This is a genomic window from Vibrio sp. B181a, from assembly GCF_030248375.1.
GTDB lineage: Bacteria > Pseudomonadota > Gammaproteobacteria > Enterobacterales > Vibrionaceae > Vibrio > Vibrio campbellii.
Genome location: NZ_JAHGAD010000035.1, coordinates 1 through 57,671, shown reverse-complemented (window position 1 = coordinate 57,671; position 57,671 = coordinate 1). Strand labels below are relative to the sequence as shown.

At 47.0% G+C, this 57,671-nt stretch carries 46 protein-coding genes and 1 pseudogene (1 of these 47 running past the window's edge); 33 read left to right on the top strand and 14 right to left on the bottom strand.

Annotation, left to right across the window (positions count from 1 at the left end; genetic code table 11):
• Positions 1 to 246, bottom strand: the 5' end (the start) of a protein-coding gene (locus KIO97_RS15685) for a 2,3-dihydro-2,3-dihydroxybenzoate dehydrogenase (RefSeq protein WP_285383394.1). The gene continues 546 nt to the left of window position 1, outside the view; only the first 246 of its 792 coding nucleotides appear in the window; it begins with the start codon at positions 244 to 246; its stop codon lies beyond the left edge, outside the window.
• Between the two features lie 101 nt (positions 247 to 347).
• On the opposite strand from KIO97_RS15685, the gene KIO97_RS15680 reads away from it, so the two are divergent.
• From KIO97_RS15680 to KIO97_RS15655, 6 genes are all read left to right on the top strand, one after another.
• Positions 348 to 1,445 carry a hypothetical protein gene (locus tag KIO97_RS15680; protein WP_285383393.1) on the top strand — a complete coding sequence of 366 codons (1,098 nt, stop codon included), beginning with the start codon at positions 348 to 350 and terminating at the stop codon, positions 1,443 to 1,445.
• Positions 1,446 to 1,736: 291 nt separating this feature from the next.
• Positions 1,737 to 2,957, top strand: a complete 1,221-nt coding sequence (locus KIO97_RS15675; RefSeq protein WP_285383392.1) for an isochorismate synthase — start codon at positions 1,737 to 1,739, stop codon at positions 2,955 to 2,957.
• Positions 2,954 to 4,573 (top strand): (2,3-dihydroxybenzoyl)adenylate synthase, encoded by a 1,620-nt coding sequence (locus KIO97_RS15670; protein WP_285383391.1) that lies wholly within the window; start codon positions 2,954 to 2,956, stop codon positions 4,571 to 4,573. Before KIO97_RS15675 ends, KIO97_RS15670 begins: the two co-directional genes overlap by 4 nt.
• A 64-nt stretch (positions 4,574 to 4,637) precedes the next feature.
• Positions 4,638 to 5,528 (top strand): isochorismatase family protein, encoded by an 891-nt coding sequence (locus KIO97_RS15665; protein ID WP_079401096.1) that lies wholly within the window; start codon positions 4,638 to 4,640, stop codon positions 5,526 to 5,528.
• A 33-nt stretch (positions 5,529 to 5,561) separates the two neighbouring features.
• Positions 5,562 to 9,509, top strand: a complete 3,948-nt coding sequence (locus KIO97_RS15660; RefSeq protein ID WP_285383390.1) for an enterobactin synthase subunit F — start codon at positions 5,562 to 5,564, stop codon at positions 9,507 to 9,509.
• Positions 9,502 to 10,443 (top strand): hypothetical protein, encoded by a 942-nt coding sequence (locus tag KIO97_RS15655; protein WP_285383389.1) that lies wholly within the window; start codon positions 9,502 to 9,504, stop codon positions 10,441 to 10,443. Before KIO97_RS15660 ends, KIO97_RS15655 begins: the two co-directional genes overlap by 8 nt.
• Positions 10,444 to 10,460: 17 nt before the next feature.
• Here KIO97_RS15655 and KIO97_RS15650 read toward each other — a convergent pair whose 3' ends face one another.
• Positions 10,461 to 11,201 carry a 4'-phosphopantetheinyl transferase gene (locus KIO97_RS15650; protein ID WP_285383388.1) on the bottom strand — a complete coding sequence of 247 codons (741 nt, stop codon included), beginning with the start codon at positions 11,199 to 11,201 and terminating at the stop codon, positions 10,461 to 10,463.
• A 119-nt stretch (positions 11,202 to 11,320) separates the two neighbouring features.
• Here KIO97_RS15650 and KIO97_RS15645 point away from each other — a divergent pair, with 119 nt between their 5' ends.
• Entirely contained in the window at positions 11,321 to 13,282 is a 1,962-nt protein-coding gene (locus tag KIO97_RS15645; protein ID WP_285383387.1) for a TonB-dependent receptor domain-containing protein, read from the top strand.
• 94 nt (positions 13,283 to 13,376) lie between these two features.
• On the opposite strand, the gene KIO97_RS15640 is transcribed toward KIO97_RS15645, so the two are convergent.
• The gene (locus KIO97_RS15640) at positions 13,377 to 14,702 is read right to left on the bottom strand and encodes a hemolysin family protein (protein WP_285383386.1); all 1,326 of its coding nucleotides are present in this window, start codon (positions 14,700 to 14,702) and stop codon (positions 13,377 to 13,379) included.
• Between the two features lie 182 nt (positions 14,703 to 14,884).
• Between KIO97_RS15640 and KIO97_RS15635 the strand changes: the two genes are divergently transcribed.
• The 9 genes and pseudogenes from KIO97_RS15635 to KIO97_RS15595 all read left to right on the top strand — a co-directional run bounded on the left by KIO97_RS15635 (position 14,885) and on the right by KIO97_RS15595 (position 24,901).
• Positions 14,885 to 16,120, top strand: coding sequence for a DEAD/DEAH box helicase (locus tag KIO97_RS15635; protein ID WP_285383385.1), 1,236 nt, complete (start codon positions 14,885 to 14,887; stop codon positions 16,118 to 16,120).
• A gap of 390 nt (positions 16,121 to 16,510) precedes the next feature.
• Positions 16,511 to 17,173 (top strand): TrkA family potassium uptake protein, encoded by a 663-nt coding sequence (locus KIO97_RS15630; RefSeq protein ID WP_005430853.1) that lies wholly within the window; start codon positions 16,511 to 16,513, stop codon positions 17,171 to 17,173.
• Positions 17,170 to 18,537: a TrkH family potassium uptake protein gene (locus KIO97_RS15625; RefSeq protein ID WP_005430871.1), complete on the top strand. Its 1,368-nt coding sequence runs from the start codon at positions 17,170 to 17,172 to the stop codon at positions 18,535 to 18,537. The genes KIO97_RS15630 and KIO97_RS15625 overlap by 4 nt, the downstream gene beginning before the upstream one ends.
• A 289-nt stretch (positions 18,538 to 18,826) precedes the next feature.
• Positions 18,827 to 18,910: pseudogene (locus tag KIO97_RS15620) on the top strand (GlyGly-CTERM sorting domain-containing protein); the annotation flags it as partial.
• 168 nt (positions 18,911 to 19,078) lie between these two features.
• Entirely contained in the window at positions 19,079 to 19,894 is an 816-nt protein-coding gene (locus KIO97_RS15615) for a hypothetical protein (RefSeq protein ID WP_050906807.1), read from the top strand.
• A gap of 171 nt (positions 19,895 to 20,065) precedes the next feature.
• Positions 20,066 to 21,535 carry a protein adenylyltransferase SelO gene (locus tag KIO97_RS15610; protein ID WP_285383384.1) on the top strand — a complete coding sequence of 490 codons (1,470 nt, stop codon included), beginning with the start codon at positions 20,066 to 20,068 and terminating at the stop codon, positions 21,533 to 21,535.
• A gap of 215 nt (positions 21,536 to 21,750) precedes the next feature.
• The gene (locus tag KIO97_RS15605; protein ID WP_005430879.1) at positions 21,751 to 22,746 is read left to right on the top strand and encodes a TRAP transporter substrate-binding protein; all 996 of its coding nucleotides are present in this window, start codon (positions 21,751 to 21,753) and stop codon (positions 22,744 to 22,746) included.
• Between the two features lie 118 nt (positions 22,747 to 22,864).
• Positions 22,865 to 23,536, top strand: coding sequence for a TRAP transporter small permease (locus tag KIO97_RS15600; RefSeq protein ID WP_010649185.1), 672 nt, complete (start codon positions 22,865 to 22,867; stop codon positions 23,534 to 23,536).
• A 3-nt stretch (positions 23,537 to 23,539) separates the two neighbouring features.
• Positions 23,540 to 24,901, top strand: a complete 1,362-nt coding sequence (locus KIO97_RS15595; protein ID WP_285383383.1) for a TRAP transporter large permease — start codon at positions 23,540 to 23,542, stop codon at positions 24,899 to 24,901.
• 36 nt (positions 24,902 to 24,937) lie between these two features.
• Here the strand turns inward: KIO97_RS15595 and KIO97_RS15590 are convergent, their stop codons facing one another.
• The 3 genes from KIO97_RS15590 to KIO97_RS15580 form a co-directional block, all read right to left on the bottom strand.
• Entirely contained in the window at positions 24,938 to 25,120 is a 183-nt protein-coding gene (locus tag KIO97_RS15590; RefSeq protein WP_285383382.1) for a hypothetical protein, read from the bottom strand.
• Positions 25,121 to 25,199: 79 nt separating this feature from the next.
• Entirely contained in the window at positions 25,200 to 26,537 is a 1,338-nt protein-coding gene (locus KIO97_RS15585) for a sigma-54 dependent transcriptional regulator (RefSeq protein ID WP_285383381.1), read from the bottom strand.
• Positions 26,538 to 26,541: 4 nt separating this feature from the next.
• A complete protein-coding gene (locus tag KIO97_RS15580; protein ID WP_285383380.1) occupies positions 26,542 to 28,347 on the bottom strand; it encodes an ATP-binding protein in 1,806 nt (601 codons plus the stop codon).
• A gap of 524 nt (positions 28,348 to 28,871) precedes the next feature.
• Here KIO97_RS15580 and tig point away from each other — a divergent pair.
• The 7 genes from tig to KIO97_RS15545 all read left to right on the top strand — a co-directional run bounded on the left by tig (position 28,872) and on the right by KIO97_RS15545 (position 37,717).
• Complete coding sequence (tig, locus tag KIO97_RS15575; protein ID WP_005529913.1) at positions 28,872 to 30,179, top strand: trigger factor; 1,308 nt, start codon at positions 28,872 to 28,874, stop codon at positions 30,177 to 30,179.
• Between the two features lie 106 nt (positions 30,180 to 30,285).
• Complete coding sequence (gene clpP, locus KIO97_RS15570) at positions 30,286 to 30,912, top strand: ATP-dependent Clp endopeptidase proteolytic subunit ClpP (RefSeq protein ID WP_005430931.1); 627 nt, start codon at positions 30,286 to 30,288, stop codon at positions 30,910 to 30,912.
• A 71-nt stretch (positions 30,913 to 30,983) separates the two neighbouring features.
• Positions 30,984 to 32,264, top strand: a complete 1,281-nt coding sequence (clpX, locus tag KIO97_RS15565) for an ATP-dependent protease ATP-binding subunit ClpX (protein WP_005430932.1) — start codon at positions 30,984 to 30,986, stop codon at positions 32,262 to 32,264.
• Positions 32,265 to 32,394: 130 nt separating this feature from the next.
• Positions 32,395 to 34,746 (top strand): endopeptidase La, encoded by a 2,352-nt coding sequence (lon, locus tag KIO97_RS15560; protein WP_005529911.1) that lies wholly within the window; start codon positions 32,395 to 32,397, stop codon positions 34,744 to 34,746.
• Between the two features lie 191 nt (positions 34,747 to 34,937).
• Complete coding sequence (locus KIO97_RS15555) at positions 34,938 to 35,210, top strand: HU family DNA-binding protein (RefSeq protein WP_005430934.1); 273 nt, start codon at positions 34,938 to 34,940, stop codon at positions 35,208 to 35,210.
• Positions 35,211 to 35,424: 214 nt separating this feature from the next.
• Positions 35,425 to 37,284: a peptidylprolyl isomerase gene (gene ppiD, locus KIO97_RS15550; protein ID WP_045377764.1), complete on the top strand. Its 1,860-nt coding sequence runs from the start codon at positions 35,425 to 35,427 to the stop codon at positions 37,282 to 37,284.
• A 145-nt stretch (positions 37,285 to 37,429) separates the two neighbouring features.
• Positions 37,430 to 37,717 carry a helix-hairpin-helix domain-containing protein gene (locus KIO97_RS15545; RefSeq protein ID WP_005425566.1) on the top strand — a complete coding sequence of 96 codons (288 nt, stop codon included), beginning with the start codon at positions 37,430 to 37,432 and terminating at the stop codon, positions 37,715 to 37,717.
• Between the two features lie 145 nt (positions 37,718 to 37,862).
• On the opposite strand, the gene rrtA is transcribed toward KIO97_RS15545, so the two are convergent.
• Positions 37,863 to 38,414 (bottom strand): rhombosortase, encoded by a 552-nt coding sequence (gene rrtA, locus KIO97_RS15540; RefSeq protein ID WP_045377767.1) that lies wholly within the window; start codon positions 38,412 to 38,414, stop codon positions 37,863 to 37,865.
• A 3-nt stretch (positions 38,415 to 38,417) separates the two neighbouring features.
• On the opposite strand from rrtA, the gene KIO97_RS15535 reads away from it, so the two are divergent.
• Positions 38,418 to 39,035 (top strand): tRNA-uridine aminocarboxypropyltransferase, encoded by a 618-nt coding sequence (locus KIO97_RS15535; protein WP_122019054.1) that lies wholly within the window; start codon positions 38,418 to 38,420, stop codon positions 39,033 to 39,035.
• Positions 39,036 to 39,055: 20 nt separating this feature from the next.
• Here KIO97_RS15535 and KIO97_RS15530 read toward each other — a convergent pair whose 3' ends face one another.
• The 3 genes from KIO97_RS15530 to KIO97_RS15520 all read right to left on the bottom strand — a co-directional run bounded on the left by KIO97_RS15530 (position 39,056) and on the right by KIO97_RS15520 (position 42,276).
• Positions 39,056 to 40,390 (bottom strand): anti-phage deoxyguanosine triphosphatase, encoded by a 1,335-nt coding sequence (locus KIO97_RS15530; protein WP_285383409.1) that lies wholly within the window; start codon positions 40,388 to 40,390, stop codon positions 39,056 to 39,058.
• Between the two features lie 3 nt (positions 40,391 to 40,393).
• Positions 40,394 to 40,978, bottom strand: a complete 585-nt coding sequence (yfbR, locus tag KIO97_RS15525) for a 5'-deoxynucleotidase (RefSeq protein WP_285383379.1) — start codon at positions 40,976 to 40,978, stop codon at positions 40,394 to 40,396.
• An 83-nt stretch (positions 40,979 to 41,061) separates the two neighbouring features.
• Complete coding sequence (locus KIO97_RS15520) at positions 41,062 to 42,276, bottom strand: pyridoxal phosphate-dependent aminotransferase (RefSeq protein WP_029788618.1); 1,215 nt, start codon at positions 42,274 to 42,276, stop codon at positions 41,062 to 41,064.
• 217 nt (positions 42,277 to 42,493) lie between these two features.
• Here KIO97_RS15520 and KIO97_RS15515 point away from each other — a divergent pair, with 217 nt between their 5' ends.
• The 6 genes from KIO97_RS15515 to menE all read left to right on the top strand — a co-directional run bounded on the left by KIO97_RS15515 (position 42,494) and on the right by menE (position 49,746).
• The gene (locus KIO97_RS15515) at positions 42,494 to 43,801 is read left to right on the top strand and encodes an isochorismate synthase MenF (RefSeq protein WP_285383378.1); all 1,308 of its coding nucleotides are present in this window, start codon (positions 42,494 to 42,496) and stop codon (positions 43,799 to 43,801) included.
• Positions 43,798 to 45,516, top strand: coding sequence for a 2-succinyl-5-enolpyruvyl-6-hydroxy-3-cyclohexene-1-carboxylic-acid synthase (menD, locus tag KIO97_RS15510; RefSeq protein ID WP_285383377.1), 1,719 nt, complete (start codon positions 43,798 to 43,800; stop codon positions 45,514 to 45,516). Before KIO97_RS15515 ends, menD begins: the two co-directional genes overlap by 4 nt.
• Positions 45,503 to 46,297, top strand: coding sequence for a 2-succinyl-6-hydroxy-2,4-cyclohexadiene-1-carboxylate synthase (gene menH, locus KIO97_RS15505; protein ID WP_285383376.1), 795 nt, complete (start codon positions 45,503 to 45,505; stop codon positions 46,295 to 46,297). Before menD ends, menH begins: the two co-directional genes overlap by 14 nt.
• Positions 46,298 to 46,323: 26 nt before the next feature.
• Positions 46,324 to 47,190, top strand: coding sequence for a 1,4-dihydroxy-2-naphthoyl-CoA synthase (gene menB / locus KIO97_RS15500; protein ID WP_038887944.1), 867 nt, complete (start codon positions 46,324 to 46,326; stop codon positions 47,188 to 47,190).
• A 130-nt stretch (positions 47,191 to 47,320) separates the two neighbouring features.
• Positions 47,321 to 48,310 (top strand): o-succinylbenzoate synthase, encoded by a 990-nt coding sequence (gene menC / locus KIO97_RS15495; protein WP_039985758.1) that lies wholly within the window; start codon positions 47,321 to 47,323, stop codon positions 48,308 to 48,310.
• The gene (gene menE, locus KIO97_RS15490) at positions 48,295 to 49,746 is read left to right on the top strand and encodes an o-succinylbenzoate--CoA ligase (protein WP_285383375.1); all 1,452 of its coding nucleotides are present in this window, start codon (positions 48,295 to 48,297) and stop codon (positions 49,744 to 49,746) included. The genes menC and menE overlap by 16 nt, the downstream gene beginning before the upstream one ends.
• Positions 49,747 to 49,796: 50 nt before the next feature.
• On the opposite strand, the gene nagE is transcribed toward menE, so the two are convergent.
• Positions 49,797 to 51,251, bottom strand: coding sequence for an N-acetylglucosamine-specific PTS transporter subunit IIBC (gene nagE / locus KIO97_RS15485; protein ID WP_050906214.1), 1,455 nt, complete (start codon positions 51,249 to 51,251; stop codon positions 49,797 to 49,799).
• Positions 51,252 to 51,407: 156 nt separating this feature from the next.
• Here nagE and KIO97_RS15480 point away from each other — a divergent pair, with 156 nt between their 5' ends.
• Together KIO97_RS15480 and KIO97_RS15475 are read left to right on the top strand one after the other, a co-directional pair.
• Positions 51,408 to 52,289: a LysR substrate-binding domain-containing protein gene (locus KIO97_RS15480; protein WP_285383374.1), complete on the top strand. Its 882-nt coding sequence runs from the start codon at positions 51,408 to 51,410 to the stop codon at positions 52,287 to 52,289.
• Positions 52,290 to 52,385: 96 nt separating this feature from the next.
• On the top strand, positions 52,386 to 52,586 hold the full coding sequence (locus KIO97_RS15475; RefSeq protein ID WP_285383373.1) for a hypothetical protein: 201 nt from the start codon (positions 52,386 to 52,388) through the stop codon (positions 52,584 to 52,586).
• On the opposite strand, the gene KIO97_RS15470 is transcribed toward KIO97_RS15475, so the two are convergent.
• The 3 genes from KIO97_RS15470 to KIO97_RS15460 all read right to left on the bottom strand — a co-directional run bounded on the left by KIO97_RS15470 (position 52,572) and on the right by KIO97_RS15460 (position 56,118).
• Positions 52,572 to 53,477: a YeiH family protein gene (locus KIO97_RS15470; RefSeq protein WP_050912672.1), complete on the bottom strand. Its 906-nt coding sequence runs from the start codon at positions 53,475 to 53,477 to the stop codon at positions 52,572 to 52,574. The genes KIO97_RS15475 and KIO97_RS15470 overlap by 15 nt on opposite strands.
• A 162-nt stretch (positions 53,478 to 53,639) precedes the next feature.
• A complete protein-coding gene (locus KIO97_RS15465; RefSeq protein ID WP_285383371.1) occupies positions 53,640 to 55,514 on the bottom strand; it encodes an MFS transporter in 1,875 nt (624 codons plus the stop codon).
• Between the two features lie 13 nt (positions 55,515 to 55,527).
• The gene (locus KIO97_RS15460; RefSeq protein WP_005425581.1) at positions 55,528 to 56,118 is read right to left on the bottom strand and encodes a TetR/AcrR family transcriptional regulator; all 591 of its coding nucleotides are present in this window, start codon (positions 56,116 to 56,118) and stop codon (positions 55,528 to 55,530) included.
• A 256-nt stretch (positions 56,119 to 56,374) separates the two neighbouring features.
• On the opposite strand from KIO97_RS15460, the gene KIO97_RS15455 reads away from it, so the two are divergent.
• Entirely contained in the window at positions 56,375 to 57,250 is an 876-nt protein-coding gene (locus tag KIO97_RS15455) for a Tim44 domain-containing protein (RefSeq protein ID WP_009707155.1), read from the top strand.
• Positions 57,251 to 57,671 lie beyond the last annotated feature (421 nt).

Sequence of the window (57,671 nt, the reverse complement as noted above, 5' to 3'; positions counted from 1 at the left end):
TAGGTTATGGCAAGCGGTTTGAATTGCATTTGAATCTGCCAAATCAAAAGGGACAAGCAGCGTATTCGATTGTTGGTATTCTGGTAGCGACTGCTGGAAGGCATCGAGTGCCAATTGAGTGACATCACAGGCAATCACTCGTGCTCCTTGTGCCAATAAGCTTTTGGCACATGCTAGGCCAATCCCTTGTCCTGCGCCGGTCACTAAACACAGTTTGCCGTTGAATTCTGAGCTGTTTTCACTCATTCCTTTCTCCTTTTGTGCAACAAGTATCAAATCAAAATTGGATGGATGATAATGATTTTTGTTATCGTTGTCGCGATATTAACAAGGAGGTCGTGAAATTGATGAATAAATTTGGCTGGAAAATCAAACCTTGGCTTTTGGCTGTGGGGCTCGTTGGAATGGTTGGGTGCGAGTATTTACCGCACTCTGCCGAGGTGGACTTACCCAAGCAGAAAATTGAGCAAGTAGTGAAACAAGCCCAGCCTGCAAATGCGGCCATTTTAAAAGCGTTCGAGCAACACAATTTTGTTGGGATCGGTGATTACCATTGGAACGATGCATTTCTGAATTACGCTACCGAACTGGTGAAGACCGAGGCGTTCTCTGACCAGGTTACTCATATTGTGGTTGAATTTGGCAATGCGAAATACCAGCCGGTGCTGGATGAATATTTGGCTGGTGGCGAGGTGACGCAAGCGCAGTTGGAGGAGGTGCTGAGGGGATCAATTTATTTTATGGCCTGGATGCCTGATGCGTACCGAAACTTTTTTGAGGCGATTAGAACGCGCAATGCGGCCTTGCCTGAAGGGAAAAAGATTCAGGTGCATTTAGCGGAAGCACCTTTTGATTGGCAAGGCCTTCAAGATGAAAAAGTGTGGAAACTGGCGGCGAAAAATAAAACCGATCACTTCTATCAAATTGCGGCTGAGCGAATGACCAAGCAAGAAAAAGCTCTGTTGATTTTTGGCGCTTTTCATTTGGTTAATGCGCCAAAGGATTACGTAGCAAAAACGCAAGACAGCGCTTGGCCACTGGCGACGCGTTTAGAACAAGCGTTTCCTGACAGCACGTACTTAATTTGGCCAATGACAGAGCCAGAAGTGGTGGAAACTTTCCACGATGTATCAGCACCAGCGCTGCTGGACGTGAAGCAAAGCCCAATTGCGGAGCTGAGATTCATCGACCTCTTGCCGAAGGCCCGTTACAAGTTAGCGGCTATGGACAAGATGGATGCGCAAGTGGGCGAATTGTTTGATGCGTTTCTTTATCTTGGAGCAAATCAACGCACGACAGTATTTCCTCGTGACGTGATGGCAGATCGAAATTGGGTGAATGAGATGCAAAGACGCGTGGATTTAATTGGCGGAAAGATGCAAGACCGCTTCAATGAAATACGAACGTTGAGCGATGAAAAATACGGCTTTAACGATCAGGGTTAATTGACGTCCTATTACGTAAATGCATTGAACTGATCAATGATTGATGGCTGATTCCAAAAGGGTTCAGCCATTTTTTATGTCCAGTGATTTTTCCTCTTAAGTTCTCTAACTATAAGTAATTATTTGCTTTTTTCCATATTCATACTATGGGATTAATTTATAGAATTATTTATAATGCGAGTGATAATTATTATCAAAAAGTGTTTGAACAATTGATTTTGTATGTGTAGTCTCACTCGTCAAATGAGAAGGGATCTCATTTGGAACGCTATGTTTAATAAAGCTTGAGAGATGATTATGCTTCGTAACTCAATGGGAAGTAGCACTATGCTCACCGAGTTTCTTAATGCTCATACGGATGATGCTTCGTTCTTTTTTAGCTCACCGACGGTGACCTTACTTACCCAAGGCATTGCCGCAGAATTTTCCCAACAGGTGAAATTCTCCGAGTTAGATACTCACATCAGTCAATTACTTGAATCGGCAAAGGATGCGGGAAACCAAAACCCCATTGCGGTGGGAGTGATTCCGTTCTCTGAACACAACCCGGTGCACCTTATCGTCCCAGACCGTCTCATCACGACGTCACCAATCAGACCGGATAAAGTTTCTGATGTGGATGGGGTTGCTGATTGTCCACCTTCATCGATCCAACCGATTCCTACTCCTGAAGAGTACATGCGCAGTGTTGAGTTGGCGGCGACAAGCTGCTGTCGAGAGGACATTGATCTGGATAAAGTGGTGTTATCACGCACCATGCAGGTCGATACGGAAGAGGAAATTGACCGCGCACGCCTCTTGAAAACCTTACTCAAACAAAACCCAGGTGGCTACACGTTTTCTACCCGTATTGGTGGCAGTCAATCTGACGCGTACTTAATGGGCTCGAGCCCTGAACTGCTTGTGTCACGTAAAGGCCCACACGTTTGTTCCAACCCTCTGGCGGGTTCTCGCCGACGCAGTGACAACGAATGCATTAACCAGCAGCAAGGTGAGCTGATGATGGAGAGCGCAAAAGATCTCCATGAGCATGCTGTGGTGGTGGATGCGGTTGAGAAAGCGCTGCAGCCTTGGTGCCATAACCTGTATGTGCCAATGGTGCCATCGGTGATAGAAACCAAAGCCATGCTTCACCTCTCGACTCGCATCGAGGGCACGGTATCGGATGCAAATACGAGTGTGTTGAAGTTAGCAAGTGCACTGCACCCAACGCCAGCCGTATGCGGTTATCCGACGGCGCAAGCTTACGATTTTATTAGTCATGTTGAACCTTTTGACCGCGGTTACTTTACCGGTCTTGTTGGTTGGGTTGATGCTCGTGGCAATGGTGAATGGGTGGTCGTGATCCGTTGTGCGGAGGTGGAGAAAAAACGCCTCAAAGTATACGCGGGCGCTGGTATTGTGGCAGGCTCTGAGCCACAAAGTGAGCTGGAAGAAACCGGTAACAAGATGCGCACTGTCCTCAATGCGTTGGGCATCGAGATCCGTGAAAACATGGAGGTGGTGCAATGAGTCACGAATCCATGCAAGCATCCGGCTTTACCCCATGGCCAGAAGCGCGAGCAGAACAATATCGCCAAGCTGGTTACTGGACAGATCAAACGATCCCACAAATGTTACAAGCCAGCGCTATTCGACTGCCACAGCAATTGGCATTGGTAGATGGCGAGCGCGAGTGGACATATCAATCTTTGGCGCAACAGGTCGACCAACTGGCGGCAGGTTTCCAAACCAAGCTGAGTCTCAAACCAGGAGACAAAGTGGTGTTGCATCTGCCGAACATTGGGGAGTTTTATCTTAGCTTCTTCGCTCTACTCAAAATTGGTGTGCAGCCCGTACTGGCTTTGCCAGCGCATCGTTATTCTGAGATTCGATACTTTTGTCATTTTACTGAGGCAAAAGTATTGATTACTGCACCGCAGCGAGGTGTGAACACGGCTGATATCGCGCAGCAAGTTGCGGCTGAATTGCCGAGTCTTACCAGCATTGTTTGGGCGGGTGAAGCGAGCGAAATGCCTACTGGTAGCCTAACTCTCGATAGTCTTTATTCAAACGAAGCAGAACTGCATGAAGAACAGGGAGAAGACTTCGCGTTCTTCCAACTTTCTGGTGGAACTACAGGCACGCCAAAACTGATCCCGCGCACTCATAGCGACTATCTCTATAGCGTTCGTGCCAGCAATGAAGTTTGCCAGTTCTCAGATCGAACTCGTTACCTTTGTGTGTTGCCTGCGGCGCATAACTTTCCGCTTAGCTCGCCAGGTGCATTGGGCTGTTTAATGGCTGGTGGCACCGTGGTGTTAACACCAGACGCTAGCCCTCAGACGGCGTTTTCTTTGATTAAGAAATACCAAATTACCGTGGCGGCTTTGGTTCCGCCATTAGCACTCTTATGGCTCGATGAAGCAGCGCGGACGGAACATGACATTACTTCCCTTGAAGTGTTGCAAGTGGGTGGTGCTCGTTTTAGTGAAGAAGCCGCAAAGCGAGTACGACCAGAATTGGGCTGTACCTTGCAGCAGGTGTTCGGCATGGCAGAGGGGCTCGTAAACTACACCCGTTTGGATGACCCCGAGTCTGAAATCATTTCTACCCAAGGTCGGCCGATGTCGCCAGCGGATGAGCTGTTGGTTCTTGATGAAATGGGCAACCCCGTTGAGCAAGGAACAGAGGGGATTTTGTTCGTGCGTGGCCCTTACACTATTCAAGGCTACTACCGCGCGCCAGAGCATAATCAGCGTTCTTTTACTCAGCAAGGGTATTACCGCACGGGCGATATTGTCGTTTTGACCGAAGCGGGCAACCTACAGGTGGTGGGGCGCGATAAAGATCAGATCAACCGTGGTGGAGAGAAGATAGCTGCGGAGGAGGTCGAGAACCATCTGCTTGCCCATGACTCGGTGCACGATGCCGCCGTGATTGCCATTCCGGATGACTACTTAGGTGAGCGCAGTTGCGCAGCCTTGGTTTGCCCAGAACAGAACCCTAGAGTGATTGAAATAAAACGCTTTTTAAGAGATCGCGGCTTAGCGGACTTCAAGATCCCCGATCGCGTTATTTTTGTTGATGTACTGCCGAAAACTCCCGTCGGAAAAATAAATAAAAACAAGCTATTAGAACTCGTTTAACCAACCCAGCGTCGCAAAGGCTTTTGGGACGCTGAGCTTTTTTAATATTTTGGAGACAAGCCCAATGGCCATTCCCTCTCTCTCTGGTTACCCATTGCCCAAGGCGATACCAGAAAACCGTGTTAACTGGTCTGTAGACCCCCAGCGTGCCGTGTTACTTATTCACGACATGCAGCAGTACTTCCTCAATTTCTATGATGTCGACAGCGAGTTGATTCAAACCCTGACGCGTAATATTCAGGCGATCAAGCAAACCTGTATTGATGCAGGGATCCCCGTGGTTTATACCGCGCAACCTGGTGACCAAAAGCAAGAAGATCGCGCATTGCTGACAGATTTTTGGGGACCGGGTTTAAAAGCCGACGACAGCATGACTCGCATTTTTCCTGCGTTAGCGCCTACCGAGCAAGATATTGTTTACACCAAATGGCGTTACAGCGCATTCCAGCGCACGCCGCTTAAATCCATGATGGATGAGACGGGACGCGATCAGTTGATCATCGTTGGTGTTTACGCTCACATCGGTTGTTTGCAAACTGCAGCAGAAGCCTTCATGACCGATATTCAAGCCTTTATGGTGTCTGATGCGGTGGCGGATTTTTCTTCTGATGATCATGACATGGCGCTCAACTACGTTGCTGGCCGCTGCGGTTATGTCCTGGATAAACAGCAGCTCCTGTCTCAGGTAAACCGTGCCGATGAGTTGATCGGTGATGATTTCTCTATTCCTCAATCTCAGCCCCACTTAACTCAGCAATTGGCTGCTTTGCTAGAAGTGCCAGTCGATGAAATGACACCAGAAGATAGCCTGTTGGATTTCGGTTTGGACTCCGTTCGCATGATGTCGCTGGTGAGTGATTGGCAACAAGCGGGACTTGATGTGAGTTTTATGGAACTGGCTGCCAAACCCAGTTTGCAAGATTGGTGGCAACTGATCGAGAAGAAACGGACTTAGCAGCCAAAGAATAAGAAAAACAAAGGAATGAACATGTACGATTTACCATATACAGCGGAGCAACTGTTGCCGCTGACGGATGCCCAAGCCGGGATTTGGTTTGCCCAGTTGCGCGATCCAGAAAATCCAATTTACAAGACGGGTGAATACCTAGTGATTGATGGCAAGGTCGATGAGCCCTGTTTTGTTGAAGCGGTTAAAACGGCGATTGATGAAGTAGATTCCTTACACGCTAAGTTTGTCACCACCACCGAAGGCCCGCGCATGGTGATTGACCGCCAAAACTGGCAGGTAGAGCGAATCGATTTCTCACAACAAGATGCACCGCTTGATGCAGCCGTTGATTGGATGAAGTCAGAGCTGAAACAACCTGTTGATTTAGAGCAAGGCCCATTATTCGTTATGGCATTGCTCAAGCTTTCAGAAGACCAGTTCGTGTGGTTCCTTTCGCTGCATCACATCGCGATTGATGGCTACAGCATGTCCTTGGTAGCGGGACGCGTGGCACATATTTATGGCCAACTTGCTCAGGGGAAACCGTTCGACAAGATCGAGTTTGTCGACCAGCAAGCCTTGCTAAAAGAAGACGACGACTACAAAGCGTCGGAGAAATACCAAAAAGATCGCGCTTTCTATCTTCAACGTTACGCAGACCATTCAGATACCGTCAACCTCGCAGGCAAACCGACCGTTACATCAGACCGTTTTTTACGTTTAAAAGGCGCGATGGAAGTCGACGATTTCCAACGCATGGAATCACTGGCGAAACAGTGTCGCACCCACTGGTACAGCGTGCTCATTGCATCCATTGCCGCTTATGTGCACCGTATGACGCGTTCTAATGAAGTTGTTCTTGGTGTGCCTTTGATGGGGCGTTTAGGTTCTGTTGCGATTCAAACCCCAGCGATGCGCGTGAACATTTTGCCCGTGCGCGTTAGCTTTGAACAAGGCTTAGATATTAAGACGCTGGTCAAACAGGTCAACCAAGAGTTTTCCTCGGTTCGTCGTCACCAAAGCTACCGTTATGAAGAGCTTCACCGTGAGCTTAACTTGGTAAAAGACAACCGTAACCTATTTGGTCCCTTGGTTAACATCATGCCGTTTGAATACGAGCATAAATTTGGCGAGCTTAATTCCAAAGCGCATAACTTGTCGGCTGGTCCAGTGGATGATATCTCGTTTTATTGTTACGAGCTTGGTGGTCAGCTTCATATCGATATGGATGCTAATCCAGAGCTGTATTCCGAGAAAGACATTCACGAGCATCAGCAGCGCTTGTTCCACTTTATGAGCGACTTTTTTGCAAGCGCGCAAGCTCAAGATCCAGCTCTTTGCCAAGTCAGCGATATCAATATTCTTCTTGCTGGTGAGCGAGAGACAGTCATCGAAACTTGGAACGACACTGACCACGAGGTACCCGAGACGACGTTAGCCGCTCTGTTGGCAAGGCAGCGTATTCTTACCCCCCATTCACCAGCAATAATCTTTGAAGGCCAAAAGCTCAGCTACGAAGAGTTAGCGAAAAAAGTCTACTCGTTGACCAACTGGCTGACGGCAGAAGGCGTTACTCTGGGTGATCGCATCGCGGTGTGTGTGCCAAGAAGTGAAGAGTTGATCGTTGTACAGCAGGCGATTCTGGCCGCAGGTGCGGTTTATGTACCGGTGGACCCAGATTATCCAGAGGGCCGTATTCACTACATGCTAGAGTCCTCTGCGCCTAAGTTTGTGTTCTCTACGTCGGCACTGCAAGACAAGTTGCCGCAAGGTGTGGAAGTGAAACTGGTCGATGATGACACTCTGCCAACCATTTACAAAAGAGTCGAGCCACTGCCTCCGCAAGTGAAGCCAGAGCCGCACTCTCCGGCCTACATGATTTACACCTCTGGTTCGACGGGCAAACCAAAAGGTGTGGTGGTCACCCATGATGCGATCGTTAACCGATTGCTATGGATGCATGACCAATATCCGATTACTGCGAAAGATCGCGTGTTGCAAAAAACGCCTGCGGGCTTTGATGTGTCGGTGTGGGAGTTCTTTTGGCCAATGATGGTTGGCTCATGTTTAGTGATCGCGAAACCGGACGGACACAAAGATCCGATTTATCTGCAAGATCTTATTCATCGCGAGAAGATCACCACACTGCACTTTGTGCCATCTATGCTGCAAATCTTTGTTCAGCAGGCGGACCCCGATTTATGTCAAAGCTTACGCCAAGTGTTCTGTAGCGGTGAAGCGTTGCCTATCGAGTTAGTTAATCACTATTACCAAGCATTCAACGCGCCTCTGCATAACCTTTATGGCCCAACAGAAGCGGCTGTGGATGTGACTTATTGGCCAAGTGAAGCCAATACCGAAGGCACGTCGATTCCAATCGGGCGTCCAGTGTGGAACACGCAAATCTACATTCTTGATGATGCATTAAACCCAGTACCGCCGGGTGTGGTAGGGCACTTGTACATTGCTGGGCGTCAATTGGCACAAGGCTACCATGGTCAGCCAGAACTGACGGCAGAACGCTTTATCGAAAATCCATTTGGTCCACAAGGTAGCCGAATGTATCTATCGGGCGATTTGGCTCGTTGGCGTGAAGATGGTGCGATTGAGTACTGTGGCCGTAGTGACTTTCAGGTCAAGATCCGCGGTTTCCGTATTGAGCTGGAAGAAATTGAGAATGCCTTGGCCAACCATCCAAGTGTTGCTCAAGTGGCAGTGTTGGCTCAGGAATACAATGACGGCGACAAACGCTTGGTTGCTTACGTCACTGCAGAGAATACTGAGCAGGGTATCGATAGCAATGCATTGCAAACGTACCTCGCGGAACCACTGCCAGAGTATATGGTGCCGAGCTACTTTGTTGAGCTTGAAGCCTTTCCATTAACGCCTAACGGCAAATTGGATCGCAGCGCACTACCGAAGCCGGATCTGTCTGGTCAAGTCGGTACCAAGGGGCCAAGTAACTTAGTTGAAGAGCGTTTGTGTAAGTTGTTCTGTCAGTTATTGGATCTGCCTGCGGTCGGTGTGGATGACAACTTCTTCGAGCTTGGCGGGCACTCCCTATTGGCTGCGCAGTTGATTGCCCACGTGAAAGAAATCATGGGGATTGAGTTGTCATTGGCGGCGGTATTTGAATCGCCAACGGTTTCCGGTATCGCGGCCAAGCTCAACGGCAGCGAAAGTGATGATGCACTGAGCATTTTGTTACCGCTGCGTAAGCGTGAAGGCAAAGCCGCTATCTTCTGTGTACACCCCGCTGGTGGTCTAAGTTGGTGTTACGCGGCACTGACGCCAATCATTCCGTCTAATGTTCCGCTTTATGGTGTCCAAGCTCGTAACCTTGGTGACCCTTCTGCACCATTACCAAAGAGCATGAAGGAGATGGCAGAAGACTACGTGGCTGCGATTCGTGAAGAGCAACCCTTTGGACCTTACCATCTTCTGGGTTGGTCGATTGGCGGCATGATTGTTCACCTAATGGCGGGCATCTTACAAGAGCAAGGCCAAGAGGTGGGCTTAGTCACGTTGCTGGATTCTTACCCTGCAGAGCAGTGGCAAACCATTCATCCACCGGGAGAAGAGCAAGCGCTTGGTGCTCTGATTCGTATGGCGGGGGTTGAGTTTGATGAAGCCGCGCATTCCAGCATCACTAAGCCAGAGGTGATCGACATCCTGCAAGATGCAGGTTCTTCCATGGCGCACCTGAGCACCGAGACCATCACAGCCATGATTGAGGTGGTGATCAACAACAACCAGCGTGTACGCGATGCGGTGGATTACCACTACCAAGGTGATGTGCTGTTCTTCAACGCTGAGAAGCCACCAGAAGAGTCGTTCCTCGATCGTAATGGCTGGTTCAAGTACATGGAGGGCGACCTCAAAGTGGTTGATGTGGCCTGTTTGCACCGTGACATGATGCGTCCAGAGATGCTGCGTTTGATTGGTACCCACATGGTGAAAGAGCTAAGAGAGAGGTTCGATGTTTGATTCGTCAACACAATCTAGGTCGAACGCTCAGTTGGAGGGGATGATTTCCCCTCTGACTTTCTTCAAAGCCAAATTGGAAGGTGGCGCCATTTTGGCGATTGGCGAAGCGCATTGGTATGGCGAGTTGTTCGAAAAGATGACCGACGTATTGTTGGAGGCGGAACTCGATGGGATGTTTTCCCATTTATTTATCGAGTTTGGTAACGCCAAGCATCAAGCTTTACTCAACAATTACCTAATGGGCGAGATGGTTACCGATGCAGAACTGGCTGCAGTGTGGCTGGATTCGGTTGCGTTTCCAGCTTGGTTACACCCGTGTTATGGCCAGTTCTTCCAACGTTTAAGAGCAGCGAATGCACAGCGCAAGGTGCCTATCAACGTTGTGCTGACAGAGCCTTCTTTCCAATGGCAAGACATCGCGCATGCGGGAGAGTTGGCAAAGATTAATGCCCAACGTGATCAAGCGTTAGTCGATGGTGTCGAGAAGCAAGCGGTGAAGAGTGACCGAGGTGTTGTGGTGCTTGTTGGTGCGCGACACATTCTCAAGCGTTCTCCGACGTTAGGTTTTATGGCCAAGCACAAGACGTTTGGTGATTTGGCTCAGCAGAAGTTTGCTCAGCGTTACGTGTCTGTGTGGCCGCACATTCTGACGAGTGAGTTCAGTCATACAGAACATGGCATCTATGCGACAACGCAGCCTAAGTTAAGCCAAAAGTCGTTCCTCGATTTGATCCCGAAGAAACCACCAGCCAACCCTTACGCGTTTATTTCGCTGGATAAATTGGTGGATGCTTATTGGTATCTAGGGCCGCAAAGTCGTCAATTGGACGCACATGGTGCGAACGTACCGCTGATGTGGAAGTCGCGGTTAGAACAACGGTTGCCGCTAGTCAATGAGCGGCAGCAGATGGTGATCAAAAAGGTCATCGAATAACAAACATGACAAATTCATTAGGAAAAGTAGCACAGCGAGAGCACGTATTGCTGGTCAAAACAGTAGTGTCCATGAAATGAGAGATTTGGCAATTTTGCCTTCAATGCGTCTTGGTTGTGGCCAATCAACTCAAAGCTAAATTGCCCTGAATGTTTGTTCTTGGGCTCTAACGTAATCTGTGCATCGAGAAAATCGAAGTACACCTGAACGAAGGGAAAGCAGCACTTAAAAATGCTTTCCTTGATACTGAATATCAGCGTATCAGGCAGATCGTTAGTACGGTTGAGTAGTGCTTGTTCATCGCGAGTGTAGATGGAAGAGAAAAGGTGCTCGGCAAGCGCGGTATTGCTTTCAATATCGATTCCTAGGCTGGCGACTTCGTTTTTTTGGGCACACGCGGCAAGGCAAATGCCATCAGTATGGCTGATGCTGCCACTGATATCACTTGGAAAAAGGGGCTCTCTAAAGTGACCTGTCAGGATCGGCATCTCCGTCATATTCGGTTTGGATAAATCCAAATTTTGCATGGCAGACCGCGCCGCGTGGCGCCCAGCTCTGAACTCGCGTTGGCGCTTCACTACTGCCTTTTGAATGTGTTTTTCTTCTTCGGGAAGGCCCACTTGAGAGTACATCTCCGGTGTGGCTTGCACGATATAAACCTTTGGACTGGCACCTTCTAGGTGAAGATGAAAAGGGGCGAGGGGACTGTCTGGCGCTTCGTTTTTCAATTGTGTCACTTTCAATAAGTTGCCGTTCAAAAATAAAACCTAGCTCAAACCTTTGGTTTGAATGCGAATGTTAATGATTGCCATTTATACATTCATTCTTTAGAGTTTTCGAGCCTAAATGATTGATAAAATAGATATAAGGAAATGCAGTGAAAACTTCAGTGAAAAAGCCCATGTTTATGCCTTCTGTTTTAACGGGAGCGCTTTTGACAGCCTTCAGTGGCTCTGCGCTTGCGAACGATCAAGACGAAGTGGTGGAAATGGAGCGCATGGTGGTAACCGCGTCGCTTACTCAGCACTCTGAGTTAACCGCGCCAGCTTCCGTTTCGGTGATCACCGCCGATGACATTTCGAAGATGCCAGTAAAGGATATCTCGGAAGCGATTCGCAGTGCGACAGGTGTTAGCGTACTGAGCAGCACCGCTTACGGTCGTAATAACATTCGTATTCGTGGTCTAGATTCTAAACACACTTTGGTGCTAATCAATGGGCGTCGCATCAATTCTCAGGATGCGTTGATCCGTGGTAACGACTTTGACCTATCGAGCATTCCTCTGAGCGCTATCCAACGCATTGAAGTGGTTCGCGGCCCAGTATCCTCTTTGTATGGTTCTGAAGCCATGGGTGGTGTGGTTAACGTCATTTTGAAGGCGCCAACAGAAGAACTATCGGGCTCGGTGGGTTTGCAGTATGAGAGCATCCTTGAAGGCGATGGTGGTGACGGCTTGAAAGGGCACGCGTACGCAAGCGGCAGTCTCTCAGAGAATGTTGAAGGTAGTATTATTGTGGAAAGTTCGGCTCGTGACCCATGGCGTACCGACACGAATCCAGACTTCGATGCGTTAGAAGAAAAAGACACAACGAACGTCTTTGGTGAGCTTGCTTGGCAACTGACAGAAGAGCAACGTTTGATCGCGGATGTGATTTACACCAACGATGAGCGCGAAGCAGATTGGGTTCACCCTCGCTCAGGTTCACAGACGAACACTCAAGATTCCACGCGTTGGAATTACGGCCTGACCCACGAAGGCGCTTGGGATACGGTAGATTCGCAAGTGCGTCTGTACGGCGAAAACATGCAACTGGATGATGCGAGTACGGCGTATACCAATGGTGCAGCGGACGTTGAACTACAAAACAACACACTTGATTTTAAACTTTCTGGTTTGTGGCACGATTCGCACGAATGGGTGTTCGGCGGTGAGTACCGCACATCGGAGCTGAAAAATAGCCGTGATGTTCCGTCGGGTGATATCGACAACTATCAAGGAGCGGTCTTTGTTCAAGGCGAGTTTGACCTCAATAAATTGGCTGTGACTTTGGGTGGTCGTCAAGATTTTCATGAAGTGTATGGCAGCCACTTTAGCCCTCGTGCTTACGCGGTTTACAGCTTTACGGATGAGTTTGTTCTGAAAGGTGGCTTTGGTGGTGGCTTCCGTGCTCCGGGTATGATGGAAAGCAGCGACCAAGTTCGCGTGATCAGCTGTGGTAACCGTTGTTGGTTAACCGGTAATGAAGATCTAAAACCGGAAGAATCAGAAAGCTACGAAGCTGGCCTAGCGTATGAGACAACAGCGATGGGTGTTGGTCTGATGTACTACCATACCGACTTGAAGAACAAGATTGAGCGAGACCTAACTAAGCCAGTAGGTTCGGTGGGTCAAACGCCTATTTTCACGTATCAGAACATCGGCAAAGCGGAGACCAAAGGTTTTGAACTAGAGGGTTGGTATGACATTACCGATAGCATCAACCTAAAAGGTAACTACACCTACACGGACGCGAAAGACAAGAGCAGTGGTGATAAGCTAACTAAAACACCTGAGCATTTGGCAAACCTAGATGTCAATTGGGAAGTCTTCGATTCATTCACCACCTTTGCTCGCGCGAACTACATTGGTAAACAAGTCATCACTAACCAAAGACGTGAAAACAAAACTGTCGATGGCTATACGCTTGTTGGCTTGGGTGTGGGTTACGATTTCCAACAATTTAATCTAAAAGCGGGTTTGAACAACATCTTTGACGTCGAGTTGGATGATGAAGATGATTACTACGGTTACTCTGAGAAAGGCCGCAGTGCGTACGTAAGCGCAACGTACCTGTTCTAATTAGGCTGTTGGCCTCGTTGACACTACTGGTTTTATTGAAACCCCAAATAGCCTCTACGCAGAGGCTATTTTTTCATGTCTATATCATGAATGTTTAACATTCAGCCTCAAGTTCTTTGATGGTTTCTGTGACTTTAACCTGAGCGATACGATTGCTCTTCACATGCAGTATCTCGAATCGCCAACGCTGATAGTCAACCGTTTCACCTTGAGTCGGTACTCGCCCGATTAACCAAGTCAAAAAGCCATTTAAGGTTTGAAAACCCTCACTCTCTTCACCCTCAATGGCATTGAGTTCAAGTTTGTATTTCAGCTCGTTAAGCGGAATTAGAGCATCCATCAGCCAACTGCCGTCTTTCTGTTTTTTCGCCCAAATATGCTGTGGCGCCATGCCCAGCTCTCCCGCTATGGATTTGAGTAAATCATGGTGAGTCACCAAGCCTTGCACATCGCCATATTCATCGACGATAAAGACCATTTCGGTACTGGTTTGTTGCATATAGTTGAGCAGTGGCAAGCCTTTCATCGATTCTGGCACAAAGCGTGAACGTTTGAGCAACTTAGCCAAGCGAGAAATCGACAGCTCGTTGTATTCATCCAGCAAGACTTTGGAAGAAATCGTACCGATAATGTTGTCCAGCCCGCCTTTACACACTGGCCAAACGGAATGCTGCGTTTGACGCAAGTTTCTGAGCGCTTCTTCAAGGGGTAAATCGAGGTCGAGATAATGCATATCGCAGCGAGGCGTCATTAGCGAAAGTGCAAGGCGATCGTTGAGGTGCAGCAAATTACGGATCATCAGTTGTTCTTGCGGTTCAATCGCACCGCTTTCCGAGCCTTCACTCACCACGGCAAAAATGTCTTCTTCTGTGACCACCTCACCATTATTATTTTGGCGCAGCAACTTGAGTAGTGCGTCAGTAGAGGTCGTCAGCAGCAAGACAAATGGTGTGGTCAGTTTCGCTAACCAATGAATAGGATAAGCGACGATAACCGCAATACGCTCGGCATTGTTTTGCGCAAAACGTTTTGGGACCAATTCGCCTATCACAATGGCGAAGTAGGTGATGACGACAACGACAATGGCGGTAGCGAGTACGGTGGCGACTTCGCGCTCGATACCTTGTGTGACGAGCCAGTGTTCAAACGGAACCGAGAGTGTAGCTTCACCAAAGATACCGCTGAGGATACCGATCACTGTGATACCGATTTGGATGGTAGAGAGGAACTGTGTGGGATTGTTTTTTAGTTGTAAGGCGAGGCGGGCTGCAGCGCTGTGTTCGGCAAACTTTTTCAGTCGTCCGCTTTTAGCTGTGACCAAGGCAATCTCAGACATGGCAAACACACCATTGAGCGCAATTAATCCAACCAGTAATAAAATGTCCATGAAGTTTTCCAGTAATGCACACCTTTGGAGCATAGCTAGCTTTATCTAGCAGAAACGTGAAGTGGTGAATAAATCATCACGCTGTAACAATCAAATGTGCAATGAAAAGGATAGAATTTGTTTGTCGAGCCAGCCAACTTGCTGGTGTGAATGACTCTGTTACTTAAGACGGATTCTGATACACTACGCGCCCATTTCTTCGTTGAGACGTTTCTATGCCATTTTCTAAGCTTGGTTTAAGCGCTCCTATCACAGATGCTGTGAAGGCGCTGGGTTATGAAAAACCGACTTCTATCCAACAAAAAGCCATTCCTATTGTTCTGCGTGGTCGCAACCTGATTGCCGCAGCACAGACAGGTACGGGTAAAACCGCCAGCTTTGTATTGCCAATCTTAGAAAAATTGAGCCAAGGTGAAACGCAACGTAAAAAGCGTGCACGTGCGATCATCCTAACGCCGACGCGCGAGCTTGCACTTCAAGTACACCAAAGCATCGAAGCTTACGGTAAGAACTTACCGTTGCGTTCAATGGCGATGTTTGGTGGTGTGGATTACGCACCGCAAAAACAAGCGCTGATTGACGGCGTTGATATTGTCGTAAGTACGCCAGGACGTTTGATTGACCTTTACGGCCAACGCGCCATTCACTTTGATGAAGTGGAAATGCTGGTGCTGGACGAAGCCGATAAAATGTTGGATATGGGCTTCATCGATTCGATCGATAAGATCGTCGATTGCATGCCAGAAGACATTCAAAGCTTGCTGTTCTCTGCAACGCTATCAAACCCAGTGCGTGATTTGGCGAAGAACGCGATTGTCGATCCTGAAGAAATCTCGATTGCGAAGCACAGCGCATCAAAATCAAACATCAAGCAGTGGATCACCACGGTTGATAAAGACATGAAGTCGTCATTATTGAGCCACATGCTAAACGAGAACGACTGGTCACAAGTATTGGTATTCATCGAAACTAAACACGGCGCAGCGAAGTTGGTGACTCAGTTAGAGAAGCGCGGCATCGTGGCCGAAGCGTTCCACAGTGGTCGCAACCAACGCGTTCGCCAAGAGCTGATTGAACAGTTCAAAGCGGGTGAAATTCAATATCTGGTTGCAACGGGTGTTGCGGCACGTGGTATCGATATCGACAACTTGCCAGTGGTGATCAACTACGATTTGCCATACCCGGCAGACGAATACGTGCACCGCATTGGTCGTACTGGTCGTGCTGGCGCGCAGGGTGAAGCGATTTCATTGGTATCGAAAGACGATTTCAAAAACCTATGCATGATTGAAAGCCGTCTTGGCCACTTATTAGAGCGTGTAGAAATTGAAGGTTTTGAACCAAGAAAGCCTGTGCCAATTTCAATTCTAAACTACGTGCCAAAGAACAAGCGAAAACCGCAAGATCAGCGTCCTCGTCGTGATAATGGCGACAAGCGCGATTCTAAATAATCTGCACGTTTGTTTTTGTATCAAACCTGTCTTCATAGAGATAAAGCCACATTTCGATGTGGCTTTTTTGTTTTTGATTTCAGTCTATTACTTTTGATTTTTCGTTGGTGCATGCTTTCCATAGCAGACGAATTGGTGTTTGCTGGCTAAAAGCAGCGGCTTTGAATGGACGATGAATATGACCCCGCCCTAAGTGTGAACTTGGTGGCTATTCTTTTGATTTACTTGCGAATAATTAGGAAAACTCAATCATTGTGTCTTACGCTTTACAGACATTGAGTGCGAAAGTCTGAGTTAGGGTTTTGTCAATTTTTTGTCGTCTTGTTTGCAGATGGTGAGGAATAGGCGCAGACTTTCGCGCCTGCTATTCAACGCATAAATGAGGCACGAATGAAAACGGGTGATAAGCAATTTGCGGTAATTGGTCTGGGTCGTTTTGGCTTGGCTGTTTGTAAAGAACTGCAGGATTCCGGCTCACAGGTTTTGGCGGTAGACATCAATGAAGACCGAGTGAAAGAGGCGGCGGGGTTCGTGAGTCAAGCCATCGTGGCAAACTGTACTCAAGAAGATACGGTAGCTGAACTCAAACTCGACGACTATGACATGGTTATGATTGCCATTGGTGCCGATGTGAATGCCAGCATTCTTGCGACGCTGATTGCGAAAGAGGCGGGCGTGAAATCGGTTTGGGTCAAAGCGAACGATCGCTTCCAAGCACGCGTGCTGCAAAAAATTGGTGCAGACCACATCATCATGCCTGAGCGTGATATGGGGATTCGTGTTGCGCGTAAGATGCTTGATAAACGCGTACTTGAGTTCCATCCACTTGGCAGCGGCCTAGCGATGACTGAGTTTGTCATTGGCTCGCGCTGGATGGGTAAAACTCTGGGTGACCTTGCGCTGTGTAAAGTGGAAGGCGTACAAGTGCTTGGCTTTAAACGCGGCCCTGAGATCACCAAGGCGCCTGACCTGAATTCCACATTAGAAATCGGCGACCTCATTATTGTCGTTGGTCCTCAAGATAAACTTGCGAGCAAGTTGAAATCACTATGAAGCAATTTCATCAGAGAGGCGTTTTTTACGTCCCAGATGGCAAACGAGATAAAGCGAAAGGTGGCGAACCGCGCATTATATTGCTGAGCTTTCTCGGTGTGTTATTGCCTTCTGCTGTACTGCTCACGCTACCAGTGTTCTCTGTTACCGGTTTGTCACTGACCGATGCATTATTTACCGCAACCTCGGCCATCAGTGTGACCGGCCTAGGTGTGGTGGATACGGGTGAGCACTTCACTTTGGCAGGTAAAATTCTGCTGATGTTTTTAATGCAAGTTGGTGGGTTAGGGCAAATGACCCTCTCTGCTGTCCTGCTTTACATGTTTGGGGTTCGTTTGAGCCTTCGACAACAAGCGTTAGCCAAAGATGCCTTGGGTCAAGATCGCCAAGTAAATCTGCGTAAGCTGGTGAAGAAAATCGTTATCTTCGCACTGATTGCTGAGACGATTGGTTTTATTTTCCTTTCGTTTCGCTGGGTGCCAGAAATGGGCTGGCAAACGGGCATGTTCTATGCGCTGTTCCATTCTATCTCGGCCTTCAATAATGCCGGTTTCGCACTTTTCTCCGATAGCATGATGAGCTTTGTGAATGATCCTGTGGTTATTTTTACACTAGCGGGTTTGTTTATCTTCGGCGGTTTGGGCTTTACGGTCATTGGTGATTTATGGCTGCATTGGCGCAGAGGTTTCCACTTCTTGCATCTGCATACCAAAATCATGCTCATTGCCACGCCAGTGCTGCTGGCTGTTGGTACTGTGATGTTCTGGTTATTGGAGAGGCATAACCCAAACACAATGGAATCTTTACCTGTGGCAGGGCAGTGGCTAGCGGCGTTCTTCCAATCAGCCAGTGCGCGAACAGCGGGTTTTAACAGTGTCGATTTGGCTCAGTTTACCCAGCCTGCTTTGTTGGTAATGATTGTGTTGATGCTGATTGGTGCGGGTTCTACCTCAACGGGTGGTGGTATTAAGGTATCGACCTTTGCTGTGGCATTTATGGCGACATGGGCATTCTTACGCCAGAAGAAACATGTGGTGATCTTCAAGCGCACAGTAAACTGGCAAACGGTGACGAAATCGCTGGCCATCATTGTGGTCAGTGGCGCTATCCTAACGACCGCAATGTTCTTATTGATGATCACGGAGAAAGCGGCCTTCGATAAGGTGATGTTCGAGACCATTTCTGCATTTGCAACGGTTGGCCTTACCGCTGGTTTAACGGCTGAATTGTCGGAGCCGGGTAAGTACATCATGATTGTGGTGATGATAATCGGACGTATCGGACCTTTGACGTTGGCGTATATGCTCGCACGTCCTGAGCCAACTCTGATCAAGTACCCAGAAGACAATGTCTTGACTGGTTAATAACAGGTTAATCATCAAAAAACGATTACGCGAGAGTGTGGTTTAACCGCCTCTCGCGTTTTTATAAATTCATCAAATAAATGAGAATAATTTCTATTTATTTGTGGCGATAGTATTTCAATATTGATTGAAATCTGTAGTATTCGATAGTTCTATTATGTGCAACTTGTTGTTTTATTTGCGTATGAAATGCGTTATCTGCGCATTGAACTCATGGAGCCGTAGTTTGGAGTAAGGTAAGAGCATCATGATTGATGTGTTATCGAATGACTCTGACTTCCACAATGACTTCGGTAGCTCAGGCGGCGGAGGCAGTGTTTCTTACTGGGTGTTAATGCTGTTAGCACTGTTGGGCTGGCGTCGTCGCGCTTAATCGATATCTCAAAGCCACTCCTTCGAGTGGCTTTGTTCTTATTTCTTGTTCCAACGATAAACTCGTCAATCTTTTTAGTATGAGATGAGTTTCACTTTTATTTTTACGCGCTGTCTATTTTTGAGGCGTAGTCTATGGCTAGATACTTATAAAAGTAAGGATATTTTTATGTCTGATAATTCGTTTTCTGTTGCGGCTATTTGCCGAGAGGCAATCGTCATGGTCAGGGCAAATTTGCTCGCGATTGTCATTGCTTGTATTCCTTTGATTGTGGTGCACACTATCTTTATCACCCAATACCAAGAAGCTTTGGTCCAAGGCTCGCAAGAGCCCGATTTTTCTAACTTTGGTCCCGGCTTTTTTATTACAACATTCCTTTTGTACCCGCTAGTTGCAGCGATGGCGGCGGTTCGTATTCACCGTATTTACCTTGCTCGTGAATACATGCGTTCCGCTCTTGATGTGATGCGTCTATCCATGCGCGAGCTGCGCTTTATTGGCTGGTGGATTTTGTTTGGCTTAGCAATGGGGTTGATCATCGCACTACCCATCTTCTTAGTGACGTTTTTTGTCGTCTTCGAAGGCGGAGATATTAGTCATCTGGCATTAGAGGCGATCACTTTGGTTCTGAGTATTCCAGGATACTGGGTTCTTTCTCGTTGGTCATTGGTCTTACCTGCAACTGCCTTGGACCGAGAGCCACGCAGTTTGGGCAATGCTTGGCGACAAAGTCGTCCGTTCAATAAGCAAGTGTTTATCTTGATGGGCTTGATTCCGTTATTGGTGGGAACGGCTAGCCAATTGGTCTTCGCTGAGTTTTCTCACTTGTTGGCACTGATCGTATCTGGCGTGATCTTCGGTATTTTTGGTGCTTTCCAAATCGCACTTTTATCTTTGAGCTACCGCAAGATTGTGGATATCGAGCGTGCTCAGTTTAAGGGCGCACAGGAGCTTCAACAGAGTAACGACGAGTTCCCGGCTTAACCTCGCTTATTCGCCCCGTCGTACTTTCCTTGTGGCGGGGCATCTCAGTTCTTGATTATCTTCCACTCTCATTTTCCAGTCCTAGCAAATACCCATGCACAATTCGTGGCTGAAGGCGAACGCATACACGGCGTATACTCTTTTACAGGAAGCCATATTTAAGGAATCACAATGTCCAACTGGGAAGGGGTGAATTTCACCCATCGATTCAGTGAATTGCCGTCAGCATTTTTCACCTACGTTACCCCGCAGCTCTTAGACAATACCCGCTGGGTGGTATGGAATGGTGAGTTTGCTCAGCAGTTTGGTTTACCAGCCACCGAAAACGATGAGCTATTGAATGTGTTTTCTGGGCAAGTGGATTTTGCGCCATTTGCTCCTCTAGCAATGAAGTATGCGGGCCATCAGTTTGGTGTTTACAATCCAGACTTGGGTGACGGTCGTGGTTTGCTGCTGGCAGAAATGCAACATCAAGATGGCACTTGGTTCGACATTCACCTGAAAGGGGCCGGTCTTACCCCTTATTCTCGAATGGGCGATGGCCGAGCAGTATTGCGTTCTACGATCCGGGAATATCTGTGCAGTGAAGCAATGGCGGGGCTAGGTATTCCCACCACCAGAGCGTTGGGTATGATGGACAGCGATACACCCGTTTATCGCGAGAAGATGGAATACGGCGCACTACTGATTCGTGTTGCAGAAACCCACATCCGTTTTGGTCACTTCGAGCACTTCTTCTACACCAATCAACTTGCTGAGCAAAAGCTGTTAGCAGACAAAGTGATTGAATGGCATTTCCCTGAGAGCTTAGAAGCCGAGAAGCCATACGCAGCCATGTTCGAGTCTATTGTAGAGAAAACCGCAGAGATGATTGCTTACTGGCAGGCTTACGGCTTTGCCCATGGTGTGATGAATACCGACAACATGTCGATTCTAGGGCAAACCTTTGATTACGGGCCGTTTGGTTTCCTTGATGACTACGATCCTAATTACATCTGCAACCACTCGGACTACCAAGGCCGTTACGCTTTTGAACAGCAACCGCGTATTGCTCTGTGGAATCTCTCTGCTTTGGCGCATTCCTTGTCGCCTCTTGTACAGAGAGAAGATCTTGAGGCTGCACTAGGGAAGTTTGAAGTGCGTCTGAGTCAAAAATTCAGTGAGTTGATGCGTGCCAAACTTGGTCTTCATACCAAAGTGGACGAAGACGGCCGCTTGTTTGAAGCCATGTTTGAGTTGTTGAATCAAAATAAAGCTGACTACACTCGCTTCTTTCGTGAGTTGTCTAACCTCGACGTTAAATCGCCTCAAGCTGTGATTGATTTGTTTATTGATCGAGAAGCTGCAAGTGCATGGGTAGACTTATATCTCGCTCGTTGTGAGTTAGAAGTAGACGAGTGCGGTGAGCGCGTCACTGTTCAGCAACGTTGTGAGCGCATGCGCCAAGTGAATCCAAAGTTCATCTTACGCAACTACCTCGCTCAACTTGCCATCGATAAGGCAGAGGAGGGGAACTTCAGTGAAGTAAACCGACTGGCTGAGCTATTAAAGCGTCCTTATGATGAACAGCCCGAGTTTGATGATTATGCCAAGTTGCCGCCCGAGTGGGGTAAGAAAATGGAAATCAGCTGTTCATCGTAAATGTGTCATTTTCCACCCATTGAGCTTGTGCGCGTGGGTGGATTTAACCCCTTATCCTCACCAATAATTTTTCATTTTTATTTAAGTTACTGAATAGTAATAAGTAATCGACTTGGTCTGTAACTTGCTCTTTGTTGAACATCCGTACCCATCACCTTCTACCCACTTAGGTGTTCATGGAAAGGATGGGATGTGATTCAACAAGGAGAATAATAATGTTTAAGCCTCTAACTCTATTGTCTGTTTCTGCTCTGGCTATCACTAGCTTTAACGCTGCCGCAAACTGTGACCCTGGTGAAACCGTGATCAAGTTCAGTCACGTAACCAACACAGATAAGCATCCAAAAGGCATTGCTGCTTCGTTACTGGAAAAGCGCGTGAACGAAGAGATGAATGGCAAAGTCTGTATGCAGGTTTTCCCTAACTCGACACTGTACGATGATAACAAGGTGCTTGAAGCGCTACTTAATGGTGATGTTCAACTCGCTGCCCCCTCTCTTTCAAAGTTTGAGAAATTCACCAAGAAGTACCGCATCTTTGACCTTCCTTTCCTATTCGAGGATGTGGCGGCTGTTGACCGTTTCCAAAACTCGGAATCAGGTGAAAAGCTGAAAAATGCAATGAAACGACGTGGCCTACAGGGCTTAGCTTTCTGGCATAACGGTATGAAGCAAATGTCTGCCAACAAGCCATTGATGGTGCCGAGCGATGCAGAAGGCTTGAAGTTCCGTGTACAAGCTTCAGACGTATTGGTTGCTCAGTTCGAACAGCTTGGTGCAAACCCACAAAAGATGTCTTTCAAAGAAGTGTACGGTGGCCTTCAAACTAAGGTTATCGATGGTCAAGAAAATACATGGTCGAACATATACGGTAAGAAGTTCTTCGAAGTCCAAGATGGCATTACCGAAACCAACCACGGCATTCTGGACTACCTAGTGGTGACATCGAACGACTTCTGGAAAAACTTACCAGCCGATCAGCGTGAACAGCTCAATACCATCATTCAAGAAGTGACGGCTCAGCGTAATGCGGAGTCGACAGAAGTGAACCTCGCTAACAAGAACAACATCATTGAAGCGGGTGGTGTGGTGCGCACTCTAACGCCGGAGCAGCGTCAAGAGTGGGTAACTGCATTGCAACCTGTGTGGAAGAAGTTTGAGAAAGACATTGGTTCAGATCTTATTAGTGCGGCACTTGCATCCAACCAATAATCAACACGCCCAAGCTCTTTGGGTAAATAAGTAAAAATACAAAGCACTACGATTGGCCCTCGTGTACTCATTCATGGGGAGGAGGGCCCTTTTCTCCCAATAATGACGTGATGTAATTATGGAACAGACTTTTTTTGCCAAGGCAGGGCGGATCACCGATGCCATTGAAGAGACGTTGATTGCGTTTTTTCTTGGCGCGATGACATTGCTGACGTTTGCCAATGTCATTTTTCGCTATGTCTTTAACGACAATATTCTTTGGGCACTGGAACTGACGGTATTCATGTTCGCATGGATGGTTCTGGTTGGCGCATCATATGGTGTGAAGAAGCACTTTCACATTGGTGTCGATGTCATCATCAACATGGTGTCGGAGCCGAAACGAAAAGTCCTCGCACTGCTTGCAGCTGCTGGTTGCTTAGCGTTTTCTATTCTGCTTTTGGTCGGTTCTTGGAACTACTGGTATCCGTTTGTCACTGAGCGTGCATGGTATGAAACCGACGATATCCCGATGCCAGAGATGTTTCAGTTTTTAGCCGATTGGCTCAATGAAGGTGAGCGCTATGAGAAGCTGCCTCGCTTTATTCCTTACTTTGCTTTGCCCCTTGGTATGGCGCTACTCACTTTCCGTTTTGTGCAAATCACTTGGCAGATCGCAACAGGCAAACTGGACCGCTTGATTGCAGGTCATGAAGCCGAGGAAGAGTTAGAAGCGCTAAAAGAAGAACTCAGTGAAGCCGCAGACGCGATTCCAAATGGTTCTTCATCATCAGATCGCAAGGAGCAGTAAATCATGGATATTCTGTTTTTATTCTTGATGGTGATTGGCTTCATGCTGATCGGTGTGCCAATTTCTGTCTCGCTGGGCCTTTCCAGTATTCTTTTCTTATTAATGCACTCGGATGCGTCTTTGGCTTCCGTTGCCCAGACATTGTTTAACGCGTTTGCTGGCCACTACACTTTGTTAGCGATTCCCTTCTTTATCTTGGCCTCAAGCTTTATGTCTACCGGTGGCGTGGCGAAGCGTATTATCCGCTTTGCGATTGCTATTGTTGGTTGGTTCCGCGGCGGTTTAGCGATGGCGTCAGTTGTGGCATGTATGATGTTTGCGGCGCTATCGGGTTCATCCCCTGCAACCGTAGTAGCGATTGGTAGCATTGTTATCGCTGGTATGATCAAGAACGGCTACTCGAAAGAGTTTGCAGCGGGTGTTATCTGTAATGCGGGAACGCTGGGCATTTTGATCCCACCTTCTATCGTGATGGTGGTGTATGCCGCTGCAACGGATGTGTCGGTTGGGCGTATGTTCCTTGGTGGCGTTATTCCGGGGTTACTGGCGGGCGTGATGTTGATGATTGCGATTTACATTGCCGCGAGAATCAAGAACCTGCCAAAACAACCTTTTGTTGGTTGGAAAGAAACCTTCGATGCCGCCAAAGACGCAAGTTGGGGTTTATTGCTGGTGGTGATCATCCTTGGTGGTATCTACGGCGGTATCTTTACGCCGACAGAAGCGGCGGCGGTGGCGGCGGTGTATTCATTCTTCATTGCTAACTTTGTCTACAAAGACATGGGGCCATTTGCTGACAAGCAGAACACTAAACCTGCATTGGTTAAAATCTTCCAAACGTTTGTTCATAAAGATACTAAGCATACGCTGTATGAAGCAGGCAAGCTGACCATCATGTTGCTGTTCATCATTGCTAATGCTCTGATTCTTAAGCACGTGCTTACCGAAGAACGCATCCCGCAAATGATCACCGAATCTATGCTATCGGCGGGTCTAGGGCCGATTACCTTCTTAATTGTGGTTAACGTGTTGCTGCTGATTGGCGGTCAGTTCATGGAGCCGTCTGGCTTGCTCATCATCGTCGCACCGTTGGTGTTCCCAATCGCGATTGCACTGGGTATTGATCCGATCCACCTTGGCATCATGATGGTGGTGAACATGGAGATAGGCATGATAACCCCGCCTGTGGGGCTCAACTTATTTGTGACCGCTGGTGTGGCGAAGATGTCGATGATGAATGTGGTGAAAGCGGCATTGCCATGGGTGGCGGTGATGTTCCTCTTCCTGATTATCGTCACTTACGTGCCTTGGGTATCGACTTGGTTGCCAACGACATTGATGGGGCCAGAAATCATCACTAAGTAATGGTTTTTAGCCATAAAGACAAAGAGGTGTGACTATTCACACCTCTTCATCTAGGGATTTATAGGCTGGTCTTCTTGGGTCCGGTTTCACTCGACGCTCGTAACCGAGCCATTTCTTTTTGTTTTTACGCCGGTCTTCTCCCGAGCGCCTCTCTTCTTGATAATGCCCGTCAACCATCACAGTATCGGTGATCACGGGGATTTTGATCTTTTCTGTCATATATCCGTTTAAGCCATCTTTTCGTTGTTATAAAAAGTATGATTCAAGTTGGATATAACGACAAACCGCAAACTGCGTTTTATTTATATAGATCCTTATCTATCTGATAGCGTTGCATTTTGTCGTACAGGGTTTTTCGAGGCACATTCAATTGTTCCATGGTCTGTTTGATACTGCCGCTGTTCTCCAGTAATGCACTTTCAATCGCCGCTTTCTCAAATTCCGCTACCTGCTCCGCAAGGCTAGATGAAGAAGACGAGGTCGACGCGGTATCTCCCAACTGGATTAATTTACCCAGTAAGACAAATCGTTCCGCCGCATTGCGTAACTCACGAACATTGCCCGGCCAGTCATGGGCCATTAACTGAGCCAAATCTTGTGAGGAGAGACTAGGGGAGGTTTTACCGTAACGAGACGCGGCAACCAATAAAAAGTGATGGAACAGTGCAGGAATGTCCTCTTTGCGCTCGCGCATTGGCGGTAGATCGAGAGTGACCACATTGAGGCGATAATAAAGATCCTGACGAAATGTGCCTTCCTCTGCCGCTTGTTTTAAGTCGACCTTAGTAGCGGCAATGACTCGAATATCCAACGGCAGCAATTCGTTCGAGCCAACACGTTCAATCACCCTTTCTTGAAGCACCCTTAGCAAACGAATTTGTGCCTGAATCGGCATAGATTCGATTTCATCCAAAAACAGTGTACCGCCCTGTGCAAACTCAAACTTACCAATGCGACGACTTTCTGCTCCAGTAAACGCACCTTTTTCATGGCCATAAAGTTCGCTCTCGATAAGGTTTTCTGGGACCGCGCCGCAGTTAACGGCAACAAAGTTTTGATTGCGGCGATTACTTTGTTCGTGAAGAGACCGAGCAATCAGTTCTTTACCTGTACCGGTTTCACCAAACAACAAGATATCCGCATCGGTATCGGCAATGTGAGTGATAGTTTCACGCAGCATTTGGATACTTGCGGTTTCGCCAATGATTCGCGGACCAAGGGTTTTACTTGCTTTGAGTGACTGGCGCAGTTTTTCGTTTTCATTGGTGAGCTTTCGCTTCTCAATGGCCCGCTTAACGGTTTCCACTAGGTGCTCTGGCGCAAAAGGTTTCTCGATAAAATCGTAAGCGCCCTGATGGAGAGCTTGTACGGCCATGGAGATATCGCCGTGTCCGGTGATCATGATGACGGGGAGGTTTGAATCGCGCTGAGTGAGTGTGGTCAGCAAGTCCATGCCAGAAATTCCCGGTAAGCAGATGTCGGTGATCACGACGCCCGCTTCTTCGCCTTGCTGCATGGCAATTAAAGCCGATTCAGCATCCGGAAAAAACTTGGCATCGATATCCGCCAGCTCAAAAGTTTGCTCGATGGCCAGTCTGAGATCGGCTTCGTCGTCAATAAAAAACACCTGACACATGGTCTCATCCTTCTGGTTGTGCGGCGAGCGGTGTAACAATAGGTAGGCAGAGTGAGAATCGAGCACCGCCTTGTTCTCGATTCTGTGCGCTTAATTTGCCATTCATACTGGCTAAGATTTGTTGGGAGATAGAAAGCCCTAGCCCCAAGCCATTTTGTTTGGTGGTAAGGAAGGGTTCGCACAGTTCTGAAAGGGTAAAATCACCCAATCCTGAACCGTTATCGTCCACATGAATCCAGACGAGTTTGGTCTCGCGGTCTTGAACCACGGACAGCTCGATTTGTTTGTCTTCTTGCTCTCTAAGTGCCTCTATCGCATTGGTGATTAAGTTCACTAACACTTGTTCGAGTTGAATCGTATTAACCTGAACGTCGACATCCTGCCCTAACAAATTGGTTGTTAGGGTCACTCGTGCTGATTTTAAAGCAGGCTTCATCAACTCTTTTGCTGAAGCAATGACGGGTAGTAGCTGAGTGTGAACCAACTCATTACCACTGGTTTTCTTGGCAAAAGACCGCAGTTGTTGACTGATGTTAGCCATTCGGTCGGTAAGGGCTGAGATGCGAGTAAGGTTATCTTCAACATGGTCGAACTTCTCTTTATGGAGGAACAGTTTTCCGTTCTCAGCGAAACTACGAATAGCCGCCAATGGATTGTTGAGTTCATGGCTGATGCTGGCTGACATTTGCCCCAACACCGCTAACTTGGCCGCTTGAACCAATTCGTCTTGAGTCTGACGCAGGGTTTGTTCGGTTTCGCTGCGTTGAGTAATCTCGGCTTGTAACTCAGCGGTACGCGCCATCACTTGGTATTCAAGTTTCTGATTGGCTTCTTGTTGGATTCGCTCAATTTGACGCTGGCGTTGTTGACGGTGGTAGACGAGCTGGCCAACCAAAAATAGAACCGTGAAGCTAAGTGTTAACACGAGTAAATAGCCCATGGTGATCCAAACTACTGATTGCTTGGGAGATAGCACTCGGATGGTGAGTTTGAGATCTTGCAGAGGGAGAGAAGAAACCACCAGTGTTCCTCGATTGTATGGGGAGCCTTGCTTCGCTTCTGTATGCGCCAAACCCATATCGCCAACAAAACCCAGTGACTCGATGGTGGTGTCTAAATACTGGCGGCTAGCCCAAATCTCTGCAGCTTTTGGATCGTCGAGTGGCTGTAAGCTTTTGAATAGCCAGTCACTCCGGCTACTCATAAACACAATGCCATTTGGGTCACTTGCAACAAAGACGCTTTTGGGGTGTTGCCAGTTATCTTCTATCTTACTTAAATCCATTTTGACCACCACGACACCAAGCACGCCCCCGGCATAGACGATTGGGTAGGAGTAGTAGTAACCGCGCTTTCCTGAGGTAGATCCGAGGGCGTAATATTCAGCACGCTGACCGACAATCGCCTGTTTGAAGTAGGGACGGAAAGCAAAGTTGCGGCCGATAAACGAACGCTCCTTGCGCCAGTTACTGGCGGCTATCGTCGTGCCCCATTTGTCGATCAAATAAGTGTCTGAAGCGGCAATGACATTGTTGACCGATTCTAAATATCGATTAGTGATTTCCAGTTGGGCACTGTTGTCTGGATTGAGTAGGGCTTCAACCAAAGGTTCGTCTTTGGAGAGCAGGTGAGGGATGTGCGCGTACTTATCTAACTTGTTCTGAATATGGCTGGAGAACCGCTCTAACTGGGATTGATGTTTATCGAGCAAAGATTGGTAGCTGGTCTGCCAAACCCAATGCCCACCAACGAAGGCACAAAGGAAATAGAAGGCGAAAAAAATCAGTAGAATACGACTTTTTTGCGACATCCTTGCGCTCCCTTACATATTGTTTTCACCACGTAAGAAAATGTTAATAGTTTGTAGGGATGAATGGGGATTTCGTTTCCAACTCTGTGGAGTAAAACAAGAGCAAGATCTCTTTTTAGGCTTTTCAATAAAAAAAGCTGTCGATTCTCTTGAAAAAGTCGCTATTGTCCCCATTCTAGATATGCTGGCTGAGGCGAAGCGATGCTAAAAGGGCATTTTTCGTAAAAATTGAGTCCGTATTCGAGAATTTAGCGCAGACAATGTCCACATAGTGGCTATTGGCTCGACAGGATTGCGACAGATCGCTAGAATGTCGCGTCTAAAAATTCTGTCCTGAGGCTAATAGGAGATACCTTTTGCGTTTGCTGAGGATATCACTGATTAGTCCGGTGTTGGTTTCCAGCATCGATACTCGGTTTTAACTTAGGTGTTCGGACAGGACACTACACAAGGATGAAGCGTGAACTCAAAGAGTCTCGCTCATAAGCTCGGGAAGACCGAGCCACTTTAGAGGTTTATATATAATGCAAGTTACTGTTGAAACGCTAGAGGGCCTAGAGCGCCGTCTAAACATTACTGTTCCAGCTGCAAACATCGAAGACGCTGTAACAGCTGAACTACGCAACATCGCTAAAAACCGTCGTTTCGATGGTTTCCGTAAAGGTAAAGTGCCTCTAAAAATGGTTGCTAAGATGTACGGCAAAGCAGTACGTCAAGACGTTCTTGGTGAAGTTATGCAACGCCACTTCATCGAAGCGATCGTAAAAGAGAAAATCAACCCAGCTGGCGCACCAACGTTCGCTCCAGTTGAAAACAACGAAGGCGCAGATCTAGTATTCACTGCAACTTTCGAAGTTTACCCAGAAGTTGAGCTAAAAGGTCTAGACAGCATCACTGTTGAAAAACCAACAACTGAAGTTAACGATTCAGACGTAGAAGAGATGATCGAAACTCTACGTAAGCAACAAGCTACTTGGGCTGAAGTTGAAGAAGCTGCAGAAGCTGGTAAGCGCGTAAGCATCGACTTCGTTGGTTCTATCGACGGTGAAGAGTTCGAAGGCGGTAAAGCTGAGAACTTCCCACTAGAAATGGGCGCAGGTCGCATGATCCCAGGTTTCGAAGACGGTATCGAAGGTAAAACTAAAGGTATGGAATTCGAAATCGACGTAAACTTCCCAGAAGATTACCACGCTGAAAACCTAAAAGGTAAAGCGGCTAAGTTCGCAATCAAAGTGAACAAAGTTGAAGCTCGTGAACTACCAGAACTAAACGACGAGTTCGTTTCTAAGTTCGGTGTTGCTGAAGGTGGCGTTGAAGCACTTAAAGCTGAAGTTCGTAAGAACATGGAGCGTGAACTTAAGCAAGCTGTTAAGAACCGCATCAAAGAGCAAGCTATCGACGGTCTAGTTGAGCAAAACGAAATCGACGTACCAGCTGCACTTATCGACCAAGAAATCCAAGTTCTACGTCAACAAGCTGCACAACGCTTCGGTGGTAACCCAGAAGCAGCTGCACAGCTTCCACGTGAACTGTTCGAAGAGCAAGCTAAACGTCGCGTAGTTGTAGGTCTTCTACTAGGTGAAGTAATCAAGTCTGAAGAGCTAAAAGCTGACGACGAGAAAGTGAAAGCACTTATCGAAGAGATGGCAACTGCTTACGAAGATCCATCAGAAGTTATTGCTTACTACGAGCAAAACGAGCAAATGATGAACAACATGCGTAACGTTGCTCTAGAAGAGCAAGCTATCGACGCGATCATCGCTAAAGCACAGGTTACTGAGAAAGAAGTAAGCTTCAACGAGCTACTTAACCAACAACAACCTGCTGCTTAATAAGCAATATCTTGCGTAGAAGGTTGACTTAACGTCGATTATTCTGCTAACAATGGTCCGTATGATACATCATCATCCGGGCCATTTATTTTAGGGACATAAGAATATGAGCTACCAAGAAAAAAACGCAATGTCGCCAATTATTGACGCGCTAGTGCCAATGGTGGTTGAACAAACTTCCCGCGGCGAACGCTCTTACGACATTTACTCACGTCTGCTTAAAGAGCGCGTGATCTTTTTAACTGGTCAAGTGGAAGACCACATGGCAAACCTTGTCGTGGCTCAACTACTTTTCCTAGAATCTGAAAATCCAGATAAAGATATTTTCCTATACATCAACTCACCAGGCGGCAGCGTAACAGCAGGTATGTCTATCTACGACACCATGCAGTTCATCAAGCCAAATGTAAGCACAGTATGTATGGGTCAAGCTTGCTCTATGGGTGCGTTCCTGCTTGCAGGTGGTGCGCCAGGTAAGCGTTACGTTCTGCCTAATTCACGTGTGATGATCCACCAACCACTAGGTGGCTTCCAAGGTCAAGCTTCTGATATCCAAATTCATGCTCAGGAAATCCTGACCATCAAGCAGAAGCTAAACAACCTATTAGCAGAACATACTGGCCAGCCTCTTGAAGTGATTGAGCGCGATACCGATCGTGACAACTTCATGTCGGCAGATCAGGCAGTAGAATACGGTATTGTGGATGCAGTGTTGAGCCACCGCGGCGAGTAATTTAGCCAGCGCATTTTGGCTAAATTTGATATACACTCATTCATAAAGAGTAAAGGCTAAGAGGTTAGCGAATGACAGATAAAAGCAAAGAAAGTGGCAGCGGCAAATTGCTGTACTGCTCTTTCTGTGGCAAAAGTCAGCACGAAGTTCGCAAGCTAATCGCAGGTCCGTCAGTTTACATTTGCGACGAGTGTGTCGACTTATGTAACGATATCATTCGCGAAGAAATCAAGGATGTTCTCCCTAAGAAAGAATCTGAAGCGTTACCAACGCCAAAACAGATCCGTGAACACCTTGATGACTATGTGATCGGACAAGATTACGCGAAAAAAGTGCTCGCAGTTGCGGTATATAACCACTACAAGCGTTTACGCAATGGTGATACAACGAGCGAAGGTGTGGAGCTTGGTAAAAGTAACATCCTTCTAATTGGTCCTACTGGTAGTGGTAAAACACTGCTTGCTGAGACGCTAGCTCGATTCCTGGATGTGCCATTTACAATGGCTGACGCTACCACACTAACCGAAGCAGGTTACGTTGGTGAAGACGTTGAAAACATCATCCAGAAGCTTCTGCAAAAATGTGATTACGATGTAGCGAAGGCTGAACGCGGCATTGTATACATTGACGAAATTGACAAAATTTCTCGTAAAGCTGAAAACCCATCAATTACGCGCGACGTATCTGGTGAAGGTGTTCAGCAGGCGCTACTAAAACTTATCGAAGGTACGGTTGCATCGGTTCCGCCACAAGGTGGTCGTAAGCATCCGCAGCAAGAATTCCTACAAGTGGACACGTCTAAGATCCTGTTCATCTGTGGTGGTGCATTTGCTGGCCTAGATAAAGTGATTGAACAACGTGTAGCGACAGGCACAGGTATTGGTTTTGGCGCAGAAGTGCGCTCTAAGAACGAAACCAAAACAGTCGGTGAACTATTTACTCAGGTAGAGCCTGAAGATCTAGTGAAATACGGTCTGATCCCTGAGTTCATCGGTCGTCTACCAGTAACAACAACACTGACTGAGCTTGATGAAGAAGCGCTAATTCAGATCCTATGTGAGCCGAAGAACGCACTGACCAAGCAATACGCAGCATTGTTCGAACTAGAAGACGCAGAGCTAGAGTTCCGTGAAGACGCGCTACGTGCTATCGCTAAGAAAGCGATGGAGCGTAAAACGGGTGCTCGTGGCCTACGCTCAATCTTAGAAAGCGTTCTGCTAGAAACCATGTATGAACTGCCATCAGCGACGGACGTAAGTAAAGTCGTAATTGATGAATCAGTGATTAACGGTGAGTCAGAACCATTGCTCATTTACAGCAACGCCGACAATCAGGCCGCTGGAGCAGAATAAATTCAGCCATGAATAGAAAGGAGGTAAGTAATTACCTCCTTTTTTTATTTCTCTTATTGAATCCAAATAATTAGACCCCATATACTGCCTTAAGTAATACGTTAAACGTGAAAGCGGAAGAGAGAATTATATGAACTTGGAACGTTCCGAGCGTATCGAGATCCCGGTATTACCTCTACGTGACGTAGTGGTCTACCCACACATGGTCATTCCATTGTTTGTTGGTCGCGAGAAATCGATTAGCTGTCTAGAAACGGCGATGGAAACAAACAAACAAGTTCTGCTTGTGGCACAAAAGCAAGCTGACACTGACGAGCCGACGGTTGACGACCTATTTGAAGTAGGTACGGTAGCAACCATTCTCCAGCTTCTTAAGCTACCTGACGGCACCGTTAAAGTGCTGGTTGAAGGTCAGCAACGCGCTAAGATTAACCACTTCAAAGAAAGCGAATTCTTCCTTGCTGAGGCTGAGTTTGTGGTAACGCCAGAGCTTGATGAGCGTGAGCAAGAAGTGATTGTTCGCAGTGCGATTAACCAATTTGAAGGCTTCATCAAACTGAACAAAAAGATCCCGCCAGAAGTACTGACTTCATTAAGCGGTATTGATGAAGCGGCGCGCTTAGCAGATACGATCGCAGCGCATATGCCTCTTAAGCTGGTGGACAAACAACAAGTACTTGAAATCGTTGATGTGACTGAGCGTCTTGAGTTCCTAATGGGCCAGATGGAATCAGAAATCGACCTTCTTCAAGTAGAGAAACGCATCCGCGGTCGTGTTAAGAAGCAGATGGAAAAATCTCAGCGTGAGTACTACCTGAATGAGCAAATGAAAGCGATTCAGAAAGAACTTGGCGAGATGGAAGACGCACCTGACGAGTTCGAAACACTGAAGCAAAAGATTGAAGAATCGAAAATGCCTCAGGACGCACGTGAAAAGACAGAACAAGAGCTGCAAAAGCTTAAGATGATGTCTCCAATGTCTGCAGAAGCGACAGTGGTACGTAGCTACATCGACTGGATGGTAAGCGTTCCTTGGAACAAGCGTTCTAAAGTGAAGAAGAACCTTGCGAAAGCAGAAGAGATTCTAAACGAAGACCACTACGGTCTAGAGCGTGTTAAAGAACGTATTCTTGAGTACTTAGCGGTACAAAACCGTATCAACAAGCTGAAAGGCCCTATCCTTTGTCTTGTAGGTCCTCCTGGTGTGGGTAAAACATCGCTAGGTCGCTCTATCGCAGCTGCAACAGGCCGTAAATACACTCGTATGGCTCTGGGTGGCGTGCGTGATGAAGCGGAAATCCGCGGCCACCGTCGTACTTACATTGGCTCATTGCCAGGTAAGCTTATTCAGAAGATGTCTAAAGTTGGCGTGAAAAACCCGCTGTTCCTTCTGGATGAAATCGACAAGATGTCTTCAGATATGCGTGGTGATCCATCGTCAGCATTGCTAGAAGTACTAGATCCAGAACAAAACAATGCATTTAACGATCACTACCTAGAAGTAGATTACGATCTGTCTGATGTAATGTTCGTCGCGACGTCTAACTCGATGGATATTCCGGGTCCGCTACTTGACCGTATGGAAGTGATTCGTCTTTCTGGTTACACAGAAGATGAGAAGCTAAACATTGCCAAACGTCACCTTGTTGATAAGCAAGTGAAGCGTAACGGTCTGAAACCAAATGAAATTACCATCGAAGATTCGGCAATCATCGGCATTATTCGCTACTACACGCGTGAAGCGGGTGTTCGTAGCCTAGAGCGTGAGATTTCTAAGATCTGCCGTAAAGCAGTGAAGAACATCCTGCTTGATACAAGCTTGAAGTCAGTGACGGTGACAATGGATAACCTGAAAGAGTACCTAGGTGTTCAACGTCATGACTTTGGTAAAGCAGATGACAGCAACCGTATTGGCCAAGTAACTGGTCTAGCTTGGACACAAGTTGGCGGCGATCTACTAACGATCGAAACGGAAGCGATGCCTGGTAAAGGTAAGCTGACGCAAACTGGTTCTCTTGGCGACGTAATGAAAGAGTCGATCCAAGCGGCAATGACGGTTGTACGTTCACGAGCTGAAAAGTTGGGTATCAACTCTGACTTCTACGAGAAGCGTGACATCCACGTGCACGTACCAGAAGGCGCAACACCTAAAGACGGCCCAAGTGCGGGTATCGCAATGTGTACTGCGCTAGTTTCTAGCTTGACGGGTAACCCGGTAAAAGCTGAAGTAGGTATGACAGGTGAAATCACTCTACGTGGTGAAGTTCTACCTATCGGTGGCCTAAAAGAGAAGTTACTTGCGGCACACCGTGGTGGCATCAAAACGGTACTGATTCCGAAAGACAACGAGCGTGATTTGGAAGAGATTCCAGAAAATGTTATCGCGGATCTGAAGGTTATCCCAGTACAGTGGATCGACGAAGTTCTGAAAGTTGCACTAGAGCGAGACCCGACGGGCGTTGAGTTTCAGTCTCAAAAATAGTGATGTGCAGCAAAAATAAGTAAAACTTTACGCTGATAGGCCTAAAAAGGCTTGTCAGCGTTTTTTTTGGAGGCTAAGTTAAGTTCGAAAGCTTGCAGCCCTTGAAGGATAAGGGGCGAAGCATATTTTCTTAATTATGGAACGAAAGTCATCACAAAAATAATCACAGATGACACAAAGGGGAAATCACAGTGAATAAAACTCAACTAGTAGAACAAATCGCAGAAAACGCAGACATCTCTAAAGCATCAGCTGGTCGCGCTCTAGACGCATTCATCGAAGCAGTAAGCGGTACGCTTCAGTCTGGTGATCAAGTTGCTCTTGTTGGCTTCGGTACATTCAGCGTTCGTACTCGTGCAGCGCGCACTGGCCGTAACCCAAAAACTGGTGAAGAAATCCAAATCGCAGAAGCTAAAGTACCTTCTTTCAAAGCTGGTAAAGCTCTAAAAGACGCTTGTAACTAATTCTTTGCGTCGATGACGCAGAGCTGGTTCAGCGAACGGCCGTTGCTTGATTTTTGTCCAAACAGTCAGATTTGAACAAAAATTTACAAACTAAGAGCCGAACTTTCTTAAATTATGCGCATCCTACTGATGCGCATTTCTTTTTCTGATATTATCGCGACATTACATTTTCTATTAGAAGCAGTCGGCTTCAATTGTGGAGAGCAGTTAAATTATGATGGATCGACTACGCGAAGGCGTGAACAGCATCGCGGTCAAAATTATCCTTGGACTTATCATCCTTTCTTTCGTATTTGCTGGTGTAGGTAGCTACATCGTTGGCGGTAACAACAACGCAGCAGCGAAAGTAGGTAATACCGAGATTGCTCGTGGTGAGTTCGAGATGGCTTACCAAAATGAGCGGAACCGCATGCAAGCTCAATTGGGTGATTACTTCTCTCAAATGCTGGCTGACCCTGCATACGTTGAATCTTTCCGCAAATCTGTTCTAGATCGTATGATCAATGACGTGCTGCTTGACCAACAAGCAGAAGCACTTGGCCTTCGCATTAGCGATGCTCAAGTACGTAGCATGATTCTAGATATGCCTCAGTTCCAATCGAACGGTAAATTCGACCAAGAGATCTACCAAGCATCTCTACGTCGTGCAGGTTTCTCTCCAGATTCTTTTGCTGAGTACATGCGTCGTGAATTGGTTCGTGAGCAACTGTTGAACGCACTACAAACCAGTGAATTCACTCTACCTGGCGAAGTTCAATCTGAAGGTAAACTGTTCACTCAGACTCGTGACGTTCGCACAATCACTATCGATTTGAATGAGTTTGCTAAGAAGGTAGATCTGACTGACGAAGAAATTCAAGACTACTACAAAGCAAACCCAGAAATGTTCACTCGTCCTGAACAAGTTAAGGTTGCTTACATTGAGCTTTCAGCTGACGAGCTTAAGAAGCAAATCCAAATTTCTGACGAAGACGTTAAGAAATACTACGATGAGCACTTAGACAAATACTCTACAGAAGAGCAGCGTCGCGTAGCACACATCCTTGTTGAGGGTGATGACGAAGCGAAAGCACAAGCGATTCTTGACGAGCTAAACGGTGGCGCTGACTTCGCTAAACTAGCAGAAGAAAAATCAGACGACTTTGGTAGCGCGGAAAACGGCGGTGACCTAGGTTGGATTGAGCGCGACGTGATGGATCCTGCATTCGAAGAGGCTGCATTCGCACTTAAGAACCCTGGTGATATGACAGGTCTAGTGAAGTCTGACTTCGGCTACCACATCATCAAGCTAGAAGAGCTTAAAGGTGCGGTTGCTAAGCCGTTCTCTGAAGTTGCAGCTGAAATCAAACAAGAAATGGTTGACCAGAAAGCGGTTGATCAATTCTACGAACTGCAAAACGAACTTGAGAAAGTGGCGTTTGAATATCCAGATTCTCTAGACGACGCTTCTAAAGCCGTTGGTCAGAAAGTGAAGACAACGGACTTCATCTCTCAAGTTGATGCGCCTGAGGTTCTTAAGAACCAAGCGGTAATGCAAGCAATCTTGAGCCCAGAAGTGAAAGAAGATGGTCTGAACTCTGAAGCTATCGAAGTGGCGCCAGAGCACATCATCGTCGTTCGTGTTGAAGACGCTCGTGACGAGACGGTTCTTCCTCTTGCTGACGTGAAAGACCAAGTGGTTGCTGAACTGTCTCGCGTTAAAGGTGAGCAAGGTGCAATTGAACTAGGTACTAAAGTTGTCGCAGCTCTGAAAGATGGCAACAAAGACATCCTTGCAGAAAACAACCTAGCGTTTGGTGAGCAAGAATCTGTTGATCGTCGTTCTCCACTCGCTGCAACAGTATTCGCTATGGCGAAACCTGAAGGTGACAAGCCTGTATACGGTCAATCTAAAGATCTAGAAGGTAACGTTGTAGTTGTTGAGCTTGATGCGGTACACGCAGAGCTAGACAGCGCGCTAGAAGAGCAAGTTGCGATGCAAATGCAACGTGCTTCGTCTCAACAAGATCTTACTTCGGTAATTGCAGTACTGCGCGCAAACACTGACATTGAGTACTTTGTTGTGAGCAACTAAGCATTACTGATGTAATTTGCATGTTAACTAAAACGGGTCGCATTAGCGGCCCGTTTTATTTTTATCTTAAGAAACTTCAATACAAACAGCGCTTTGCCTAGAGTAGTTTTCGTTCTGATACAACTACCAAAGGGAGATTGCTCAAATGAAATGGATGTTAACGCTGTGCTTATTGATACTCGCGCCGATGAGCTGGGCGGAAACAAAGACTAAAGCAGATAAGTATGAAGGTATTGAGATTACGGTTAACGTTAACTCTGCCACTGCAGAAGAGATTGCGACGCTACTTAATGGTATTGGTGAGAAGAAAGCGCAAGATATTGTTGAGTATCGCAACGAGCACGGTCCATTTAAAACCGCTGCGGATCTTACAAAGGTGAAAGGCATCGGTGAGGCGACTGTGAAGAAGAACGAAGACCGCATCCTGCTGTAATCGACGTTCTTGCCATTAAAAGCAAAGTTTTTGTTTCCTATTACTGCTTTCCCGAACCAAGCCTCTTTACTGGTTCGGGATTTTTTTACTCTTCTTTGGGGCTATTTACAGAGTAGTGGTGAACTGGCTTTCAATTCTAGAACCTCTAGCCAAAGATACGACGATGGGTCAGTTTCTCTAACCAAGCCATACTCAAACCACCTATTGCACCAAACAGGTGAGCATCCACCGCCACGCGAGCCCCAATCATCGCTGCAGTGCTTGTTGAAGGGCCGTAGAACTGCTCCCAAGCGACTTTAGCAATCAAACCACCTACCAGCACTAAACTGCTTCTTCTACCGTCGAAAACCTCAGCCAGCGCCCAGAAGCCGAATAAGCCGTGCAGCACACCCGACAGCCCGACGTAAACCGACATATTGGTGAATAAGTTCATCGCACCAACGAAGGTACACAAAACGAGAAATACGATGATGAAATTACGCACGGTAGGGCGGAAGATAAATCCGATCACCCATAAACCAGCGAGATTCATCCCGAGGTGAGCAAAGTTGGTATGCGTGAGATTTCCTGTTACGATTCGCCACCATTCGCCGTGGCGTATATTGTAGGCGTGCCATTCGGTTAGGCTTGCCATTGGTTCGAATTGCAGTATTAAACAGATAACGCTGATGATGCTCAGCAATGTATAAAGGTTCACTCTATGTCTCGTTATTGTTCTCAGTGTGGAAAATCGCGCAAAGCTTGTATTTGCCAATGGATTGTACCGCTAGCAAACGAGGTTGAACTTATCATCCTTCAGCATACGAGTGAAGAACATCGTCCTCTTGGTACGGCACGAATTCTCAATTTGAGTCTAAATCATTGTACTTGTTTGATCGGAGAAGACTTTTCAGATAGCGAGGCCTTGAATGCGTTGCTTGAAGATGACACTTATCAACATTTCATTCTTTACCCTTCAGAACAATCGTTGTGCCTTTCAGACTTGGCGACGGTCGGAGAGGCGGCAGATAAGAAAACACGTTTGATTTTACTCGATGGCACTTGGAAGAAAGCTTACAAAATGTGGCAACTTTCGACCAACTTGCACTCCATTCCAACAGTGAAACTGCCAGAGGATCTGCAAGGTCATTACACCATTCGCAAGGCACCATCGAACAACAGCTTATCTACCGTGGAAGCCGGCTTTCATGCACTGAACCTGATGGAGTCTGGGAAAGATTTCACGCCTTTGTTAACGGCGTTTGAGAAGATGATTGAATTTCAAATCGCCCAGATGCCTCCGGGCGTATTTGAAAAGAACTATCTGAAAGACGAGTAGCGAACCGATAGAGTACTTCTCTAAAGGACTATTGAAGAGAACAACTGTCGATGCAGCTTTTGTGCGTGGCCATCGGTCATCGCCGAGATGTAATCCGCTATCACACGCATTTTCGCGCTCTCGTTAGCCGCCTCTTGCCACAATGCTTGAGTATGTGTCGGAAGTAAGCGTTCAGGATCCGCACTTAACGCTTCAAACAAATCCATAATGATCTGTTGTCCTTTGTACTCAACAATCTGAACCTGATGCACTTGAATCACATACTTACTAACGAAATGTTTGAGTACTTCAAGCGCTTTTGCCATCTGTGGTTCTAGACACGCGTTCCAAGCCAACAATGGGTTGCTGAAAGGTTCATCTACGACCTTAATTGAAATACTGGTCAGCAGCGCATTCACCATGCCGCCAATCGCATCTTTACGCTCATGATGCTTACCACTAAACAGCATTTGTCCAATTGAGCCAATGTGCTCTTCAAACCACGCATCGCCACAATCGGCCAATTGACTGGCTGCGCCTTCTTGCCATTGCTGACGAGTAACCATTCCTAGCACAATTGCATCTTCCAAGTCATGCACGCCATAAGCGATGTCGTCTGCGAGCTCCATAATTGAACAGTCGAGCGATTTGAATCGAGTTTTGCAGTGTTCAAAGTCCGATTCTGGACAACAGCGCATTTGGCTTAACAAGGCTTTGTCGTTGTCGGTTAATGGTGCGATGACCCAATCGAACAAATCTTTATCACAGTCGTAAATACCTTTTGCTGGGCTCCAGTCTTTGGCTTTCAATTTGCGCTGGTGCTCGACTGGTTTCGGCAGGCAAACCGCGCGAGTTTGACTAAGCAAGGCTGGGTACTTGATCAGACCGAGTAAGGCACGGCGTGATAGGTTCATGCCAAAGTGTTCGGTGTAAGGCTCTAGCTTGGTGACAATGCGAAACGTCTGGGCATTGCCTTCAAAGCCACCATGCTCACGCATCATATAGTTCAGTGCTACTTCACCGCCATGCCCATAAGGTGGGTGGCCAATATCGTGCGCCAAACAGAGTGAATCAATCAAGCTGTCAGACGGCAGAAGGTCTCGAAACTCAGGCTGTTTCTTCTTAAGTTGAGCCACAATGCCCGTACCCAATTGCGCAGCTTCGAGAGAGTGTGTCAATCGGGTACGGTGAAAGTCTTCCAAGCTGTTTCCATGGACTTGAGTTTTTGCCTGCAATCGACGGAAGGCAGCCGAGTGCAGAATACGAGCTCGGTCTCGTTGGTAGGGGCTACGATGATCGTCACGACGGATCTTGTGCTCATCATCATGGCGCTCTTGCCATAAGGCATCTAATTCAAACGACACTTTTCTCTCCATCAATTAGCTGATTTCATCCAGCGATAATTCAAAACTTGGGGCAAAGGTATGAAGGAAGTATTCCATTTCCGGTGTTTTGCGTTCTTGCAGAGTGATGTCGAGACGCTTTTTCGCTAGAGCAAACTCGTGGTTGCCAGCGCTAAGTTCTTCGAGACATTTTAAGTAAGCGCAGATAGAGTCTGCTTGTTTGACGATCAATGCATCTTCTTTGTGCGCAGAGTGCGATAACAAATAGGGCGCAAAATCATCTTGGAATTCTTCTGGCAGCATAGATAACAGCTTTTGTTCAGCTGCCGCTTCTATCTTTTTATATTCTTTAGAAATTTCTGGGTTGTAATACTTTACTGGGGTTGGAAGATCACCCGTTAAGACTTCACTGGAATCGTGGTACATAGCGAGAATAGCGATGCGTTCAGGGTTTAAGTTGCCGCCAAACTTTTTGTTTTTGATTAGGGCGAGGGCATGAGCAACAAACGCGACTTGCAAGCTGTGTTCAGAAACGTTTTCCGGCGATACCGAGCGCATTAAGGGCCAGCGTTGGATGAGCTTCATTCGTGCCAAGTGGGCGAAAAAATGGCTTTCTTTCATTGCTGTCTCCAATTTTGATTCTGATACAAAAAAAGGAGCTCACTAGGAGCTCCTCTAAGCATATGAGAGATCAGCACTAATTACTACTGGCTGTAGGTCGTCAAGAATCGTTCAAAGCGACCAATCGCGGTTTCGAGATCTTCTACGTGAGGTAGAGTTACGATACGGAAGTGATCGGGCTTCGGCCAGTTAAAGCCTGAACCCTGAACCAACAGGACCTTCTCTTGTTTCAAGAAGTCCAACACCATTTGTTGGTCATTTTTGATGTTGTACATCTTGGTATCGATTTTCGGGAATAAGTACATCGCGCCTTTTGGCTTCACACACGAAACCCCAGGGATCTGGTTGATCAGCTCGTAAGCACGGTTACGTTGCTCAAGCAGACGGCCACCTGGCAGGATTAGCTCGTTAATGCTTTGGTAGCCACCCAATGCGGTTTGGATTGCGTGTTGCATTGGCACGTTGGCACACAGGCGCATGGAAGACAGCAGCTCAAGACCGTTGATGTAACCTTGCGCCAAATGTTTAGGGCCAGTTAGGAACATCCAACCACCACGGAAGCCACAAACACGGTAAGCTTTCGACAGGCCGTTGAAGGTCATCACCAATACGTCGTCGGTTAGCGTGGCAACTGATGTGTGTGTTGCACCGTCGTAAAGCACTTTGTCGTAGATTTCATCGGCGAAGATCATCAGTTTGTGCTGACGTGCAATCTCAATCACTTCCAACAGGAAATCACGGCTGTATACGGCACCCGTTGGGTTGTTCGGGTTGATGAGAACAATACCGCGTGTCTTTGGCGTGATTTTCTTTTTGATGTCTTCTAGGTCTGGATACCAGTCTGCGCCTTCGTCACATAGGTAATGAACAGGCTTACCGCCAGACAGAGCAACAGACGCCGTCCACAACGGGTAATCTGGTGCTGGGATCAGCATTTCGTCACCGTTGTTCAGTAGCGCTTGCATTGCCATCACGATTAGCTCTGAAACGCCGTTACCTACGTAAACATCTTCAACATCAAGAGAACGAATGCCCTTGCGCTGGTAATGCTGTACAACAGCTTTACGCGCAGAGTAGATACCTTTGGAATCACAATAGCCTTGAGAAGTTGGTAGATTGCGGATGACATCTACTAGAATCTCATCAGGGGCGTCAAAACCAAATGGGGCGGGGTTACCAATGTTTAGCTTTAGGATTTTATGCCCCTCTTCCTCCATGCGTTTAGCATGTTTGAGTACAGGACCCCTAATGTCGTAGCAGACATTGTCGAGTTTTGACGACATCCCGATATTTTGCATTGTATAATTCCTAAAAAATCGTTAATTTCTTTATTAAAGTACAATAATTTGTTTTTTATTAGAATAAAAATCTGTAAATTATCCGTTTAATGGCTAACTTTTGTCCGGTTGTTATCACAGGATTTTGCAAAAGATCGCATACGACCTTGATTTGCTTTGGGTCTAAACTTAGAGTAGCCGTCAGTTATCACTTATCCTCACATATTTCGAGGTTGATTTGTCACAGTTCCATCAAGCCGTAAAGAGAATTATCGAGCGAGTTCAGCAAACGGAAGGCAATCAAACACGTTTAGTCGAGCCACTCAGCGAGAAACCCAATTTCGCGTTTATTGACTGGCTTGAAGCACAACCACTTTTTCCCAAGTTTTACTGGCAGTCCCGTGATACTCGTGAAGAAGTTGTTGCCCTAGGTCAGCTCCATTCTTTTGTTGAGCCCGGCCCAGCTTATACGATCCTTGGCGAAGGCCAACGCGTATGGGGTGGTCGCTCTTTCGATGGTCAGCACGAGAAGAATCGTCGCTGCATGCCGTCTTTCTTTTTTCTACCGCAAATCGAGCTGATTCGATTCGATCAGCAATGGTCACTCGCGGTGAATATCTCAGAAGATAAAACACGTACATTAGCAGGCTTGAAAAAGCTGGTATGTGACGTGCCTAGTCTTGCGCCAATTTCATCTCATATTCGCTCAATTGACCATGCGCCAACACAGCCTGAATGGAGCGCGTTGGTCGAAAAGGTGCTCACAGGCATCGACAACGATGAGTTTAAAAAAGTGGTTCTGGCTCGCAAATCGACAGTAATGCTGGATTCAACACTTTCTGCTGCGCAGCTTCTTAAAGCGAGCTACCTAAATAACCATCACAGCTTTCACTTTTTGTTGAGTTTAGACAGCAAGCACAGCTTTATGGGTTCGACGCCAGAGCGCCTATACTCGCGAGTGGGTCATGAGCTGCACACAGAAGCGCTGGCTGGCACGATTGGTCGCGGTGACAACGCGACGCAAGACATGGAGCTGGCGAACTGGCTGTCGCAAGACTCTAAGAACCTCAATGAAAACCAATATGTGGTGGATGACATCATTGATCGACTAACACCGCATTCGGAGCATGTTGAGGTAGAAAAAGAGCCTCGATTGGTTCGTCTGAGAAAGGTCCAACATCTTAAGCGTAATATTAATGCGGATCTGAAAGCGGGCATCAACGGTGTTCAATTGCTTTCAGCTTTACAGCCAACTGCCGCCGTTGCGGGTTTACCGCGTAAAGAGTCGATGCAATTTATATTGGATAACGAGCCGTTTGCACGCGGCTGGTATGCAGGCTCGATGGGATACATTAGCCATGAGCGTGCAGAGTTTTGCGTCGCAATAAGAAGTGCGTTGGTTCTGAGTGACCAAGTACAACTGTTTGCTGGCGCGGGTATTGTTCCAGGCTCCATTGCAGAACACGAATGGGCCGAGTTAGATAAAAAAATGTCGACGTTACTTTCTCTTATTTCAGACCACCCGCCGCTTGGGGTTGCATCATGAGTGCAGATCAAGCTGTTTTAAATCGCATTTGGTCTGAAACCATCCTGACAGAATTGAACCGCTTTGGTGTGAACCACATTTGTATTGCACCCGGTTCTCGCTCCACACCTTTAACGGTCGAGGCGGCAGATAACCCAAATTTTACCATCCACACCCATTTTGATGAGCGTGGCTTGAGCTTTATGGCTCTGGGACTTGCTAAAGCAAGTAAAGAACCAGTGGCGCTGATTGTTACATCGGGTACAGCGGTGGCGAACTTGTTGCCTGCGATTGCAGAAGCAAAGCTGACGGGTGAAAAGCTGGTGGTGCTAACTGCAGACCGCCCGGTTGAACTTGTGGGCTGCGGTGCAAACCAAGCCATTAATCAATTGGGTATTTTTTCAGAACATGTTTCTGACAGTCTTAACCTGCCGAGTCCTACGCTATCAACCCCGTTGAATTGGTTGCTTACTTCTGTTGATGAGGTGATGTTTACGCAACGCCTAAGAGGCAGCGCGGTTCACATTAACTGTGCGTTTCCAGAGCCTTTGTACTCCAATACAGAAAAGAGTACCTATCAGGGCTACCTCGATACCGTTGCCGGTTGGCGAGATAGTAAGGTGACGTATTGCCAACGCTTCAATCCAAAAACCAGCAGTGCAATACCAAGCTGTGGTGACAACAAAGGCTTGGTGGTCATTGGCAGTTTGCCTTTGATTCAAGCGCAAGCGGCACGTGCATTTGCTGAGCAGATGGGATGGCCAGTACTGGCTGATCCGCAAAGTGGTGTGAGCTCAGATTGGGCACATTTCGATTTATGGCTGCAAAATCCAAGAATGGCGAGTCAGCTTGATGACTGTGATTTGATTGTTCAGTTTGGTAGCCGAATCATTTCTAAACGTTTTAACCATTGGCTAGAGAAACACGTATCACGCAACCAGCAGGGTGGTGATACACAATATTGGTTTGTCTCTCCTCGGTTAGACCGTGACAACCAGAGTCATTTACCTCAATGGCACTGGGCTGAGCAACCAAGCGCTTGGGTAGAACGCACGTCTGGTTTCTCATCAGAACACGCTGGCTGGGCAGATGAGTTGGCTGCGGACATCAAACAGGTCACGCAGCATGCCAAAGGGCTGTTTGTTTCGGATCCTAAGAGTGAGTTAAGTGAAATTGCATTGGCGATTGATGTTGCCGAGCGCGCTCAAGGTGTGGATCTGTTTGTCGGCAACAGTTTGTTTGTTCGTTTAATCGACATGTTCGGTAAGCTTGATAACACAGAGGTTTTCACTAACCGTGGAGCGTCTGGCATTGATGGCCTGTTTGCCACTGCAAGTGGTGTACAACGCGCGCGGAATAATCCGATGTTGATGTTTATTGGCGATACTTCTGCGCTATATGGCTTGAACTCGTTGGCACTGTTTACGCACAGTGAGCTACCTTCGGTCTTGGTGATCACCAATAATGATGGCGGTGCGATTTTTGATTTGTTGCCAGTGCCGCAGGAACATCGTGAGTCGTTCTACCAAATGCCTCATGGTTACGAGTTTGAGCATGCTGCGAAACAGTTCGGTTTGCAGTATTGTAAGCCAAGCTCGTTAGCGGAATACCAATCCTTGGTTTCCGAACATTTTGCTTCAGGGCAAGGCGCATTGGTGGTCGAAGTGCAAACGCCATCGAACCAAGCTGTCGAGCATTTAAGATCCTTCAATAAGAATTTGCATGCTCTATTCTGAGCGCTTCCCTGCAACGGAAAAGCACCAAGGTGGCATTTTGCCTACTCTGGTGTTTTTACATGGTTTGCTCGGCAGTGGCGAGGATTGGCAACAGTGCTTAAGTGCTTTACCTCAGTATGACCGAGTAACGATTGACTTACCCGGTCATGGACACAGCCAATCTATTTTTTGCAGCGATCTGAATGATTGCTGCAAATTACTCAATTCCGCACTATCTTTACTATTTCCTTCGCAACAACCGCTTATCCTGATTGGTTACTCAATGGGTGGACGCATTGCTATGCATGGCCTTGCTCACCAATGTTTTCCAGATCTCAATATTTGTGGTGCCATTGTTGAAGGAGGAAACTTCGGGCTTCAAAGCGAGTCAGACAGACAGGCACGATTCGAAAACGATTCGCGCTGGGCAAAGCGTTTCAAAACTGAGCCTCTTGCCTGTGTTTTGAACGATTGGTACCAACAGTTGGTCTTTTCTTCACTAAACCATGAGCAAAGACAAACATTGGTGGCGAAACGAAGTGCTAATCTTGGTTCTGCAGTGGCGGATATGCTGATTGCGACATCATTGGCGAAGCAATCTTATCTGTTGCCAGCATTGCAGCAACAAGCGGTTCCGCTTTATTACCTCTGCGGCGAAAAAGACAAAAAATTTAGCCAACTGGCTGAGACAAGCGGGTTGGCGTATCGACAAATTGAGGGGGCTGGACATAACGTCCATCAAGAGCAACCACAACGATTTGCGATGCAAGTTGATCAAATAATTCATTCTCACTTTGAGTGAGAGCAACGAGAACAATGGGAATCACCATGGCTAAAACAGTAGGCATTTCTGAAGAAGAACTTTACGCTCCGGTTCAATGGAAAGATTGCGGCGACAAATACGAGGATATCCACTACCACAAATCTGAAGATGGTATCGCGAAAATCACCATTGCACGCCCTCAAGTGCGTAACGCGTTCCGTCCTCAAACGGTAAAAGAGATGATTGATGCGTTAGCAGACGCACGCTATGACTCAGGTGTTGGCGTAATCATTCTGACTGGTCTAGGTGAAGACGCATTCTGTTCTGGCGGTGACCAGAAGATCCGTGGCGACTACGGCGGCTACAAAGACGACCAAGGTACGCACCACCTAAACGTATTGGACTTCCAACGTGATATTCGCACTTGTCCAAAACCAGTGATCGCATCAGTAGCTGGTTGGGCAGTGGGCGGTGGTCACGTACTGCACATGATGTGTGACCTAACGATTGCTGCTGACAACGCTCAATTTGGTCAAACAGGTCCTAAAGTGGGCTCATTTGATGGCGGTTGGGGCGCATCTTACATGGCTCGTATCGTAGGCCAAAAGAAAGCACGCGAAATCTGGTTCCTATGTCGTTTCTACAATGCTCAAGAAGCGGTAGACATGGGCCTAGTAAACACGGTAGTACCACTAGCGGATCTAGAGAAAGAGACCGTTCGTTGGTGTCGTGAAGTGCTGCAACACAGCCCAATGGCACTGCGTTGCCTGAAAGCTGCGTTGAACGCGGACTGTGATGGTCAAGCAGGTCTGCAAGAACTAGCGGGTAACGCAACGATGATGTTCTACATGACAGATGAAGGCCAAGAAGGTCGTAACGCATTCAACGAGAAACGTCGTCCAGACTTCGACAAGTTCCCTCGTAACCCATAATTCGTATAAGAAGAGGAGCCATTGCGCTCCTCTGTTTCGTTTTTCGTCCTGAGCGTCTCGCCCTCTGGGAGACTAGCGAGCTCTCTCGTTAAAAAGCTCAGAATATACGGCATTAAATAGGATTCGAATTATGCGTAAAGCGAAGATTTACCGTTACTGTCTACCAATGGACAGTGGCGTAATACTACGTGATAACAAGCTGACGGAACGTAAAGGTTATATCCTCGAATTAACGGACGGTGACAAGGTTGGTCGCGGTGAAGTTGCCCCTTTGGTTGGCTTCAGCCTAGAAGGCACTGAAGAAGCGGGCATTCAGTTGCAAGCACAAGCAGAGCGCTGGGTGGCAAACTTGCCTTTAGATTACAACCACATGTACCCATCGGTTGCATTTGGTCTGTCTATGGCCCAGCTGGAGCTTGAAGGCGGTTTACCTGCACAAGGTAAGTACCAAGTCGCCCCTCTGTGTAACGGTGACCCAGACGATCTGATCCCGAAACTGAACGAAATGGAAGGCGAAAAAGTCGCGAAAGTAAAAGTGGGTTTGTACGAACCTATTCGTGACGGCATGCTAGTGAACTTGTTCCTTGAGTCGATTCCACAGCTGACGCTTCGTCTCGATGCTAACCGTGCTTGGACACCAGAAAAAGCCCAGCAGTTTGCTAAGTACATTGCACCATCACTGCGCCAGCGTATTACCTTCTTGGAAGAACCATGCCGCTCTCCGGGTGATAGCCTGTCTTTCGCTATCAATACGGGTATTGCAATCGCATGGGATGAAACACTGCAAGATGCGGTTCGCCGTGAAGACTTCAGCTTAGAAGATCTTACAGGTGTAAAAACCATCATCATCAAGCCAACGCTGATCGGCTCAGTTGATTTTTGTATTAAGCTGATTGAAAAGGCGAAGACATTAGGTATTAAAGCCGTAATCAGTTCAAGCATTGAATCAAGCCTTGGTCTGAACCAACTTGCTCGCTTAGCACAATGGCAACTACCTAATGAGATCCCAGGTTTGGATACGATTGGTTTGTTCAAAGCGCAGCTAGAGCAAGGTTGGCCGAAGTGTGAACTTCCCGTTCTTCCGCTATCTGAGCAGGAGTTAGTGTGGCATTCAGCATAGATACTGTTGCGATTGCACCATGGAAATATTGGGCTCAAGTGAGCCCTTTTTCTATTGCGCTTGAGACGACCAAAGAGCAAGTTAACTGGCAACAATTGACTGCTCGTGTTGATTTGTATTCTCGCTACCTTCAACAACAGGGTGTGGCGAGTGGAGACGTGGTGACGTTAGTCGGTAAGAACCAAGTTGAAACCTTGTGGTTTTATCTTGCTGCGCAGCAGATAGGCGCAATTGCTGCGTTGACCATGCCGCAGCCATTTGATGCACTTTTAGGTAAGCTAACGACGCTATATAAGCCAACCCAACAACGTTTTGTGTGGTTTGCTGATGGTGTTGCCAGTGGCTACTCTGAACAGCAGTTATCGCAACTAGGTATCATCCAGCTTTCGACTCTGGATAGCGAATCGCAAAGTGACCAAAGTGACCAAAGTGAAGTTGACACTTCAAACGAAGGCTACGCACATGATGCTTTAGCGTCTATTGTGTTTACCTCTGGCTCAACAGGTACGCCTAAAGCCGTGGTGCATACTCACCGTCAGCATCTGGCTTCTGCTCAAGGTCTGTTAAGCGAATTCCAATTCAACCATCAAGATACTTGGCTGCTTTCCTTGCCGCTTTACCACGTATCAGGCTTGGCGATTGTCTATCGCTGGCTATTTGCTGGTGCAACACTCAAAGTGGGAAACGGAAATCTTGCTGATGATATTCTTGGTGTCTCTCACGCTTCTTTAGTCGCGACCCAGCTTAAGCGTTTACTGGATGAACAAGTCGAATTGTCTCTCACGCACGTCTTACTGGGCGGCAGTCATGTTGCCCATGAGTTGGCACTGCGAGCAACACAGCAGGGCATTGAAACTTGGCTAGGCTATGGCATGACAGAAGCGGCCTCTACCGTAACGGCAAAGCAAATCGATAGCGTCAGTAACGCGGGCCACCTATTGCAAAATCGCGATATTAAGCTGGTGGAAGAGCGTATTTATATCGGCGGGAAAACACTAGCAGCAGGCTATTTCAAGCAAGGCTCAGTCACCTCACTTCTGAATGAAAATGGTTGGTTCGACAGCAAGGATCTTGGAGAGTGGCAAGGCGACGAACTCAAGATCATTGGTCGAGCAGATAATCAATTTATCTCCGGCGGTGAGAATGTTCACTGTGAAGAAATTGAAGCGGTACTGAACCAAATTGAGAGTATTTCACAAAGCATTGTTGTGCCAGTAGAGGATGTTGAGTTTGGACACCGACCAGTGGCTGTGATTCAAACAGAGTCGTTACTAGACAAAGCTCAATACGAACAACATCTGCAAACTAAGTTAGAAAAATTCAAATGGCCAGTGGCGTATTACGCAATGCCTCAAACCCTGTTGGGTGGGGGAATCAAAATCTCGCGCAAAGCGGTGAAAGACTGGTTAAAAAATGAAGTGCAAAACGGTGACTAAGCGTTATTGCACTTCAGGGGGATGTGGTGATGGTGAGTCACCACAATTCTTTAGTTAGCGAGCGCGAGTTTCATCTGCTCAGCTACTTTATCTACTTTTCCTAGACCGATAATCACTTGTAAGCCGCCTTTACCAATCATGACAACGCCAGCAGCACCCAATTGTTTAAGCTTAGCTTCGTCAGCTAGGGATGAATCTTTCACGGTTAAACGAAGTCGAGTAATACAGTTGTCCACTTCTAGGATGTTGTCTGCACCGCCAATTGCTGCGATGTAGTCTTTTGCTAGCTCGCCAATATTCTCGGTGACTTCTTTTTCCATGTCCTCACCACGACCCGGCGTACGCAAGTTGAACTTGATGATCGCGAAGCGGAACACGCTGTAGTAAATCGCAAAGAAGACCAAGCCTTGTGGGATCAGCATGTACCATTTGGTTGCCAGTGGGTTTTGGCTTGATAGCACAAAGTCAACGAAACCAGCCGAGAATCCAAAGCCTGCCATCCACTGCATGCTTGCTGCAATGTACATTGAGATACCAGTCAGAACCGCGTGAATTAGGTATAGCACTGGCGCTAGGAACATAAAGCTGAACTCTAGAGGCTCTGTAATACCAGTGAAGAAGGACGCCATCGCTGCAGCTAGCATGATAGAAAATACTTTGGTTTTATTCTGCTTATCAGCGCAGTGATAAATCGCAAGAGCAGCGCCCGGCAGACCAAACATCATGATTGGGAAGAAACCTGCTTGGTACATACCCGTTTGGCCAACTACAGCTGTACCGTTAGCAATAGACTGCGCGCCGCCTAAGAAGTTTGGAATGTCGTTGATACCAACCACATCAAACCAGAAGACAGGGTAAAGCGCGTGGTGCATGCCGATAGTTAGCATTAGACGGTTAAAGAAGCCAAATAAACCCGCGCCAACCGCACCCATGGATTCAAGTTTGGTTCCGAAAATAATTAATGCATCGTAAATCACAGGCCATACGTAAAGCAGAACAAAAGCCAACACCATACCTGCGATGGAGGTGAGGATTGGTACTAGGCGTTTACCACTAAAGAACGCCAGCGCTTTTGGTAGCTCGACTCCAGAGTAACGGTTGTAGATTTCAGCGGAGATAATACCCACCAAGATACCGATGAACTGATTGTTGATTTTGTTGAACGCATCAGGCACTTCGTCAGCACTAATATCCATTAGCTGTGTGACGGCACCCGGTGCGAGTAGCGTCGTCAGTACCATAAAGCAAATGAAGCCAGACAGTGCTGCTGAGCCATTTTTGTCTTTGCTCAATCCGAAAGCGACACCAACGGCGAACAGTACCGCCATGTTATCGATGATGGCTCCGCCTGATTTAATGAGGAATGCCGCTAAGACACTTTCAGAGCCCCAGCCGACCGGATCTATCCAGTAGCCAATCCCCATTAAGATTGCCGCAGCGGGTAAGGTCGCTACCGGAACCATTAATGCCTTACCGACTTTTTGCATGTAGCCGAGTATATTCATATTTGCCCCTATAATTTTAATGCCACCTAAAACATGATCTATGTTTGAAAGTGACGTTTTTATTAAGTTTCTAAGGGCTATTTGAAACTTAATTATCGACGCAAACAAACGAATTCACTACTATCATGAATTAATATTTTTAATGCATGGTCGATCATGGCAAACCAACAGTTACTGCTTCGAAACCTTCATACCTTTAGCATCGCAGCGAAGTATCTTAGCTTTACGCAGGCAGCAAAAGAGCTGCACTTAACGCAAGGAGCCGTAAGCCATCGCATCAAAGTGCTAGAACAGGAGCTTGGTTTCTCTCTGTTTGTTCGAGGCACTCGCAAACTCGAACTGACATCAGAAGGGCATCGATTTCAAAAAACGTTATCTACGTCACTCAGTACCATTTTTAATGAGATTGAAGAGATTAAGTCGACGGACTTGGTGGGGGAATTAAACATTGCTGCATCGCCAGGTTTTTTGAATGGATGGCTGATGCCTCGTATTGCGGATTTCCAACGTCATTTCCCAGGGTTTAACCTCAACCTTTTCGCCCAAGAAAACCAACTCGATTTGGTGACCAATCAGATTGATGTAGCCATTTTTTACGATACGGATCATTTGGTTGATGTGTATCGCCAGCGACTATTTGGCGAAAAGTACATTCCGGTCTGTACGCCTCAGTACATGAAAGAACTGAATATTCTGGAAGATGGTATGGAGTCACTCCGACGGATTAACTTTATTCATGCTCTCGGTTCAGATGTATGGCAGCGATGGATGACTTATATGGAGCTGGATATCGATATTTTCCAGCATTTTTACTGTGTGAGTCATCGTGATATGGCAGTGCTAGCAGCAAGAAATCACGTCGGGGTCGCGATGGGGCGCTATCGATTCGTGAAAGACTTTTTAGATAAAGGTGAACTGGTCAGCCCTTATCCAATGATGGATACCCTGCTGGGGTATGACTTAGTTTGCCCTTCAGGCTACGAGCATCGACCTAAAGTGAAAACCTTTATCTCTTGGATAGAAAGTCAACTTAGTTGATTTCGCAATGAATTAGTCGAAAAGGGAATTTCGTATCCTTATAACTCTGAATCATAATCATGCTCAAAGATTAAGGAATAAAGCATAAGGTTCAGGATGATCAAATTAGCGTTAGCGGCAGCGGTGTTATTGCAAATCGGCGTTGCTGTCAGCACCGAGGGCTTAACGCGCTCGTTAGCTGAGTTAACCGCCTTTCTAGTGGCGATTGCTTTAGTGTTAGTACACAAAAGTCAAAGCGCACAAAAAGCGGAATCAACTCAGCCAGATAAAATCAATCAAGGTTTAGTTGAGAAGTAACCAGCCTAAAGACGTAGTAGAAATCAGTACCCACAGTGTGACGCCAAATAACAATGGCTTAGCGCCTGCCGACTTCAGCTTCGATACTGAAATGCTGCAACCAATCAAGAATAGACACACCACAAGGGCTTGCTTAGCAATAGCAAAAATGCCTTGGTACACCACTTCAAATTGCGGGAAGAAGTCGCTGAATGCAATCGCAGCGCAGTACCAGAAAATGAAGTAAGGAATGACTAACTTACTCTTACCTTCCTCTCCGTTACCGCGAGAAAAAATCACAGCACTCACTAGCGCGACAGGAATGATCCACAGTGCGCGAGCAAGCTTCAATGTTGTTGCCGTGGTTAGTGCTTCTTCACCGTATGCAGATGCTGCGCCCACAACGGAAGACGTATCGTGAATCGCAATCGCAGCCCAGGTTCCGAACGTATGCTGATCCAAGCCGATCGCGTGACCAATCACAGGGAAGATAAACAGCGCCAGAGAGTTGAGCACAAAAACGGTCGCTAGAGCTAAACCAATTTGTTCATCTTTGGCTTTGATCGCAGGCGCGACAGCAGCAATTGCGCTACCGCCACAAATTGCGGTACCAGAAGCGATTAAGTAGGCTGTGGTGCGCTCTAGCTTAATCATTTTGGCAATCATCATGCCGATCACCAGTGTACCGAGAATGGTTGCGATGATAAGACCAATACCATCAGAAGTGACGGCGAGAGCCTGTTCAAAGTGAATACCGAAGCCTAAACCAATGATCGAATAGGAAAGCAGCTTCTTAGTAAAAGAGGCAATAGGAAGTTCAGTCGGTACTAGGCTAAAACTCGCCAGTAGAAAACCGATCACAAGCGCAATAGGAGAGGACACAAAAGGGGTCAAACAAAACAGCAGTGCCAATCCAAAGGGGATATTCTTTGTATTCAAGGGTGTCGTTCGTTGTTATGAGTTAAAGCGTGAAGTATACAGTAACGCTTTGGGTCAGAAAGTCTTAATGAATTGAACATATGTTCAGTAAAACTAAACACATGTTCAACATTCTGAAATTATCTTGTGGTGAATCTAGCGCCAGTCACCGCGAAGCGTTTGCACCTTTTCAAACATGGCTTGTGCACTGGCTTGTTTTGGATCAACAGGCGTGCCTGCTTCGATTTCTAACTTAGACCAGAAACGCGTTGGTAGCCCTTTGCACGCGCGACCTTTTGCGCGGCTGAAATAGCTGCCCCACAAGCCTTTTAGCGCCATTGGAATGACGGGGACTGGACTGCGACGAAGTATGATATCGATACCGCGCATGAACTCGTTCATCTCACCATCAGAGGTTAGCCGCCCTTCAGGGAAGATACACACAATATGACCTTCACTCAGCGCTTTCTCGACATCATTGAAGGCACGGCGGATAGACGTTCGGTTACTTGCAGAAATAGGGATCACGCCAGCTCGACGAAGGAAACCTCGTAGAGGAGGAAGATTTGCGTAGTCTTCTTCCATCACAAATCGAATCAGGCGAGGGCAAACTGCACTTAATAGCAGTGAGTCCATGTAGCTGACATGGTTACAGACGATCAACGCACCACCGTGTTCTGGAAGGTGATGCAGGTTCTTATGTTTGACACGGTAAATGGTGTGAGTGACCACCCACATCGCAAAGCGCACCACAAAGATAGGGATCTGCAGGAAGATGTATGCAGCGACCAAAAAATTCAGGATTGCCAGCAGCGCGAACAGTTGAGGAATGCTCATCTCAAGCACGCTCAGGCAAACAATGCCTAATACAGCGCTGCCGACCATGAACAGAGAGTTAAAGATGTTCAAGCCAGCAATCACTTGTGCACGTTCTGTCTCTTTCGCTCGGTGTTGCATCAGGGCATAAAGTGGGACGATAAACAAACCACCCGAAATACCTATCATCAGTAGATAGAAGAATAGAGGCCAGAAAGCGCCATAGCTAACGAACTCCGCGAAAGTGTGGAATCGAGGTAAGTCCGTTGGAATCGATGTTGCCATCAAGAAACCGAAAATGGTGATCCCCAAAGCACCGATCGGTACGATACCCACTTCGATGCGGTGGTTCGACAGCCAGTTGCACGCCATAGAGCCGACAGCAATACCCACCGAGAAAAGTGCTAAAAGGAAAGAAACCGCGCTTTCGGTGCCGTTCAAGTAGACCTTAGTGAAGTTCGGGAACTGAGTCAGGTAAGCCGCACCTAAGAACCAGAACCAGCTGATTGCCATGATGCATTGAAAGACAATTCGATCAGACTTCGCAATGGAAAGTGTGAGTTTGGTTTGTTTGTAAGGTTGCCACTTAAATTGAATATCTGGAGCGCCTGCTGAGGCAAAAGGGATAAATCGGCTGGAGAGGTAGCCTAGCACTGCAAAGATGACAACGCAGAATGCCGCAAGATATTTGGCATTGTCTGCGGATGCGATAAGACCTGAGCCCAGCGTACCGACCAAAATCGCGATAAACGTACCCGCTTCGACTAAGGCGTTACCAGGGACTAATTCTTTCTCATTGAGTTGCTGAGGAAGCAGTGCGTATTTGACCGGCCCAAAGAACGCGGACTGCGTGCCCATCAAGAAAAGCAGTAATAGCAGCACGCCGTAGCTTTCGGTGATGAAACCAATCGCGCCCAGTAGCATGATGCCGATTTCAAACAGCTTTACCTTACGAATAAACCAAGACTTCTCGTATTTATCAGCTAGCACCCCTGCAGATGCGGAAAATAAGAAGAAAGGCAGTATAAATAAGCCTGCCGCCAAGTTAATAAACAGGTTGCTAGAGATCGGTAGTGCACTAGAGCCAGCAAAGGCCACAAACAGCAACAGTACGTTTTTGAATATGTTGTCGTTGAAAGCTCCGAAAAACTGGGTGACAAAATAAGGGAGGAACTTTCGCTGCCTAAGCAAAGACGACTGGCTGTCTGATGACATGAATAATCCTTTATTACCAGCTGATCAGGTAGTTTGAAATCAGGTTATCAATAAGCTCTTTACCATCAATAGGTTCACTAGAGAAAAACTTATCATCGACGCTTAGTAGCGTGATTCCATGTACCCCAGACCATAAAACGCGACTTGCTTGCAAAACTTCAGATTCGGTTCGGTGTGGTGCAATTTGCGCAAGCAGAGATTCCAACATGCCAGTCATGCCGTCGATGCGTTTGGCATGCCACTCTGGAAGCTCCGCACCATTCATGTTGTGCTCAAAGACCAGTTGCCAGCGATGAGGGTGTTTTTGTGCGAAGTCGTGGTAACAGTAGGCCAGTTCAAAAAGTGCCTGATGAGTATCCTTACTATTTTTTGTCGCGGCTACGGCTTCTTGCTGTAACTCATCCAGAGTTTGGGCCACGGCATGTAAAAGCAGCAGGTTGTAGTTACCAAAGATATTAACGAGCGTGCTTGGTACGTAACCAATCATGTTCGCAATCTTACGAAGACTAAGCTCGTGGTAAGAATTCTCGTCTAAAAAGTCTTTGACTGTGGAAAGCGTCAAGTTGACTAGCTCTTCTCTGGTGTGATCGTTTCTGCGCGCCATAATTTAAAACTACTTATTGAACATCGTTCAATATGATAGTCAGCTACTGATTGAGCGTCAATAACGCAAACAAGTCATAAACCTATGGGTTGGCAATATTCTGATACATGTCTTCTATTATGGAATGTTTCATTGTTGTATCTGACGGAGTATGATGGTCACATCTCATATTTAGCGTGCTACTGATATTGGATGCTTGTTCATCACATTGTTCGGCAGCATGGTTAAGTACTTATCGTCAATTTTAAGGATAACGATGAAACGTTTATTTTCGATTGTCGCCCTACTGATGTTTACCGTTGCTGTAACACCTATCGCGGAAGCGAAGAAGTTTGGTGGTGGTAAGTCTTTCGGTAAGAGCTATAAAACGGCTCCTGCTCCTAAACAGCAGCAACAAAACACAAACACCATTGGTAAAGAACAAGGTGCTAAATCGTCAAGCAAGAAAGGCTTGATGGGCGGCTTACTTGGTGGTCTTCTTGCTGGTGGTCTATTGGCAGCATTCTTTGGTGGTGCGTTCGAAGGTATCCAGTTTATGGATATCCTGATCATTGGTTTGATTGCCTTTGTTATCTTCAAACTGATGCGCGGCATGCTTGGTGCTAAGCAAGGCAGTATGAATCAGCATCGTCAACAGCCAGCATTTGGTGGTAACGCTTCTAAGTTCGAGCAACCAAACATGCAGAACTTTGAACAGCAGCCTAACAACACAAATGCAGGTGGTTTTGGTGGTTTCGGTGCACAAACTGACATCCCGCATAACTACCCACCGGGTTTTGACCAAGCCGCATTCATTAATGGCTCTCGTGAGCACTACCGAATCCTGCAAGGCGCGTGGAACCACAACCAACTTCATACAATTGAAGAGTACGTTTCACCAAGCCTATTTGAAGACTTGAAAGCAGAGCGTGCGAAGCTAGATGGCGAGCAACACACTGATGTGATGTACGTAGATGCGGAAATCGTTCGTGCTGACTACGATGCGAACAAAGCACAGCTTAGCCTGCAATTTAGCGGTCGTTACCGTGATGCAGAAGAAGGTATCGAAGAAGACATCGAAGATATCTGGCATTTAGAACGTGACCTAACGGTACCAAATGCACCTTGGTTGATTGTTGGTATTCAAGGTTAATCACCAACAGCGTTCAATTTAGTCTTAGTAAAATCCCGCTTTCGAGCGGGATTTTTTATGTCTGGAGATCAGAGAATCGAAACCTATCGATATAACTTCGAGTGGTTAAAGTCGAGCGAATAGGGTTCTTAAAAGGGAGACGATGAGTCACACAGTAGGGAATAGTGAAGATAGAACTAATGGGGTGATCAGTTGCTTGATTCCATTGACTGAAAGAAACCAACTAACACTTCGATTTTCTCTCAAGTCGAGGTAGTTCAAAGAGCTTAGGAGCCGTACTACTTAACGAAAAGGCATTAAAAGTCACGCCTTGAATTAGACTAGATTTAGCCAGATAGTGAGGTAAGCCATTGAAAAATGATAGGTATAGAACGAAAAAAGCCAGCTCAATGAGCTGGCTTCTTCAATATGGTGGAGGGGG

What these genes read in the sequence shown, in the direction of transcription:
- ppiD (WP_045377764.1), top strand. Translation starts at nt 35,425, where the DNA reads ATGATGGATCGACTACGCGAAGGCGTGAACAGCATCGCGGTCAAAATT.
- KIO97_RS15640 (WP_285383386.1), bottom strand. Translation starts at nt 14,702, where the DNA reads ATGCTCCAAAGGTGTGCATTACTGGAAAACTTCATGGACATTTTATTA.
- KIO97_RS15610 (WP_285383384.1), top strand. Translation starts at nt 20,066, where the DNA reads ATGTCCAACTGGGAAGGGGTGAATTTCACCCATCGATTCAGTGAATTG.
- menH (WP_285383376.1), top strand. Translation starts at nt 45,503, where the DNA reads ATGCTCTATTCTGAGCGCTTCCCTGCAACGGAAAAGCACCAAGGTGGC.
- menD (WP_285383377.1), top strand. Translation starts at nt 43,798, where the DNA reads ATGAGTGCAGATCAAGCTGTTTTAAATCGCATTTGGTCTGAAACCATC.
- KIO97_RS15630 (WP_005430853.1), top strand. Translation starts at nt 16,511, where the DNA reads ATGAAAACGGGTGATAAGCAATTTGCGGTAATTGGTCTGGGTCGTTTT.
- KIO97_RS15460 (WP_005425581.1), bottom strand. Translation starts at nt 56,118, where the DNA reads ATGGCGCGCAGAAACGATCACACCAGAGAAGAGCTAGTCAACTTGACG.
- nagE (WP_050906214.1), bottom strand. Translation starts at nt 51,251, where the DNA reads ATGAATATACTCGGCTACATGCAAAAAGTCGGTAAGGCATTAATGGTT.
- menC (WP_039985758.1), top strand. Translation starts at nt 47,321, where the DNA reads ATGCGTAAAGCGAAGATTTACCGTTACTGTCTACCAATGGACAGTGGC.
- KIO97_RS15580 (WP_285383380.1), bottom strand. Translation starts at nt 28,347, where the DNA reads ATGTCGCAAAAAAGTCGTATTCTACTGATTTTTTTCGCCTTCTATTTC.
- KIO97_RS15535 (WP_122019054.1), top strand. Translation starts at nt 38,418, where the DNA reads ATGTCTCGTTATTGTTCTCAGTGTGGAAAATCGCGCAAAGCTTGTATT.
- KIO97_RS15680 (WP_285383393.1), top strand. Translation starts at nt 348, where the DNA reads ATGAATAAATTTGGCTGGAAAATCAAACCTTGGCTTTTGGCTGTGGGG.
- clpP (WP_005430931.1), top strand. Translation starts at nt 30,286, where the DNA reads ATGAGCTACCAAGAAAAAAACGCAATGTCGCCAATTATTGACGCGCTA.
- KIO97_RS15475 (WP_285383373.1), top strand. Translation starts at nt 52,386, where the DNA reads ATGATCAAATTAGCGTTAGCGGCAGCGGTGTTATTGCAAATCGGCGTT.
- KIO97_RS15615 (WP_050906807.1), top strand. Translation starts at nt 19,079, where the DNA reads ATGTCTGATAATTCGTTTTCTGTTGCGGCTATTTGCCGAGAGGCAATC.
- KIO97_RS15660 (WP_285383390.1), top strand. Translation starts at nt 5,562, where the DNA reads ATGTACGATTTACCATATACAGCGGAGCAACTGTTGCCGCTGACGGAT.
- KIO97_RS15545 (WP_005425566.1), top strand. Translation starts at nt 37,430, where the DNA reads ATGAAATGGATGTTAACGCTGTGCTTATTGATACTCGCGCCGATGAGC.
- KIO97_RS15465 (WP_285383371.1), bottom strand. Translation starts at nt 55,514, where the DNA reads ATGTCATCAGACAGCCAGTCGTCTTTGCTTAGGCAGCGAAAGTTCCTC.
- KIO97_RS15480 (WP_285383374.1), top strand. Translation starts at nt 51,408, where the DNA reads ATGGCAAACCAACAGTTACTGCTTCGAAACCTTCATACCTTTAGCATC.
- KIO97_RS15585 (WP_285383381.1), bottom strand. Translation starts at nt 26,537, where the DNA reads ATGTGTCAGGTGTTTTTTATTGACGACGAAGCCGATCTCAGACTGGCC.
- KIO97_RS15605 (WP_005430879.1), top strand. Translation starts at nt 21,751, where the DNA reads ATGTTTAAGCCTCTAACTCTATTGTCTGTTTCTGCTCTGGCTATCACT.
- KIO97_RS15655 (WP_285383389.1), top strand. Translation starts at nt 9,502, where the DNA reads ATGTTTGATTCGTCAACACAATCTAGGTCGAACGCTCAGTTGGAGGGG.
- KIO97_RS15665 (WP_079401096.1), top strand. Translation starts at nt 4,638, where the DNA reads ATGGCCATTCCCTCTCTCTCTGGTTACCCATTGCCCAAGGCGATACCA.
- tig (WP_005529913.1), top strand. Translation starts at nt 28,872, where the DNA reads ATGCAAGTTACTGTTGAAACGCTAGAGGGCCTAGAGCGCCGTCTAAAC.
- yfbR (WP_285383379.1), bottom strand. Translation starts at nt 40,978, where the DNA reads ATGAAAGAAAGCCATTTTTTCGCCCACTTGGCACGAATGAAGCTCATC.
- lon (WP_005529911.1), top strand. Translation starts at nt 32,395, where the DNA reads ATGAACTTGGAACGTTCCGAGCGTATCGAGATCCCGGTATTACCTCTA.
- KIO97_RS15530 (WP_285383409.1), bottom strand. Translation starts at nt 40,390, where the DNA reads ATGGAGAGAAAAGTGTCGTTTGAATTAGATGCCTTATGGCAAGAGCGC.
- KIO97_RS15455 (WP_009707155.1), top strand. Translation starts at nt 56,375, where the DNA reads ATGAAACGTTTATTTTCGATTGTCGCCCTACTGATGTTTACCGTTGCT.
- KIO97_RS15590 (WP_285383382.1), bottom strand. Translation starts at nt 25,120, where the DNA reads ATGACAGAAAAGATCAAAATCCCCGTGATCACCGATACTGTGATGGTT.
- KIO97_RS15520 (WP_029788618.1), bottom strand. Translation starts at nt 42,276, where the DNA reads ATGCAAAATATCGGGATGTCGTCAAAACTCGACAATGTCTGCTACGAC.
- KIO97_RS15675 (WP_285383392.1), top strand. Translation starts at nt 1,737, where the DNA reads ATGATTATGCTTCGTAACTCAATGGGAAGTAGCACTATGCTCACCGAG.
- menB (WP_038887944.1), top strand. Translation starts at nt 46,324, where the DNA reads ATGGCTAAAACAGTAGGCATTTCTGAAGAAGAACTTTACGCTCCGGTT.
- KIO97_RS15670 (WP_285383391.1), top strand. Translation starts at nt 2,954, where the DNA reads ATGAGTCACGAATCCATGCAAGCATCCGGCTTTACCCCATGGCCAGAA.
- clpX (WP_005430932.1), top strand. Translation starts at nt 30,984, where the DNA reads ATGACAGATAAAAGCAAAGAAAGTGGCAGCGGCAAATTGCTGTACTGC.
- KIO97_RS15625 (WP_005430871.1), top strand. Translation starts at nt 17,170, where the DNA reads ATGAAGCAATTTCATCAGAGAGGCGTTTTTTACGTCCCAGATGGCAAA.
- KIO97_RS15635 (WP_285383385.1), top strand. Translation starts at nt 14,885, where the DNA reads ATGCCATTTTCTAAGCTTGGTTTAAGCGCTCCTATCACAGATGCTGTG.
- KIO97_RS15600 (WP_010649185.1), top strand. Translation starts at nt 22,865, where the DNA reads ATGGAACAGACTTTTTTTGCCAAGGCAGGGCGGATCACCGATGCCATT.
- KIO97_RS15595 (WP_285383383.1), top strand. Translation starts at nt 23,540, where the DNA reads ATGGATATTCTGTTTTTATTCTTGATGGTGATTGGCTTCATGCTGATC.